Genomic DNA, 57,671 nt, shown 5'->3' with positions numbered 1-57,671 from the left:
GCGTCGATGCCGCTGGGCACGTCCAGAGCCAACACGGGCCCCTGCCAGTCGTTGACGGTATCGACAAGCGACTGCCATGCCGCGTCCAGGGGTCGGTTCAAGCCGATACCGAACAACCCGTCGATGACCAGGTCCGGCGCAAAGTCGCCTGGCCACGCTTCCAGGGTGCGGCCGCCGCCCGCCTGCCAGCCGGTCCAAGCGCGGGCAGCGTCGGAAGGCAGCTTGTCAGAGCCGGAAGGCAACACCACCAGCACGTCGAACCCCTGCGCCAGCAGGCGCGAGGCCGCTTCCAGCGCATCGCCGCCGTTATTGCCGGGGCCGGCCAGCGCCAGGACGGACGTGGAGGGAGGAAAGCGCGCCGCGACAAAGGCGGCGGCAGCGGCGCCCGCCAGGGGCATCAAGGCCCGCCCCGAGGCCAGGGCGCTCTGTTCGGCCAGGCGGATCTGCGCGACGGAATAGGACGGCATGATGTCCAACGAAAGTGATGCGGCCCGGAAAAAACGGGCCGGCTCCGGCGTGCGCCAGGGGCGCGATCACACTTTCAGGAAGTGCTCGCGGTAGTACTTCAGTTCGTCGATGGATTCGTAGATGTCAGCCAGCGCCTCGTGGCGGCTCTTTTTCTCGAAGCCCTTGTACACCGCCGGAGCCCACCGGCGCGCCAGTTCCTTCAGCGTGCTGACATCCAGGTTGCGGTAATGGAAGAACTGCTCCAGCCGGGGCATGTACGCAAACATGAAGCGGCGGTCCTGGCTGATCGTGTTTCCGCACATGGGAGACTTGCCGGCCGGCACATGCTGCGCCAGGAACGCCAACAGCGTATCCTCTGCCTGCGACTCGGTGATCGTGGACGCCTTGACCTTGTCGATCAGGCCGCTCTTGCCGTGGGTGGATTTGTTCCAGTTGTCCATGGCGTCCAGCAGGCTGTCGGACTGGTGCACCACGATCACCGGCCCCTCGGCAACCACCGTCAGGTCAGGCTCGGTCACCACGACGGCAACTTCGATAATCCGTTCTTTCTCGGGGTCCAGCCCCGTCATTTCCATGTCGAGCCAGATCAGGCGGTTTTCGTTCGCAGCCATATAATTTGCCTATAAAACACGCGATTTTCGCACATCAATTCTCGAGCAAAACGCATTGCCCATGTTCACACTGCTGTTCGTTGCCTTCCTGCTGACCGATATTGCCGTGCGCATGTGGCTGGCTTCGCGCCAGATCCGCCATGTTGCCCGCAATCGGGAACACGTGCCCGCGGAATTCTCCCATCGCATCGGGCTGTCCAGCCATCAGCGCGCGGCGGACTACACGGTGGCGCGGGTCAGGTTGGGCATGCTCGAGCGCACCTATGACGCCCTGGTGCTCGTGGCGCTGACCTTGCTGGGCGGCCTGCAGTTCATCGATATGATGGTCAGCCAGCTTACCAGCAACGACTTCGTGCGGCAGATGCTGCTGCTGGTGGTGGTGGCGCTGGTGCTGGGCTTGATCGGCCTGCCCTTCACGCTGTGGCGGCAGTTCAAGCTGGAGGCGCGCTTCGGATTCAACCGCATGACGCCCGGGCTTTTCGTGGCCGACGCGCTCAAGGGCTTGCTGGTGGCGGCCGTGCTGGGCCTGCCGCTGGCGGCTGCGGTGCTTTGGCTGATGGGCAGCGCCGGCGCCTACTGGTGGATCTGGGCCTGGGCGCTGTGGACGGCATTCAATCTGGCGCTGCTGGTCATTTATCCGATGTTCATCGCTCCGCTGTTCAACAAATTCACGCCGCTGTCCGACCCTGAACTCGCGGGCCGCATCCAGCGCCTGGCGCAGCGCTGCGGCTTTGCGTTGAACGGATTGTTCGTGATGGACGGCTCGCGCCGATCAGCCCACGGCAATGCCTACTTCACGGGCTTTGGCCGGTCGCGGCGCATCGTGTTCTTCGACACCCTGCTTGCCCGCTTGAACGCCGACGAAATCGAGGCCGTGCTGGCCCACGAACTGGGCCATTTTGCGAAGCGCCACATCATCAAGCGCGTGGTCTTCAGCTTTGCCGCCGCATTGGTGTTCTTCGCCGTGCTGGGGTGGATTGCCCAGCAGCCCTGGTTCTACGTGGGACTGGGGGTGCTGCCGCAACTGGGCGGACGCAACGACGCCATGGCGCTGTTGCTGTTCTTTCTGGTGATCCCGATATTCACCTTCATGCTTACACCCCTGGCCAGTTGGTATTCGCGCCGTGACGAATTCGAGGCAGACCGCTATGCTGCCGAGCAGAGTTCGCCAGAGCGCCTGGTATCCGCGCTGGTGAAGCTTTATGACGACAACGCAGCAACGCTGACACCCGACCCCGTGCATTCCGCCTTTTACGACAGTCACCCTCCCGCCGCCGTGCGCATTCGCCATCTGATGGCGGGCGCCGCATGACCGCGCAGATGGAAGGCCGCATCATCGCCGCCCATGGACGGCACTACACCGTGGAGTTGGCGGACGGATCGCTGCGCAAGTGCTTTCCGCGCGGCAAGAAAGCCGGCGCCGCCGTGGGCGACCGCGTGAGCATCACGCCGCAGGGCAAGGACGAAGGCGCCATCGACGCCATCCTGCCGCGCAGCAATTTGTTGTACCGGTCCGACGAAATGCGGTCCAAGCAGTTCGCGTCCAATGTAGACCAACTGCTGATCGTGGTCGCCGTGCGGCCTACATTTTCGGACGACCTCACCGGGCGCGCACTGGCCGGCGCATGGAGCGCGGGGATTTCGCCGCTGATCATCTTGAACAAGACGGATCTGACCGACGAGTTGCCGGCCGCCCGTGCGCGGCTCGCTCCCATCGCCGCGTTGGGAGTCGACGTGATAGAACTGAGCGCGCTCGAGCCCGAAAAAGTGCAGACACTGCTTGCGCCGCGTTTGGCCGGACACACGAGCCTGCTGCTGGGGCAAAGCGGCATGGGCAAATCCACGCTGCTCAACGCCCTGGTGCCCGATGCCGCGGCCGCCACGCGCGAACATTCCACCGCGCTGGACATGGGCAAGCACACCACGACCAGCACGCGCCTCTATCACCTGCCGGCGCCGGGTGGCGACCTGATCGACTCGCCGGGATTCCAGGCCTTCGGGCTGCAGCATCTGACCCGCGACGACATCATCCGCGGCTTTCCGGAGTTCACGAAACCCATCGAGGAATGCCGCTTCTACAATTGCTCCCACCGGCACGAGCCAGGCTGCGGCGTGGTCGCGGCATTGCAGGCGGGCAAGATCGATCCGGCGCGCTACGCCTTGTACGAACGCATCCTGGAAGAAAACCTGGCGGGCCAGCAGCGTTATTGATCTGGCGGCAGGCCCAACGGCACACGGCCCCTTCCGGGGCCGTGTTCATTTGCGGTGCGATGCGCGGATAAGTCAGCGCGGCGTGAAGCCGTGGCGCAGCAAGTGATAGAGATTGCGCAGCATGCCCGCGGTGGCGCCCCAGATGAAGTGCTTGCCGTACGGCATGCCGTAATACTGCCGCACCCGGCCATCGTCGAGCCTGGCTTCGTAAAGGCGATGATTGGCGGGGTCCATCAGGAATGTCAGCGGTACTTCGAAGACCTCGGCGACCTCGAACGCATCGGGCGCCAGCTGAAAACCCGGGCGCACCAGCGACACCACCGGAATAATCGAAAATCCGGTCGCGGTGAGATACGGCGGCATGCTGCCCAGAACTTCCACATGGTTGGCGGGCAACCCGGTTTCCTCGTGCGCCTCGCGCAGCGCCGCCGCCTCGGGCGTCGCGTCGCTGGTCTCGATGCGGCCTCCGGGAAAGCTGATCTGGCCGGCGTGATCGTGCAGATGGGCCGCGCGCTGGGTCAGCATGATGTGCACCCCGTTGTCGCGCGTGACCAGAGGGATCAGCACGGCGGCGGGAACCGGGGTGCCTTCGCGGCCCGGGTAGCGCAGATCGTTGTCGCGCGACAGCTCGAGCGTCCAGGTGGACGGCTGGCTGAGCGTGCCCCGCAGGGAATCCGGCGTGAGCAGGCGGGACGGCACGGCCGGCAGGGACTCGTTGGCCACTACCCAAGGTTGCGTCGCCGGATCAAAGCCCGGACGCGCCAGCGGCCGTCGCGGCCGCCCGGAAGACGAGGTATCAGACATGCGGCTCAGAAAAAAGAAAAAAGGCACCCTCGCAGGTGCCTTTTTAACCCGGAAACCCGTGCCGGACGGAAACGCGGGAGGGCGTGAGCGTCCGACACTGGCAGGGCCGTGTACCGATAAGCGATCAAGCCGCCGAGGCTTGCTTGCTGACCAGCTTTTCCTTGATACGCGCCGACTTGCCCGAGCGCGAACGCAGGTAGTACAGCTTGGCGCGGCGCACGTCGCCGCGGCGCTTCACTTCGATGCTGGCGATTTGCGGCGAGTACAGCTGGAACGTACGTTCCACGGCTTCACCCGACGAAATCTTGCGCACGGTGAACGCGGAGTTCAGGCCGCGGTTGCGCTTGGCGATGACAACGCCTTCGAAAGCCTGCACGCGCTTGCGGGTGCCTTCAACGACGTTGACGCTCACGATGACGGTGTCACCAGGAGCAAATTCAGGCTTGGCTTGACCGCCGGTCAGACGGGCAATTTCTTCCTGTTCCAGGATAGCGATGAGGTTCATTAGAACTCCTAGATCATCATGTCTTTGCGGGCTAAGACTTTTGCCGTTCAATGTTGTGCACGCTCGGCTTTCACGTGACCAGATGAACTGGCCACATCCAGCCTGATGCGTGTGCATTGCAGCCGGCGCGCGGTGGTTTCCGTTTTTGGGGTGGCCAAAGGGGCTGCCCCTTGCGGAAAATTCCCGTTCGCTACGCTGCGATACTGTGCCGCAAGCAGAGGATGAGATTTGGCAAACCAATGATTCTACATCAAAAATTCCCCGGGGCGTCGGTTAACATGTGCGCCTTCTGCGCGGATTGCGGTACCCTTCCGTCTTCCTGTAACAAACACGTCATCTGACGCTGTTCCCATGTCGTATTCGTCCCTGATATTGGTCGTCCTGGCGGCGATGGCCCACGCAACGTGGAACTTGCTTGCCAAGCGCGCGGCCATGGTGGGCGCTCCGTTCGTGTTTGCATACGGCCTTTGCGCCTCGGTGCTTTATGCACCGTGGGTGATCTGGGTGCTGATGCACGACGGCATGACATGGACCTGGCCGGTCGTGGCCGCCATCCTGACCTCCAGCCTGTTGCATCTGGGCTACAGCCTGTGCCTGCAGCGCGGCTATCAGGTGGCCGATCTGTCGGTGGTGTATCCGATCGCGCGCGGCACCGGCCCCCTGCTTTCCACCACCGGCGCCTTTCTGCTTTTGGGCGAACCCGCCACCAGCACCGGCATCGCCGGCATGCTGTGCGTGGTCATCGGCGTACTTCTGATCGCTACGCAGGGACGGCTGGCAATCTTCCAGCATGCGCAGGCATGGGTGGGCGTACGCTGGGGCGTCGTGATCGGGCTGTTCATCGCCGCCTATACGGTGGTGGACGCGTACGGCGTGAAGGTTCTGCTGATCAGTCCGGTACTGTTCGACTGGTTCACCTGCGTGACACGCACCGCCATGATGACGCCGCACATGCTGCGCCGCCCTGCCCAATCGTTGGAAGCCATGCGCGGGCACTGGCACCTGGCGCTGGCCGTGGGATTCTTGTCGCCGCTGGGCTACATCCTGGTGCTGTACGCACTGCGTAACGGCGCGCCGCTAAGCCTGGTTGCGCCCGCGCGGGAGATGTCCATGATGCTCGGCACACTTGCCGGCATGTTCCTGCTGCGGGAGAAGGTCGGCATCGGCCGGCTGGCCGGCTGTCTTTCCATTCTGGCGGGCGTCATCCTGCTGGGCGCCACGCGATAGCTGGATAGCTGCTTGAGCGTTGCTTGATGGCCGCCTGAGTGGCTGCCTTCGCGGCGCCTTCCCGCTGCCTGCGCGCAGATTGAGCACTGTCCAACCGCTGCCGATCGCGGTTCGAAATTTGCCTGAGCCGCGGACTATCGGCTTCGACTCGCCGTACCCGCGTCTGGCAATCAGAAGCCGCCTGCCACGCCCAGCCACATCAAACCGGGAATCATCGCGCCCCAGGCAAGAACCAACAGCACGTCCGTTACCATGGCCTTCATGGTGAGTTGGGTAGCGGCCGGGCTGGACTTGGCGTCTGCAAGGCAGTGATCACGGGCTACCGGCGCGGCGGACAGCGAGGGCGTGATTGGGGCTGCGGTCGGAGCTGCGGGGACGACAATCGGCGCTTCGGGCGCGGCGATGGGTGCCGCGGGGGCGATGCGAACGTCGCCTGCCGACGCGGAATCCGGTGCGGGCGTGGGCGGGAATGGCCAACGGGCCGGCATGCCGCTGGAGCGGACGCGCTGACCTGACGCAGCGCCGGCTCCCGATGCCCCCCACGGCATGGCCACGCCGGTGAACCGTGCGCAAAAGGCCCGCGCGCGGTTGACGCCGCGGCGCAGCGGATTCAGGGAGACGACAAGCTCATCCGGCAATACGGAAAAATCAGCGGTGTTCATGAGAACTCCTTGGATAAACGTTCCTGCCGGGGCGATAGGCCCAGGCATGCACCCGCGGCAACAAGAGCCAGCGGTCAATCGAACAAAGACAACTGGCCAGCCGCCATGGCGCGCAATTGGCGCGCACCGCGCCCATATGCGCCGCTGACCGCAGGCAAACCGCCAGGAAAAGGGACCCCTGAAGACGCTTTCGCGCCAGCCGGGGATTGGAAATCGGTAGCATCGCCGTGAGCGGCGGGAGCAACGTTGGAGGCGGGCGATCCGGCGGCCGGCGATCCGGCGGCCGGCGATCCGGCGGCGGGTGATCCCGCGGCAGGCGCCCCTGCAGGCGATCCGATCGCCCCCAGCATCGCAGCGCCCTGCGAACCCGCAGCCCCCGCCGCGCCGCTCGCGTCAAACAAGGAGGCCGAGGCGCCCTGCCCGACCGGCGGCACGAAGCGGCTGCAGTCCAGCGACAGGCGGGTGCGGTTCAGGCCAAGCTTGCGCGTGGCGACGGCGAAGCGCTGACGCAGCAGGTCGGCCCAGATGCCGGTGCCGCGCATGCGGGAGCCAAAATTGGGATCATTGCGGCGGCCGCTGCGCAGGTCTTCGATACGGTGCAGCACGCGCTGCGCGCGGTCGGGATAGTGCGCGTTGAGCCAGTCCTCGAAGAGGGTCTTGACCTCCCAGGGCAGGCGCAAGACGGTGTAACTGGCATAGTGCGCGCCGGCAGCCTTGGCTTCCTGGAGGATGTGCTCCATGGAGTCGTCATTGATGAACGGGATGACCGGCGCCACCAGCACGCCCACGGGCACGCCGGCGTCGGTCAGGCTGCGGACGGCCTCCAGCCGGCGCCACGGCGCCGCGGCCCGGGGTTCCAGCGTGCGCGCCACGCCGGCGTCCAGCGTGGTGATGCTGACATAGACGACCACGAGGTTCTGCGCGGCCAGCGCGGCAAGCAGGTCAAGGTCACGGGCGACCAGCGCGTTCTTGGTGACGATGGTGAGCGGATGCCGGGTTTCCAGCATCAGTTCGAGCATGCCCCGGGTGAGGCGCCAGTCGCGTTCGATGGGCTGGTAGGCGTCTGTGGCGGAGCCGATATTGATGGGCGAAGGCTTGTAACCGGGCCGCGCCAGTTCCGCCCGGAGGGCTTGCACGGCGTTGGCCTTGGCGATGAGGCGCGTTTCGAAGTCCAGCCCGGGGGAATAACCCAGGTAGGAATGCGTGGGCCGGGCATAGCAGTACACGCAGCCGTGTTCGCAGCCCCGGTACGGATTGGCCGCCACTTCAAAGGGAATGTCCGGGGAATCGTTGCGCGACAGGATCTTGCGCGCTTCTTCCGCGGTGACGGTGGTTTTGGGTGCGGATGGCGCCGAACGCGTATCCGGCAGGATGGGAATGACCGCAGGGCCCGCCGAAGCGCCCGGCGCGCAGACCGGCGCGTCAGAATCAGGGGAAAAATCGGGGACGGAATCGATGAAATCAGCCGGCAGACCGGACGAAGACCAACCGTCGTCGACCTGCACGCGGTCATCGCGTTGGAAGCGATGCCGAACATTAGTAACCGCACCCCGACCGCGCAAGGCGGCGGGGGCGGCAGCCGGGGACCCAGAACCGGCGGGAAAAGAATGATCGGTGCGTGCCATAAAAACTACTGTACAAAAACACAGTGGTTTTGACAAGCACCAAAAGCCTTTTCGTAAGACAGCCCAACTTTACCGCAAGAAGAAGACAACGTCTGAACAATTCGTTTTCATCTTGCGATATCGCCCGGAAACCCGCGCCGGCATTGGCTTTGGACGAAAAACAACATCAAATTCCGAGGCCTGGAAGCCACGTTTTCGCGGCCCTTGTGGTGGTTTACCGCAACATGCCGGCCGCAGCGGTTTGATGCGTGGCTTCATCGATCAGGATGAACGCGCCGGTGGCCGCGACGTCGTCATAACGGTCGACCGCAAGGGCCTCCCGTGTCGTGAGCGTCACGCGTCCGATGTCGTTCATGCGCAGCGTGCCTTCCGTGTTCTCCACTTCCTGGAGTTCATGGATGTCCCGATGCGACAACACCGCGCGCACCTTCGCCGACGTCAGTCGCGTGCCCGACTTCAGCAGATACTTGCGCGAGGGATTGAGCGCCTGAGCATCCAGCCAGCACAGCTCTGCCTCGAACTCGCGCGACACCTGCGCCGGCGCCGACGTATGCACGATCACGTCGCCGCGCGACACGTCGACATCGCGGTCCAGCACCAGCGTGATCGAATCGCCCGCCACGGCTTCATCAAGCGCGCGGTCGAAGGCGCGCACCTCGCGCACCACGGCGGTCACGCCGGACGGCTGCACGGTGACTTCATCGCCCGGGCGCAGCACGCCGCTGGCGACGCGGCCGGCGTAGCCGCGGAAATCGTCGGTGCGATCACCGCCATGCCGCGCCACCCACTGCACCGGAAAGCGCAGCGGCAAGGCCCGGCCGTCGCCCGACAGGTCCAGCGATTCCAGCAACGCCAGCAGCGGCTGCCCTTCATACCACGGCGTCTTCGCGGACAGCGTGACGACGTTGTCGCCGCTCAATGCCGACAACGGCAGCGCATCGAAATGCGCAATGCCCAGCTTGCCCGCCAGCTCCGCGTAGGCATCGCGGATGCGTTCGAACACGGCGCGGTCCCAGTCCACCAGGTCCATCTTGTTCACCGCCACCACGATATGGCGGATGCCCAGCAGGCGCGCAATGGTGCTGTGGCGCTTGGTCTGCGGCAGCAGCTTGCCGTCCGCGGCGCGCGTCGCGTCGATGAGAATCACGGCCACGTCGGCGGTGGACGCGCCCGTCACCATGTTGCGCGTGTACTGTTCGTGGCCCGGCGCGTCGGCGATGATGAACTTGCGCGACGGCGTGGAAAAGTAGCGATAGGCCACGTCGATGGTGATGCCCTGCTCCCGCTCGGCCTCCAGGCCGTCCGTCAGCAGCGAGAAATCGATGCCGTCGCCCGCGACGCGTTTGTGCTTGGCGCGCGAGATCGCATCCAGCTGGTCTGCGAAGACACCTTTGCTGTCATAGAGCAGGCGTCCGATCAGCGTGGATTTTCCGTCGTCGACGGAGCCCGCCGTGATCAGGCGCAACACGCCCGTGTCGGCGCCGGAAAGAAAAGAGTCGTTCAGTGCATTCATATGAGTCCCCAGGCGCCGGCATGCGCCGGCGCGTCGTGCATTCAGAAATAGCCTTCCTTCTTGCGGCGCTCCATCGAGGCCTCGGAAGTCTGGTCGTCCATGCGCGTGGCGCCGCGTTCGGTGATGTCGGTCACCGCGGTCTCGGCGATGATGGCCATGGTGTCGGCGGCGTCCGACGCCACCGGGCAGGTGCAGGAAATGTCGCCCACGGTGCGGAACCGCACCGGCAGGCGCTCGACCTGTTCGCCCTCTGCTGGCGGCGTGAGACGCGTGACGGGCACCAGCAGGCCCTTGCGGCGCACCACTTCGCGCTCGTGCGAGAAATAGATCGACGGCAGCGCAAGCTGCTCGCGCTGGATGTACTGCCAGACGTCCAGTTCGGTCCAGTTCGAAATCGGGAAGACGCGCATGTTCTCGCCGCGATGCACGCGGGTGTTGAACAGGTTCCACAATTCGGGACGCTGGGCCTTGGGGTCCCATTGGCCGAATTCGTCGCGGAACGAAAAGATGCGCTCCTTGGCGCGCGCCTTTTCTTCGTCGCGACGGGCGCCGCCGATGCAGGCGTCGAAACCGAATTCCTCGATCGCCTCGAGCAGCGTGACGGCCTGCGCCGCGTTGCGCGAATCGGTCTCGCGCCGCAGGACGACGCTGCCGCGCTTGATCGAATCCTCGACGCTGCGCACGATCAGGGTTTCACCCAGTTCGGCGGTGCGCGCGTCGCGGAAGGCGATGACCTCATCGAAGTTGTGGCCGGTGTCGATGTGCATCAACGGGAACGGAAAGCGGCCGGGCCGGAAGGCCTTCTCGGCCAGGCGCAGCAGCACCACGGAGTCCTTGCCGCCCGAGAACAGCAGCACGGGCTTTTCGCTTTCGGCGGCCACTTCGCGCAGGATGAATATTGCTTCCGATTCCAGCCAATCCAGGTGGCTGCGTTGGATCACAGCAGACATAGGTATTCCCCTAAAACAGATTTCGAATTCATGGCCGCGTCAATCGACGCGCGCCGCAATATTGATGACCCGGTTGCCCGCATGAAGGCCGCATTCCTTGGAGTCGGACGACTCCCACCACCAGCGGCCGGCACGGAGGTCCTCGCCGGGCCGGATGGCGCGCGTACAGGGTTCGCAACCGATCGACGGATATCCCTGGTCGTGCAGCGGGTTGTAGGGAATGCCAAGCGCGCGGATGGCGGACCAGACGTCCTCCTCGCTCCACTCGGCAAGCGGGTTGAACTTGTAGAGGCCAAACGTGGTGTCGTCTTCTTCCAGCGGGAGTTCGCCGCGTGTGGTCGACTGCGCGCGTCGCTGGCCGGTGATCCAGGCGCCGCGGCCGGCCAGCGCGCGCTTGAGCGGCTCGACCTTGCGGATCTGGCAACAGGCCTTGCGCAGTTCCACGCTTTCATAGAAGGCATAGGCGCCATGCTCGGCCACATGCGCGTCGACCGCGGCCGCCACCGGCCGATACACGGTGATGTCACGCCCATAACGTTCACGCACGGCATCCAGCACACCCAGCGTCTCGGCATGCAGCCGGCCGGTATCCAGCGTGAAGACTTCCAGATCCAGTCCGCTGTCGTAGATGGCGTGCGTGAGCACCATGTCTTCGGCGGCCAGGGACGAGGCCAGCGCGGCGTCCGGGTGGCGCCGCTGGATCTCGGCCAGCCGCGCCGTCAGTTCACGCCAGCGCGTCGCCAGGGCGGTGTCCAGTTCGGCGGAGATATCGGTCGTGCTCATGGCTGCACCGCGAAAATGCGCGCCCGGCGCGGACGCGCGAGCAGGATCTCGCCGTCACGCAGGTTCAGTTCCTGGTACAGCGACTCGGGCACTTCGGCTTCGATGATGGCGTCCCCGTCCTGGCGCGCAAGCTCCAGGTAGGCGCTGGGCCCGGCCAGATAGGCGTGCGCCAGCCGCACCGGGATGCCATCAGCCCCGGCGCGATAGCGTTCGACCTCGAATTCGTGGGGACGCACATACGCCGTGGCGCGCTGCGCATCCGCTTGCGCCAGCTCGGGAGCCGGCAGCGACAGCCCGGCGCCTTCCCACACGCCACGAGCGGCCGTTCCTTGAAGCTGGTTCACGTCTCCCAGGAATCCATAGACGAAGGGCGTCGCCGGGGCTTCCCAGACCTCGCGCGGAGTCCCCACCTGTTCGATGCGGCCCGAGTTCATCATCACCACCCGGTCCGACACTTCCAATGCCTCTTCCTGGTCATGCGTGACGAACACGCTCGCGACGTGCAATTCATCATGCAGCCGGCGCAGCCATCGACGCAGTTCCTTGCGGACCTTGGCGTCCAGCGCGCCGAAGGGTTCGTCCAGCAGCAGGACGCGCGGCTCCACCGCCAGGGCGCGCGCCAGGGCGATGCGCTGGCGCTGCCCGCCCGACAACTGCGCCGGATAACGATCGGCAAGCCAGTCCAGTTGCACCAAGCTCAGCAGGTCGTGCACCTTGCGCTTGATCTGGTCTTCCGACGGCCGCAGCGAGCGGTGCTTGACGCGCAGTCCGAAGGCGACGTTCTCGAACACGGTCATGTGCTTGAACAACGCGTAGTGCTGGAACACGAAACCCACCTGCCGCTGACGCACGTCCACGGCGGTCGCGTCCTCGCCCGCGAACAGCACGCTGCCCGTGTCGGCCGATTCCAGCCCCGCGATGATGCGCAGCAATGTGGTCTTGCCACAGCCTGACGGCCCCAGCAGCGCCACCAGCTCTCCTGTCTCGATGTGCAGGGACACGTCGTTCAGCGCCCGGAAGTTCCCGAACCGCTTGGATAGATTGCGAACTTCGATACTCATTCCTGTCTCCTAGGCCGGCGTATCGCGTCAGGCGATCGCCGGTTTGATGGCCGCCGCGGGGCCGGGATACTCCACCGGCTGATCGGCGCCTTGCAGCAGGCGCGCATTGCGCCACTCGACCACGTTCTTGGCCACCAGCGTCACCAGCGCCAGCAGCGCCAGCAGCGAGGCAACGGCAAACGCCGCCGAATACTGGTATTCGTTGTAGAGAATCTCCACGTGCAGGGTCATCGTGTTCGTCAGCCCCCGGATCTGGCCGGACACCACGGACACCGCGCCGAACTCGCCCATCGCCCGCGCGTTGCACAGGATGGCCCCGTACAGCAGGCCCCACTTGATGTTGGGCAGCGTCACGCGCCAGAAGATCTGCCAGCCGCTCGCGCCCAGCGTCAGCGCCGCCTGCTCCTCTTCGCTGCCTTGCGCCTGCATCAGCGGAATGAGTTCGCGGGCCACGAACGGAAAGGTCACGAACAGGGTCGCGAGGATGATGCCGGGCACGGCGTAGACGATCTTGATGTCGTGCGCCTGAAGCCATTCGCCGAACCAGCCCTGCGAGCCGAACAGCAGCACGAACACCAGGCCGGCCACGACCGGCGACACCGAGAACGGCAGATCGATCAGCGTGATCAGGAATTGCTTGCCGCGGAACTGGAACTTCGTGATGGCCCAGGCGGCGGCGACGCCGAACACCAGGTTCACCGGCAAGGCGATCGCCGCGACCAGCAGCGTCAGGCGGATGGCGGCCCACGCGTCCGGCTCGACGATGGCTTCCAGGTACAGTTCCCATCCCTTCCTGAAGGCCTCGGCGAACACCGCCGCCAGCGGCACCAGCAGAAAGAGCGCCAGGAATCCCAGCGCGATGGACAGCAGAACGCCGCGCACCCAGCGCGGCTCGGTCAGGTGAGCGGGACGATCCGATGCGCTCATGAAAGCCTCCCCAGGCCGCGGCGCGCCTGCCAGCCCTGCAACAGGTTGATGATCAGAAGCAGGACGAACGACAACACCAGCATCACGGTCGCGATGGCGGCCGCGCCGGCGTAGTCGAACTGCTCCAGCTTCGAGATGATGAGCAGCGGCGTGATCTCGGACACCATCGGCATGTTGCCGGCGATGAAAACCACCGATCCGTATTCACCGACCGCGCGGGCGAACGCGAGTGCAAAGCCCGTCATGAGGGCCGGGGTGATGGTCGGCAGCAGCACGCGGCGGAACGTCTGCCAGCGGTCGGCGCCCAGGCTCGCGGCCGCCTCTTCGATCTCGCGCTCCACGTCTTCCAGCACGGGCTGAACCGTGCGAACCACGAAGGGCACACCGATGAAGATCAGCGCAATGACGATGCCCAGCGGCGTGAAGGCCACCTTCAGGCCGAACCATTCGGACAACGGGCCGCCCAGCCAGCCCTTCTGCGAATACAGCGCGGTCAGGGCGATGCCCGCCACGGCGGTCGGCAGTGCAAAAGGCAGGTCGACCAGCGCATCGAGGATCTTCTTGCCGGGAAAGCGATAGCGCACCAGGACCCACGCGACGACGGTGCCGAACACCAGGTTGACCAGCGCTGCGATGAACGAGGCGCCGAATGTCAGCTTGTAGGACGCCAGCACCCGCGGCGCGGTCACCGCGTCCCAGAAGCCCTGCCATCCCAGGCCAGCGCTCTTGATCGGCAAGGCGGCCAGGGGAATCAGAACGAGCACGCTGAGATACAGCACCGCGTACCCCATGGAAATGCCGAATCCGGGCAACACACCCGGGCTGTTGCGCCGAACGGCAAAAGGCGCTTGCGCGCCGTTTGCCGTCGGATTCGAGGCGGTAGTCATGGCCGTCGTCCGCTCGCTGTCCGTTATTTCTTTTGAGGCTGGTAGATCTGGTCGAAGGTGCCGCCGTCGCTGAAGTGATCCTTCTGCGCCTTGCGCCAGCCGCCGAAGATCTTGTCGTCGATGGTGACGAGCTTGACCTTCGGGAACTTGGCCTCGTACTTGGCGGCCACCGTCTTGTCCAGCGGACGGTAGTAGTTCTTCGCGATGATCTCCTGCGCGGCGGGCGTGTACAGGAATTCCAGGTAGGCCTGCGCGGCGGCGCGGGTGCCCTTCTTGTCCACGACCTTGTCCACCACGGCGACAGGCGGCTCGGCCAGGATGGACAGCGACGGCACCACGATGTCGAACTTGTCCGGACCGAGTTCCTCCAGGGCCAGGAAGGCTTCGTTTTCCCATGCCAGCAGCACGTCGCCCACGCCGCGCTCCACGAACGTCGTGGTCGCGCCGCGAGCGCCCGTGTCCAGCACCGGCACGTGCTTGAGCAGGTCGCCGACGAAGGCGCGGGCCTTGTCCTCGCTGCCGCCATTCTTTTCCAGCGCATACGCCCAGGCGGCCAGGTAGTTCCAGCGCGCGCCGCCCGAGGTCTTCGGGTTGGGCGTGATGACCTGCACGCCGTCCTTGATCAGGTCGTTCCAGTCCTTGATCTGCTTGGGGTTGCCCTTGCGCACCAGGAACACGATGGTGGACGTGTACGGCGAGCTGTTCTGCGGCAGGCGGGCCTGCCAGTTCTCGGGCAGCAGGCCGCGGTCGGCGATGGCGTCGATGTCGTAGGCAAGCGCCAGGGTCACCACGTCGGCTTCCAGCCCGTCGATGACCGAGCGCGCCTGGCGGCCGGAACCGCCGTGCGACTGGCGGATCGTCAGGTCGACGTTCGCCTTTTCCTTGTATTGCTTGACGAAGGCATCATCGATCGCGCGGTAGAGTTCGCGCGTCGGATCGTAAGACACGTTCAGCAGCGTCTGCTTTTGCTGCGCTTGCGCCGGCGAAATCGCGGCAAGTGAAACTGTCACCGCGGCCAACGCGGCCATCCAAGCGGCTTTCCTGAAAGACATCCCTTGCTCCCTGTGTTTTGCAATGTGGAGGCAAGTGTGCTGGCTGGCCGTTCTGAACGGAACGAATCATTTTTTGGTTGCTCATCGCTGTCAGGCATATAGGACGCCGGTCCCAACAAGCAAAAACCGCCGCAATCCTCTATGAAGATTGCGGCGGTCCGGGCGGCGAAACGCCGCTTTCGAGCCAGGGGGACAACCCCCCATTTTTCGAATTTACTTATTCGGTTGCGGCGTAATGCGCAGGTACGGACGCACGGCCTTGTAGCCCTTCGGGAATTTTTCCTTGATCACGGCTTCGTCCTGCAGGGACGGAACGATGATCACGTCGTCGCCGTCTTCCCAGTTCACGGGCGTGGCGACACTGTGGCTGTCGGTCAGTTGCAGGGAATCGATGACGCGCAGGATTTCGTTGAAGTTGCGTCCGGTGCTGGCCGGGTACGTGATGGTCAGGCGCACTTTCTTGTTGGGGTCGATGATGAACACCGAACGCACCGTCGCCGTGGCGCTGGCGTTGGGGTGGATCATGTCGTAGAGCTCGGAAACCTTGCGGTCCTTGTCGGCCAGGATCGGGAAGTTGACCGTGGTCGATTGCGTGTCGTTGATGTCCTCGATCCACTTGGTGTGCGAATCGGCGCCGTCAACCGACAGGGCCAGGACCTTCACGTTGCGCTTGGCGAACTCGTCGGCCAGCTTGGCGGTGTAGCCCAGTTCGGTGGTGCAGACAGGCGTGAAATCGGCCGGATGCGAGAAAAGCACTCCCCAGCTGTTGCCCAGATATTCATGGAAGCGAATCGGGCCGGCCGAGGATTCCTGCTCGAAATCGGGGGCGGTATCGCCCAGGCGTAGTTGACTCATGGTCTCTCCTGTACGGGTATTCAGTTATGGGGCTGGTCGTCGTCACATCATGTGGGACGGCGCAGGGTCGCGTGTCCTGGCGGAGGTTACCGCGTATGAAACGATTCTTCCATCAAACATTTAGGCGAGGAAATACGCAAGTCATATAACCTTATGCAATATTCGGAGCCCCGCTCAACTCAAGTGATACGCCAACGAGACGATGATCGGTCCCAGCACCGGCAGCAGCACGTTTGCGATGGCGTAGGTCACCGTATAGCCCAGCAGCGGCACGGAACTGCCGCTGGCCGTCAGGATGGCGCTGATGGCCGGGGTGCTGACATGCTGCCCGGCAATGGCACCCACCAGCAACGGCCCTTCGATCTTCAGAAGCTTGTGCCCGACCCACAAGGACAGGCACGCCGGCCCCAGGGACACCAGCAGGCCGATCAGCGGCAGCACCGCCCCATGTTCCCGGATCAGCGACACCGCGTCGGGGCCCGCCGACAGACCCACGCACGCCACGAACACCGCCAATCCAAGATCCTTGAGCAACTGCACTGCGTGGCCCGGCATGTGACCGATCGCCGGCCGCTTGGCGTTGATCCAGCCGCAAACCAGGCCGCTGACCAGCGCCCCGCCCCCGCTGCCCAGCGACACGGGAATGCCCCACACCCTTGCGCCCAGGCTGCCCAGCAACAGGCCCGCAAGAATGCCGAATGCGAGGAAGACCAGGTCGGTCACGCCGCTGCGGCGCAACTCATTGCCAAGCGCGGCGCCGGCCGTGGAGAGCTCCGGCTCTGCGCCCACCAACGTCACCAGGTCGCCGTACTGCACGACGGTGGCGGGGGTGATCGGCAGCAGGTGCCCCGAACGTGAGATGGACTGCAGGAAGACGCCTCGTGCGCGCTGGGCGCTGGGCCGCATGGCCAGTTCGCCCACCGTGTGTCCGTTGACGGCTTTCTGACTCACTACAACCTGCAGCTCGCTCAGGTGCAGGTCGTCCGCGTGCGCCTCCGGCAACTGGATCTCGGGTCCGATCACGGACCCCGCCCGCAGCGCGAAGCGGCGCAGGCCCAGCACCACCACGATGTCGCCAGTGGCAAGCTCGTATTGGGGGGTGGCGTCGACCGCCTCGCCGTTGCGCAGGATGCGGCTGATCACGGTGCGGCCGCCCAGTTGCGCCTCCACGTCGCCCACGTGTCGGCCGTCGACGTCCTTGACCACGTGGGCGCGTCCCACCAGGCGTGGAAGCGTGGGCAGGCTGGCATCGTCGTCATCGCCCGGCGCGGCGCCCAGCTTTTCCTCCAGCGCCTTGGACGCCTCGCGCAGATTGATGCGCAGGAGCGCGGGCGCCACCTGGCTGGTGAAAAAGACGATGCTGATGAGGCCCACCAGGTAGGTCAGCGTGTAGGCCGTCGCAATGTTGGCCTCCATGCGCTGAACCTCCGCTTCGGGCAGACCCAGGTGCTTGAGCGCCTCGGCAGCTGTCCCGACCACGGCCGATTCCGTCGCGGCGCCCGCGGCAAGGCCCGCGGCGGTGCCTGCATCCAGGCCGAACATGGGCACGGCCGCCAGCACGATCGTCAGCACCAGCAAGGCTTCGATGATCGGCAATACGACGTAGCGCAGGCTCGACCGGTTGAGATTGGCGAAAAATTGCGGGCCGCCGGAGTAGCCCATGGCAAAGATGAACAGGGCGAACGCGACCTCCTTCAGGTCGCCGCGCATCTGGCAGCCCGTCTGGCCGATCAGCAGGGCGACGATGAGCGTTCCGCACACGCCGCCCAGCTGTATCGGCCCGACCTTCAGCTTGCCGATCAGGTATCCCAGACCCACCGTGACGAACAGCACCGCGATGGGAACACTATTGAAAAACCCAACCGAACACGTCATGAGTTCACGCCGCCCTGTGGTTGCCTACTTTTTCGCCACGGCCTTCTTCGCCGACCTGGCCGCCGTATCGGCCTGCTTGACAGCCTTCTTCACGGCCTTCTTGGCGGCAGTCTTGCCCGCGGCGGTGCGCTTGGCGCCCGACGCCTTGACCGTCTGGCCTTTGCCCGCGGTCGGGCCGGAACGCACCAGCTCGGACGCCTTCCACGCCTCGACATACTCCGTCGCGGATTCGACCATGTACTTGCCGATCTTGGCGTAGTCCGCATCGTCCAGGTTGGCCAGCGAGATGCGGATCGACCAAGGCGGACCGCCGAAGCCGCCGCCGTCCATCAGCACCACGCCGGACTTTTCGGCCAGACGGAAAAGGAAGTCCACCGGCTCGTAGTTGTCCACCATGTACTTGACGAAGGCGTCGCCGTACATGACCTTGGCCCAGACCATGAAGTCCAGCTCCACGTAGTACCAGCCCCGCATCGGGTCTTCCGGCGGCATGGGGATGCCCAGGCCTCGCCACAGGGCGTCGCGGCGGCCGCGCACGATCTCCATGGTCAGATGCTTGTAGGCGTCCTTCAGGTCCAGCAGATGGGACAGCGCGAAAAAGCCCATCTGCACCTGCTGCGGCAGCGAGAGCCCGGCCGTATGGTTCAGCGCCACATCGCGGCTGTCCGCAACCAGGCGGTCGATGAACTTCAGCTTTTCGGGTTCCATCGTCATCGCGCCATAGCGCTTGTCCAGGCGCTTTTTCCACGACGCAGGCAGCTCGGCGATGCGGCGGTCCATCGTGTTGTTCTCGTGGGTGGCGATCACGCCAAGGCGCCAGCCGGTGCAGCCGAAGTTCTTCGAGAAGGAATACACGCAGATGGTGTTCTGCGGCACCTCGGCCATCAGCGACCGGAAGTTCGGCACGAAGGTCCCGTAGACGTCGTCCGTCACAAGAACCAGGTCTGGGTTCTTGCGGATCAGGCGCACGATCTGCTTCATCTCGACGGGGCTGAACGCCACCGATGGCGGGTTGCTCGGATTCACCGTGACCGCGAGCTTGATCTTGGGGTCCTCGAGCTTGGCGATTTCCGAGGCCGGATAGTGCCAGTCATGCGTGCCGTCGGCGCGCATGCTGTTGGCGTTGATCCCGACGATCTTGAACTGGAAGCGCTCCAGGTGCGCGATCTCGATGTACGGCGTGAACGTGGGCAGGAACAGCGCGATGGTGTCGCCCTGTTTCAAGAGGCCGTTCGTCATCAGCGAATCGAAGATGTAGCACATGGCCGCCGTGCCACCTTCGACCGGGAACAGGTCGAACTTGCCCTTGGGCGGCCGGCCGTCGCACATTTCCTTGATCAGATAATCGTGGATGATCTGCTCGGTGTGCACCAGCGCGCGCGGCGGCACCGGGTAGTGGTCGCCGATGATGCTGTCGGTCAGTTCGTGGATCCATTCGTCCGGGTCGAAGGCCTTGATCTTCACGCCATATTCCAGCACGCCAAGCAGGAAGTCATAGCCTTCTTCGCCCTTGTGCTTGGAAAGGAATTTGCGCAGCCGGTCGGCGCATCCCTTCTTGGCCGGCATGCCGGCCAGGATGCCGTCATCGCGCACACGGCGCGCCTCTTTCATGGCGAACCGGCCCAGCAGGAAAAACGCGTCCCGCGGTTCCGTGGCGATCCAGTTGGGATTGCCGCGACCCGCGTTCAGCATGGTCGCGGCCGCGGTTTGCTGATTGTCCTTGGCCAGCGTGATCAGGTAGTCCTTCAGTTCAAACGGCGAAAGCTGTTCCAGATCGCGCTGATGCGAGCGCGTGGTTTTCAAGGCCGAGGCCAGGCTGACGGTGACGGGCGCAGTGGAAGCCATGTTGTGTACTCCTGGTGTGCGTTATGACAGGCGCCGTGAAAGCGGGCGCCATTACGATTGCCGCGCTTGCTGCTGCGCCCGCAAGCCGGAGCTTGCGGGCTTTCCTGCTAGGCCATGAGCATGACGATGACAATGCCCCAGATGATCAGCAGGGTATTGCCAATGGCATAAGGCACCGTGTAGCCAAGCGCCGGGACCTGACTCTTTGCCGTCTCGGTGATCTGTCCGATGGCGGCGGTGGTGGTCCGGGCGCCCGCGCAGACGCCCAGCGCGATGGCGGGGTGGAACTTGAAAACGTACCGGGCGATGAGGACGCCCAATATCATCGGGACGCTGGTGGCGATGACGCCCGCGATGAAGAGCTTGGCGCCAAGCTGCTGGAACCCCTGCACGAAGCCCGGTCCGGACACGATGCCCACCACCGCGACGAACGCGGTCAGGCCGACGGATGTCAGGAACCAGTGCACGGGTTCGGGTACGCGCCCGAAGGTGGGATGCACCGAGCGGAGGTAGCCGAAGACCAGCCCCGAAATCAGCGCGCCGCCGGAGGTCGACAGCGTGATCGGGATGCCGCCCACCGTCAGGACCAAGGTTCCGAACAGGCCGCCCAGCAAAATGCCAAAGCCCACGAACACCATGTCCGTCTGATTGGTGGCCCGGTCCACATAGCCCAGCCTTTCCACCACCCGCTCGACGTCGCGTTTGGCGCCCAGCACGAAAAGCCGGTCGCCGCGATCAAGCTTCAGGCCCCAGTTGACCGGCATCTCGTGACCGCCGCGCACGACCTTGCGCAGGAACACGCCGCGGCCCAGCTGGCGCACGGTTTCGTTTTCGGCAAGTTCCTTGAGCGTCTTGCCGGCCACGTTCTTGTTGGTCAGCACGACCTCGACGATTTCCGCGGGCAGGTTGATGACGTCGCGGTCCTCGACTTCGGTGCCGATCAGGCCCGAGGCCTGCAGCACAAGCGCGTCATGACGGCCCGTGACGCCCAGCACGTCGCCAGCCTGCAGCGTGGTGCTGGAGTCGCTGTCGATGACCTGGTCGCCACGACGGATGCGTTCGACAAAGACGCGGGCCTCGACGAATTTGGACTCCAGATCGCCAACCGTCTTGCCCACATACTCCGCGTTGTCCAGGCGATAGGCCCGCGCCGTGAACTTGCGATAGCCGGACAGTTCCATCGAATCCGCGCCGCCGGACATCTTGGCCTCGTACTCCTGGCACTCCTTGACGATGTCAACGCGCATCAGCTTGGGGCCCACGGATGCAAGCAGCCAGGCGCTTCCAACCGTGCCGAAGATATAGCAGACCGCATAGGCCACGGGAATGCTGTCGATCCACTGCTTCTTCGTTGCGGCATCGATGGACAGGCCGTTGATCGTGTCGGTCGCCACACCCATGACCGCCGAAATGGTCTGTGCGCCGGACAGCAGCCCCGCGCCGGTGCCGGCGTCAAAGCCGAATCCAATCGCGGTCACCCAGGTGACCAGCAGGCAGATGACGCAGACGATCACCGCGAATATGACCTGCGGAAGGCCATCGCTTTTCATGCCGCGGAAGAATTGCGGTCCGACGCCGTAGCCGAGACCGAAGAGAAAGAGCAGGAAGAACACCTGCTTGAGAATGGGGGCGATCGTGATGTCGAGCTGGCCAACCAGCACGCCCACCAACAACGTTCCTGTCACCGCACCTAAATTGAAGCCGAATATTTTCTTGGCCCCGATCCAGTACCCAAGGCCCAGGGTCAGGAAAATAGCCAGCTCCGGGTACTTCCGTAGCGTGTCAAAAAACCATTCCATCACGAAATCTCCTTCGTTCTGTCAAGGTCGAGCACAAACGCAAACAGGTAAGTGGCGCGCGAAACACCTTATCAGAGTCTTTCTGAAAATCAAACGATTTCGAAATTTTGGGCACGCTAGTTGCGCACGTGCAAAAAAAAGCCGCAGGCACGAGGCCCGCGGCTTTTGTTGACGTCAGCGCTGAGGCTTACAGCGCGTTGGTCAGTTCAGGCACGACCTGGAACAGGTCGCCCACGAGGCCGTAGTCGGCAACGCCGAAGATCGGCGCCTCGGCGTCCTTGTTGATGGCGACGATGACCTTGGAGTCCTTCATGCCAGCCAGATGCTGGATGGCGCCGGAGATGCCGACCGCCACGTACAGCTGCGGCGCGACGATCTTGCCCGTCTGGCCAACCTGCCAGTCGTTCGGCGCGTAGCCGGCGTCGACGGCGGCGCGCGAAGCGCCCAGCGCGGCACCCAGCTTGTCGGCCAGGGGATCCAGGATCTTGAAGTTTTCGGCGCTGCCCAGACCGCGGCCACCGGACACCACCACGCGAGCGCCAGCCAGTTCGGGGCGATCGCTCTTGGCGACTTCGCGGCCCACGAACGTGGACAGGCCGGAATCGGCAACGGCGGCCAGGTCTTCGACCGAGGCCGAGCCACCTTGGGCGGCGACGGCGTCAAAGCCCGTCGTGCGCACGGTGATGACCTTGACGGCGTCGGCCGATTGCACGGTGGCAATGGCGTTGCCTGCGTAGATCGGACGTTGGAAGGTATCGGCGGATTCGACGCCGATGATGTCGGAGATCTGCGCGACATCGAGCTTGGCCGCGACGCGCGGGGCAACGTTCTTGCCCGAGGCCGTGGCCGGGAACAGGATGTGGCTGTAGTTCGAAGCCACGGCCAGCACTTGCGCCGCCACGTTTTCGGCCAGGCCATCGGCCAGTTGGGGCGCGTCGGCCAGCAGGACCTTCGACACGCCAGCCGCCTGGGCGGCCTGGTCGGCCACGGCGCGCGCGTTGGCGCCAGCGACCAGCACGTGCACGTCGCCTCCGATCTTGGCGGCGGCGGCGACGGCGTTCAGGGTTGCGCCCTTCAGATGGGCGTTATCGTGTTCGGCAATAACCAGCGTCGTCATGATCAGACCACCTTCGCTTCGTTCTTGAGTTTGTCGACCAGAGCCGCGACATCGGCCACCTTGATGCCGGCCTTGCGGGCGGGCGGCTCGCTGACTTTCAGCGTCTTCAAGCGCGGCGCGGGATTAACGCCCAGGTCTTGCGGCGTGACGGTGTCCAGCTGCTTCTTCTTGGCCTTCATGATGTTCGGCAGCGTGACGTAGCGCGGCTCGTTCAGGCGCAGGTCGGTGGTCACGATGGCGGGCAGCTTCAGCGTCAGGGTTTCCAGGCCGCCGTCGACTTCGCGCGTGACGGTGACCTTGCCATCGGCCAGTTCGACCTTGCTGGCGAACGTGGCTTGCGGCCAGTCCAGCAGCGCAGCCAGCATCTGGCCGGTCTGGTTGGCGTCGTCGTCGATGGCTTGCTTGCCCAGGATCACGAGCTGGGGCTGTTCCTTGTCGACCAGCGCCTTGAGCATCTTGGCCACGGCCAGCGGCTGCAGCTCGGCGTCGGTCTGAACCAGCACGCCGCGATCGGCGCCGATGGCCATGGCGGTGCGCAGGGTTTCCTGGCATTGCGCAACGCCGCAAGAAACCGCGACGACTTCAGCGACCGCGCCCTTTTCCTTCAGGCGGGAGGCCTCCTCGACGGCGATTTCGTCAAAGGGGTTCATGGACATCTTCACATTGGCGATATCCACGCCGGTCTGATCAGACTTGACGCGCACCTTGACGTTGTAGTCAACGACGCGCTTGACAGGTACCAACACCTTCATCCCGCTGCCTCCAAATGGAAATAATGACCCGGCGATGCGCCGGGATCGCATTGCACAATTTTTTCTTGATTCTACAGCTTCGCCAGCGCCCGTATATGCGCGACCACGCTGCGGCCAAGGGCCGACAAGTTGTAACCGCCTTCAAGCGTGCTGACGATCCGGCCCTGACAGTGGCGCTCGGCCACGTCGACGATCTGCTCGGTGATCCAGGCGTAGTCCGCCTCAACCAGTCCCATTTGACCCATGTCGTCTTCGCGGTGGGCGTCGAACCCCGCAGACACGAGGATCAGTTCCGGGCGATGCGCTTCAAGTCGGGGCAGCCACGAATCGGTGACGATCGTCTTGACGGCGGCGCCCGCCGTGTAGGCAGGCACCGGCACGTTCAGCATGTTGGCGGCCGGCTGGTCCGTGCCGCTGTTGGGAAAGAACGGGTGCTGAAAGAAACTGCACATCAGCACGCGGTCATCGCCCGCGAAGACGTCTTCGGTGCCGTTGCCGTGGTGAACGTCGAAATCCACGATGGCGACTCGAGACAGGCCATGGACGTCCATCGCATGTTGCGCCGCAATGGCGACGTTGTTCAGGAAGCAGAATCCCATGGACTGCGCGCGGCATGCGTGATGCCCCGGCGGACGCACGGCGCAGAAGGCCGTGCGCGCGTCGCCCCCCATGACGGCGTCCACCGCCGCGACCCCCGCGCCGGCCGCATACAGTGCGGCTTCGTAGGTATGCGGGTTCATGAGGGTGTCGGGATCGATAGGGTAATACCCTTGGTCCGGCGTATGTTTCTGCAAACTGTCCAGATACTGGACACTGTGCACGCGCAAGAGGTCATCGCGGGACGCCTGGGGCGCCTGCCGATCGTCCAGATAGGGCATCAGACCGCTCGCGAGCAACTGGTCGGAGATGGCGTCCAGCCTCTGTGGGCTTTCCGGATGCCAGCTGCCCATTTCATGCAAGCGGCATGCCGGGTGGGTAAGATACATGGTCTCCATAAGGAAGATTATGTTCATCTGTCGGCGAATACTGCAACTCGGAACGCTTTCCGCGCTGTTGGCGGGGTGCTCCACCACCGCCCCCAGCGCACCTTCGACTCCCATTGCCACCCAGGCGGCCCCCGCTCCAGGGTCTGCCCCCATCCGCATAGGGCCCAGCACGCCGACGCTTGGCCCCGAACTGCCGGACGATGCCCCGGCCGCCCTGACGCCATCCGGCGCGCTGCGCCCTGAGGTGCGCTCGTTCGTAGAGAATTTGGCCACCGAACGCCAGCTTCCGCTGGCGCCGATGGTGTCGGCCCTGGAGGGGTCCCGCTACAACGCCACGGTGGCACGGCTGATCGCGCCCGCCCCGCCCGGCAAGAAGATCTGGCGCAGCTGGCTGACCTACCGGTCGCGCTTCGTGGAGCCCAAGCGCATCGCCTGGGGCGTGGAGTTCTACAACGAAAACCGCGACCTGCTGAACCAGGCCGCCCAGCGCTTTGGCGTGCCCGCGCCGATCATCGCATCCATCATCGGGGTCGAGACGCTGTACGGGCGCAATATGGGCAATTTCCGCGTGCTGGACGCGCTGGCCACGCTGGCCTTCGACTACCCGGACCCCGCCAAACCCGAGCGCGCCACGATGTTCCGTGGCCAGCTTGCGGACTTCCTTACGCTGGTCATGAAAGACAAGCTGGAACTCGAGACCAAGGGTTCGTACGCCGGCGCAATCGGCATGCCGCAGTTCATGCCCACCAGCGTGATGCATTACGCCGTGGATGGCGACGGCAACGGCCATATCGACCTGACCAACAACACGCAGGACGCCATCATGTCCGTGGGCAGTTTCCTGGCTCAGCATGGCTGGCAGCGCGGCCTGCCCGTGTTCGCGCCGGTGGCGCTGCCCGTCGACCCTACCCCGCTGGTCGACGGTGGCCTGGAGCCCAAGCAAAGCTGGGGCACACTGACGGCGGCCGGATCGCGCCTGCTGCCGGGGGCTTCCAGCGCAGGCTGGGAAAGCCAGCCGCTGGGCGTGGTGGATCTGGTGGAAGAAGCGCGAGGCACGGCGCAATACCGCGTCGGCACGCCCAATTTCTTTGCGCTGACGAAATACAACCGAAGCTATTTCTACGCCACTTCGGTGGCCGACCTGGCGACCGAGATCGAAGTCCGCGTGACGCGCTGATGTCGGTCACATGAAGCGGAACGCCCCGACTAAATGCCGGGGCGTTGTTGTATCGGGCGCTGCCGCGAACGCTGCAAATGACGCGCCGGGCATGCCGATGCCGCGCGATGCGTTTTGTTCAGACGGCGAACCGCGGGCGGCGGCAAGTTACCTCGTGCCGCCGCGCTGGCGCTCTAGGTTTCAGTTGAACACGCCCGTGGACAGGTAGCGGTCGCCGCGATCGCACACGATGAACACGATCGTCGCGTCGTTCACGCGTTCGGCCACCCGCAGCGCCGCAACCAGGGCGCCAGCCGAAGAGATGCCGCCAAAGATGCCCTCTTCTGCCGCAAGCCGCCGCGCCATGACTTCGGCTTCGGACTGCTGGATGGATTCATAGGCATCCACGCGGCTGCGGTCGAAGATCTTCGGCATGTAGGCCTCGGGCCACTTGCGGATGCCCGGAATCTGCGAGCCTTCGGCCGGCTGGGCGCCCACCACCTGGACGGCGGGGTTGCGCGACTTCAGGTAGGTGGACACGCCCATGATGGTGCCGGTGGTGCCCATGGCGCTTACGAAGTGCGTAATGCGTCCGTCAGTCTGATTCCAGAGTTCCGGGCCCGTGGTTTCGATGTGGGCGCGGGGGTTGTCGGGATTGGCAAACTGATCCAGCACCAGCCCGCGGCCATCCGCCTGCATCTCGGTGGCGAGGTCACGCGCGTATTCCATGCCGCCCTTGTCGGCCGGGGTCAGGATGAGCTCTGCGCCGTAGGCCGCCATGGCCGCCCGGCGCTCCACCGAAAGGTTGTCCGGCATGATCAGGATCATGCGGTAGCCCTTCATGGCGGCCGCCATGGCCAGGGCAATGCCCGTATTGCCACTGGTGGCTTCGATGAGGGTATCGCCCGGCTTGATGTCCCCGCGCTCTTCCGCGTGCTTGATCATCGACAGGGCCGGCCGGTCTTTCACGGAACCGGCAGGATTGTTGCCTTCCAGTTTGGCCAGGATGACATTGCCGCGCGCATCGCCGGCAGCCCCGGGGATGCGCTGCAGGCGCACCAGGGGCGTGTTGCCGACCGTCTGCTCGATAGTGGGATAGGTAGTAGTCATGCGGTCGATCATAACTCCGCCCGGCCGGGCGCGGCGCCAAAAGCCGCGCCCGCGCCAGGGGCTCCCGGCCCGCCTCGAGGTCAGGGTCTGGCGCGAGCAGGCGCCGGCGACGACGTGGACTTGGCTGCGGCGGAGCCAGCCGAGCCCGGCCTGGACGCAGCCGGATTGGCGGACGCCGGCTTGGCTGAAACAGGCGCAGCGCCTGCAGGCGCCGCCGCGCCGGCCTTGCCGCCTATCGTCAGGCCCGCCGCCTGCAGCGCCTGGGCCTTCTTCTGGCCGATGCCGCGCACGCGCTCGCTCAGGTCGTCCAGCGATTCGAAGGCGCCGCCACGTTCGCGCTCTTGCACGATGATTTCGGCGGTGCGAGGCCCGATCCCGCGAATGCTTTCAAGCTGGGTGGCGGTGGCCTGGTTCACGTCCACGGCGTGAGCGTTCGGCGCCATGGCGCCCAGGCCGGCGGTCAGCAGCAGCACGCCGAGCGCCCGTCGCAAGGCCCGTTTTGCGGAATGAGGACAACGCGCCCCCTGCGCGCCGCGAGGACGGCGCCATTGCGCCAGCGGCAAGCTGCGGGCGACGGTGGAATGGACGAACGGATTCATAGGACTCTCCAGGGTGGTCCGGGCGCGACGGTTGCCGCGCCACGCCTGAATCATCCGTGCCGGCGCAGGCGCGTGACCGCCCTGTGAATGGGAAGATCCACCTCGGCAAGCACGCGGGCAAAAAAAAGCCACCGTGGTCGTCGGTGGCCTTCTCGGAACTGCTGCAGCGAACTACGTACTACTTGCGCGCGCGCCAATATCGCACGTACTCGGCCACGCCGGTCTGCACGTCGCGCATGGGCGCCGCGAAGCCCGCCGCGCGCAATTGCGTGACGTCCGCTTGCGTGTAGCTCTGGTAGCGGCCCTTGAGATCGTCAGGGAACGGGATATAGCGGATCAGGTCGAGTTCGGCCAATTGAGCCAGCGTCAGCTCGGCCTCACCGCGCTCGGCGCGCAGCGTGTTGACCACGGCGGCCGCCACGTCATTGAAAGGCTGCGCCTTGCCCGTGCCGCAATTGAAAATGCCGGATTGCTCGGGATGGTCCAGGAAATGCAGGTTCACCGCGACGACGTCCTCGACGGAGATGAAATCGCGGCTCTGGCCGCCATCCACATAGCCGTCCCAGCCCGCGAACAGGCGCACGTGCCCATGCTCCAGGAACTGGTTCATGTTGTGGAACGCCACCGAGGCCATGCGGCCCTTGTGCTGTTCATGCGGACCGTAGACGTTGAAGTAGCGCAGCCCCACCACCTGCGCCGTCAGGCTGTCCATGCGCTTGCGCAGCACCTGGTCGAACAGCAGCTTGGAATAGCCATAGACGTTCAGCGGGCCTTCGTTGTCGGGATGTTCGACGTAGGTGGTCGAACCTCCGTACACCGCGGCCGACGACGCGTACAGGAACGGCACGCGACGCGCCTGGCAGAACTCGAAGAGTTCCAGCGTGACGCGATAGTTGTTGTCCAGCATGTAGCGGCCGTTGCGCTCGGTCGTATCCGAGCACGCCCCTTGGTGCAGCACGGCGCGAATCTCCGGCAGGCTGCCGTCCGCCACGCGGCGGCGGAAGTCGTCCTTGTCCATGTAGTCGGCGATCTTGCAATCGACGAGATTGACGAACTTGTCGCCTTCGGTCAGGTCGTCGACCGCAATGATGTCCTCGATGCCGCGGCGGTTGAGTCCGCGAACCAGGTTGCTGCCAATGAAGCCCGCGGCTCCGGTAACGACAATCATGAAGATTCTCCTGCCAATTCGGCTGCGGTGACGACGGACGTGCCCAGCTTGCCCACGGCAATGCCGCCGGCCTTGTTGGCCCAACCCATGGCGTCGGCCCAGGGCAGGCCGATGGCGCGGGTCACCGCCAGCGTCGCCAACACGGTGTCGCCGGCGCCGGACACGTCAAAAACCTCGTGCGCCTGCGCGTCGATGTGGTCGCGCCCCGCATCGGTAAACAAAGTCATGCCCTGCTCGGAACGGGTCACGAGCAAGGCTTCCAGGTCCAGGTCGGCGCGCAGACGCTGCGCGCGATCGGTCAGTTCGGCCTCGGAGTTCCAGCGGCCCACGGCCTGCTGCATTTCCGAGCGGTTCGGGGTAACCAGGGTAGCCCCGCGATAGCGCGCGTAGTCGTCGCCCTTGGGGTCCACCAGCACCGGGATGCCGGCATTGCGGGCCAGGGCAACAAGGGACTCCACGCGGGTCAAAACGCCTTTGGCGTAGTCGGACAGCACGACGATGTCGTGGTTGGCCAGATGCCGGGCCAGCGCGGCATCCACGCTGTCCAGCGCGCCCTGCGACGGATGCTGTTCGAAGTCCACGCGCAGCAGTTGCTGCTGGCGTCCCAGCACGCGCATCTTCAAGGTGGTGTGCAGCGCTGCGTCGGCGATCAGGTCGCCCTGGATGCCGGCTTCGGCAGCCAGGCGGCGGACGCTGTCGCCGGCCTCGTCCTCGCCCAGCACCCCGACCAGCGTGACATGGCCGCCCAGGGCAGCCACGTTGCGCGCCACGTTGGCCGCGCCGCCCAGGCGGTCCTCACGCCGTGCGACACGCACGACGGGCACCGGCGCCTCGGGAGAAATACGCTCGACTTCACCGAACCAGTAGCGGTCCAGCATCACGTCGCCAACCACGAGCACGCGGCTACGCGAAATGGTTTCGGCGGGGAAAGTGTTCATTCAAGTTCTTCCAGACGGCGCGGCGCATAGGTTTCCCAGGCGTTGCAGCCAGGACATTGCCAGTAAAAGCGACGCGCTTGAAAACCGCAATTGCGGCATGCGTAGCGATCGAGCCGTTGCGTGTGCTTGTGGATCAGGCTGCGCAGCAGGGTCAGGTCGGCGCCGGGCACGGGGCCGTGGTCGGCGTCGCCCTCGCCGTTGGCGAGCTCCGCCTCCAGCAGGCGATCCAGCCCCAGCAGCGAAGGATGGCTGCGCAATGCGCCGCGGGCGAACGTCCATGCGGTGGCGGCGCCTTGCTGGACCCGCAGCTCGCGGAACACGACGTTGAAGAGGTCCAATGACGCGTAGCGGCCGTACTGTTTCTGCAGGAAATCCAGTCCGGCGGCGGCCTGGTTGGCGCCGCGGTAATTGGCCAGCAACTGCTCCGCCACCAATCCCGCGTATTCGGGCGCATCGGTCATGACCGATTCCAGATACAGCCTTTCACGCTTGGGGTCTTGTTCCAGCAGGGCCAGGCGCGCGCGCAGCATGGCGGCGCGCACCATCGCGCCCTTGCTGGAGGCGGCGTCAGAGGCTGCCAGGGCATGGTCCGCGGCATCCAGCGCCTTGTGGGCGGCTTCAACGTCTGCAGGCTTGGCAGCCAGCGCGGTCTGCGCCTGCTCGCAGTAGTAATGCACGATTTGCGGGACAGGCTCGTCAACGAGGCCTTGCAAGGTCTTCACGGCCTCGATGGCGCGCGGCCAATCGTGCTCGGATTCAAAGATGCGAATCAGCGACCGCAGCGCAGGCAGCGCGTAGCGCGTGTCCTTGAGTTGCTCGAAGCCGCTTTCGGCACGGTCCAGCATCCCGGCTTTCAGGAAGTCCTGCGCCAGCTCGTGTTGCGCGTGCTCGCGTTCGGCCTGGGGCAGGTCGGAACGGTTCAGCAGGCTCTGGTGCACGCGGATGGCGCGCTCCATTTCGCCGCGCCGGCGGAACAGGCTGCCCAGCGCGAAGTGCAGTTCAGTGGTTTCCGGGTCAAGTTTGGCGACTTCGACAAAGGCGTCGATGGCGCGATCCGGCTCTTCGTTGAGCAGGAAATTCAGCCCGCGGAAATAAGAGTCGGGCAGGCTGCGCGTTTCGCGCAGCATTTGCCGGATATCGAAGCGCGCGGCCAGCCAGCCCAGCGCAAACAGCACCGGCACGAAAATCAACCACCAAGGTTCAAAATCCACTATTCGGACTCATGCGGTAATTCGGTGCGAAAAAAAAGCTGCTGGGTACGATCACAGCGGCGACATGGGCGCGACGGCCTCGGGGGGCACGACCGGCGCGTTGCCGCTGACCGCGGCCTGGATACGATCCAGCTCGCGGCGAAGGCGGATGGCCTCGCGGCGGCGGCGCAGGGCAGCGGGCACGGTGAGCAGCAGCCCGAACAGCGCGCCCAGCACGAACACCACAAGCATGACGACAATCAGCGGAACGTCCTGGACGACGTAATCGGCGTAGAACTTCACGGCGACGGGATCGGTGTTCTTCAAGGCGAACATCAATACCGCGACAAACACGAGCAATCGCAGGGCCCAGACGAGATAGCGCATGGCGCATGCTCCAGATGATACGAGACTGTCAATTGTAAGCGACGTCTTCCGCCCCCGAGAAAAAAAACCCCGGGTCGCAGGCCAGGCCCGGCGGGCCGTAAGTATCGGCGACGACGAAAATGCCTTGGCGGAAAAACAAAGCCCCTTGATTTCTCAAGGGGCTTCATTTGCGGTCCGATCTGCCCGAAGGCAGCCCTGCGTGGCCGACGCGTCAATGCATGGCGTGCAAACCTGCCATGGATGACGGTATCGACTCGCTCGCTCCGGAGGATTGAGCGTCCTCGTCATTGCCGCCGACCAAGTCCACCCGCTCGCGCAATTCCTTGCCGGCCTTGAAGTGCGGCACCTGTTTTCCAGGCACCAGCACTTGTTCGCCGGATTTGGGATTGCGCCCAACACGGGGGGACCGCTGCGACAACGAGAAGCTGCCAAAACCGCGGATCTCGATGCGCTGACCCGAGGCCAGGGCCTGGGTCATTGCATCCAACACGGTCTTGACTGCGTAATCGGTGTCGCGGGCGGCCAGCTGAGGATAGCGGGCCGCCAAGGCGGCGATCAGCTCCGACTTGGTCACGAATTAACCGTCGTTGCGCTGTTGGTCCAGCTTGGCCTTCAGCAGCGCGCCGAGGTTGGTGGTGCCGGACGAAGCGCTGGCGTCGGACATGCGCTGGATCGTGTCGGCGGTTTCGGCGTTGTCACGGGCCTTGATCGACAGCTGGATCGAACGCGTCTTGCGGTCGATGTTGACGATCATGGCTTCGATGTTTTCGCCGGCGGACAGAACGGTGGTGGCATCTTCGACGCGGCCCGAGGAGATCTCGGAAGCGCGCAGGTAGCCTTCGACGTCCACGGACAGCGTCACAACGGCGCCCTTGGCTTCGACCGACTTGATGGTGCCCGGAACGACGGCGCCCTTGTCAAACGTGGCGACGAAGTTGTTGAAGGGGTCGCCTTCCAGCTGCTTGATGCCCAGCGAGATGCGTTCCTTGTCGGTATCGATGCCCAGAACCACGGCTTCGATCTCGTCGCCCTTCTTGAAGTTGCGAACGGCTTCTTCGCCAGCTTCCGTCCAGGACAGGTCGGACAGGTGAACCAGGCCGTCGATGCCGCCAGGCAAACCGACGAACACGCCGAAGTCGGTGATCGACTTGATGGCGCCGCGGACCTTGTCGCCGCGCTTGAAGTTCGTGGCGAACTCTTCCCACGGGTTCTGACGGCACTGCTTCATGCCGAGCGAAATGCGACGACGGTCTTCGTCGATTTCCAGGACCATGACTTCGACTTCTTCGCCCAGGGTGACAACCTTGCGCGGATCGACGTTCTTGTTGGTCCAGTCCATTTCGGACACGTGCACCAGGCCTTCGATGCCGGCTTCGACTTCAACGAACGCGCCGTAGTCGGTCAGGTTGGTGACCTTGCCGAACAGGCGGGTGCCTTGCGGGTAGCGGCGAGCCAGGCCCACCCACGGATCTTCGCCCAGCTGCTTGACGCCCAGGGAGACGCGGCTCTTTTCCTGGTCGAACTTGAGCACCTTGGCTTCGACTTCCTGACCCACTTGCAGGACTTCGGAGGGGTGACGCACACGGCGCCAGGCCATGTCGGTGATGTGCAGCAGGCCATCGATGCCGCCCAGGTCGACGAACGCGCCGTAGTCGGTGATGTTCTTGACCACGCCCTTGACCACGGCACCTTCGTGCAGGGTTTCGAGCAGCTTTTGACGCTCTTCGCCCATGCTGGCTTCCAGCACCTGGCGACGCGACAGCACGACGTTGTTGCGCTTGCGGTCGAGCTTGATGACCTTGAATTCGAGGGTCTTGCCTTCGTACGGGGTGGTGTCCTTGACCGGACGCAGATCCACCAGCGAACCCGGCAGGAACGCGCGGATGCCGTTGGTCATGACGGTCAGGCCGCCCTTCACCTTGCCGGTGATGGTGCCGGTAACCAGTTCGCCGTTCTCCAGGGCCTTTTCCAGCTGCAGCCAGGCCGACAGGCGCTTGGCGCGGTCACGCGACAGGATGGTGTCGCCGTAGCCGTTTTCCAGGGAATCGATGGCCACCGAGACGAAATCGCCAGGTTGCACTTCGAGCTCGCCCTGGTCGTTCAGGAACTCTTCCAGGGGGATCAGCGCTTCGGACTTCAGGCCGGCGTTGACGACGACGAAATTATGGTCGACGCGCACGACTTCGGCGCTGATGACCTCGCCGGACTTCATGTCCTGGCTCTTGAGGCTTTGTGCGAAAAGGTCGGCGAAGCTTTCGCCGCCGGTGGCGGTAGTGGAAACGGAAGACATGGGGTTGAAATCCATTGGGCCGAAATGGCCGTTAAGAACACACCGCAGCGGATTGCCCGCCACAGTGGAGTCAAAATACCTGCCTGCTGGCTTACCCTTGCGGGGTGGCCCGTGGGGGTGTTGCCTGGCTTCAGCAGGGCCTAATCAAAAAACAATCTGGAGCTGAGCTCCTGGGGTCCAGCGTCGGGGCCGTCGCCATATCCACCGACATACCCAGCTACCTATCTGCGGGTATTGCTAGCGGACCTGCGCGGCCTTTTGCCAGAAATCCAGTATTGCCTGCACCGTTTCCGCGATCGTCAGATTCGACGAATCCAGTACGTGTGCATCTGCTGCGGGAGCGAGCGGCGCGGTGGCGCGCCCGGTATCGCGCGCATCACGCTCGCGCATATCCCGCAAAAGGTCGTCTAGATTAGCAGAAATTCCCTTTTCGATCAACTGCTTACGCCGCCTCTCCGCCCGGGCGACGACATCGGCGACCAGGAAGACCTTCAGGGACGCATCCGGGAACACCACCGTGCCCATATCGCGGCCGTCTGCAACGAGGCCGGGCGGGAGCCGGAAGGCGCGCTGGCGTTCCAGCAAGGCCTGCCGCACGCCCTGGAAAGCGGCTACACGAGAGGCGAAATTACCGACTTCCTCGCGGCGGATGTCGTGACCCGCGTCGGCGCCTTCGAGGTAGACGTGGGGGCCGTCGAAACTCACATCCAGCGTCTCGGCCACGCGCGCCACGGCGGGCTCATCGTCGGCAGCAACGCCCCGATTGAGGGCGGCCAGAGCGGTCAGCCGGTACAGGGCGCCGCTGTCGAGCACCGCCCAGCCCAGCGCCTTGGCCACGCGATGGGCCACGGTGCCTTTGCCGGAGGCGGTGGGGCCGTCGATCGTGATGACCGGGGCCAGGGAAGAAGAAGTCGAAGCGGTCGAAGTCATGGATGGAATGCAGCGCTAGGCCGAAACGAGGCCGGCGTAGACATCAAAGTAACCCGGGAACGTCTTGCTGACGCATCCGGGGTCGAGAATACGAACGGCAGACGGCCCGAAGGCGGCCAGCGAAAAACACATGGCCATGCGGTGATCGTCCCACGTGCCGATGTGCGCGTCGCGCCAGGCGCCCTCTGCCGGCGGCGTCACGCGCAGCCAGTCCGGCCCAGATTCGACTTGCGCGCCCAGCTTCTCGAGTTCGGTCTGCATCGCATGGATGCGGTCCGTTTCCTTGACGCGCCAGCTTCCGATGTTGCGCAGCCGGCAGGGGCCGTCGGCATAGAGGGCCAGCGCGGCGGCCGTCATGGCGGCGTCGGGTATCAGGTTGAAATCGGTGTCGAACGCCTTCAGGCGCGCGCCGTCGGCCACCTGGACGCCGGAAACTTCGATCCAGTCGGGGCCGTAAATGACATTCGCCCCCATGGCGGCCAACGTATCTGCGAAGGCGACGTCGCCCTGGATGCTGTCGGCGCCGACGCCCGTCACGCGCACGGGTCCGCCGCCAATGGCGCCCAGCGCGAGGAAATAGGAGGCCGTCGATGCGTCCCCTTCTACAGCGATCTGCCTGGGGCTGCGATAGGCCGAGCCGGCGCCGATCGTGAACCGGCTCCAGCCATCCCGCTGCACCTGCACGCCGAAGCGCGCCATCAGGTTCAGCGTGATTTCAATGTAGGGCTTGGAAATCAGTTCGCCGATGACCTCCATGGTCACCGGCTTTCCGCTGCGGCCGGCCTGAAGCGGCGCGGCGAGCAGCAAGGCGGTCAGGAACTGGCTGGACACCGAGCCCTGCACGCGCGTCACGGCGTCGTCGGCGATTTCGCCGCGGCCGATGTGCAGGGGCGGATAGCCCGGCTGGCCGAGGTAATCGATACGCGCGCCCAGCGCATTGAGGGCATCGACGAGGTCGCCAATGGGACGCTCGTGCATGCGCGGCACGCCGGACAGGCGGTAGTCGCCGCCCATCAGGGCCAGCGCGGCAGTCAGCGGGCGGATCGCGGTGCCGGCATTGCCCATGAACAGGTCGGCGCTCTCGACGGGGAAGCGGCGCACACCCTGCACCGTAACGCTGCCCGCCTCCAGGTCGGACACCTGCACGCCAAGCTGGCGCAGAGCGGCCAGCATGACGCGCGTGTCGTCGGAATCCAGCAGGCCGGTAATGACGGTGGCGCCTTCAGCGATAGCGGACAGCAGCAGCACACGATTGGAAATGCTCTTGGAGCCCGGAAGGGCCATCGTGCCCTGCGCGCGTCGCACGCGCGGCAGATCAAGGTAAGGCAAAGCGCCCATGACAGCTACTCCTTGCGCCAGTTGCGGCGCGCCCGCGCCGCCGTATCCAGCAGCGTCAGCAAAGCCTCGCCGTCGCCATCGGCGATGGCGCGCTCGGCACGGTCCAGCACGCCGCGGACAGCGGCCAGTTCGGCCAGCATCGCGTCGCGGTTGGACAAAAAGATATCGCGCCACATCTCCGGCGACCCGGCCGCGATGCGTGTGAAATCGCGAAAACCGCTGCCCGCCAGTTCAAGCCGGGTGTTGGCGTCATCGGCCGTGGCCACCTGCTCCATGTAGACCGACGACAGCAGGTGCGGCAGATGGCTGACCGAAGCCAGTACGCGGTCGTGCGCATCGGCATCCATGTCCAGCACGTCGGCGCCACAAGCCAGCCACGCCTGGCTGACGAGTTCCCGGGAGTACGCGCTGTTCTCAGGCAAGGGGGTGAGGATGACCGCGCGCTTGCGATACAAGCTTGCGTCGGCAGCGTCTGGGCCCGTGCGCTCGGCGCCCGCGATGGGATGACCGGGGACGAATTGCCCAATACGGTCGCCCAGCGCGTCTCGCGCGGCCTGGACCACTTCGACCTTCGTGCTGCCCGCGTCGGTCAGCACGGCAGTGTCGGCCAGATGCGGCAGCATTTGCGACAGCACGGCTTTCAGTCCGCCCACCGGCGTGGACAGCAGGATCAGGTCCGCGCGACGCGCAGCCTCTTCGGCCGGCACGGCCTCGTCGATCAGGCCCAATTCAACGGCACGAGCCAGGGATTGCGCGTTGCGGCCCACGCCGAGCACTCGCCCCACCTGCCCCGCCTGGCGCAAGGCCGCAGCGAATGAACCGCCGATCAGGCCGACGCCAACTACCGCCAATACAGGAATCAGGGGGCCCGCGGCCCCCTGATCGGAAGAAGGTAACGCGTCGTTCATGCGGTCAGGATGGCGGTCAGGGCGTCAATGAATCGGGCATTTTCCTGCGGCAGGCCGATGGATACGCGCAGCCACTCGGGCAGGCCGTCGCCCGCCACGGGGCGCACGATGACGCCGCGCTTGAGCAGTTCAAGGTTGATTCGCGACGCGTCGCCCACGTGGACCAGCACGAAGTTGCCGTAGCTGGGCACGTAGCGCAGGTTCAGCTTTTCGAAGGCGGCGCAGAGCTGCGCCTTGCCGGCCTTGTTGGACGCGTACGCTTCCTCGAGGTAGGCGGCGTCGCCCAGGGCGGCGATGGCCGCCGCCTGCGCAAGCGTGTTGACGTTGAAAGGCTGGCGAACGCGATTCAGCAGATCCGTCAGGCCCGGCTGGGCGACCGAAAAGCCCACCCGCAAGCCTGCCAGGCCATACGCCTTCGAGAACGTGCGCGAGACGATCAGGTTCGGATAGCGGCGCGCCAACGCGGTGCTGTCGAAGCGGAATTCCGGATCAAGGTACTCGTTGTAGGCTTCGTCCAGCACGACGGTGACACGGTCGCCGTGAGCGGCATGCACACGCTCGAGGAAATCGGCAACCTTGTCGCCCGGCACGAAAGTGCCGGTCGGATTGTTGGGATTGGCGATGAAGACCAGGCGAGTGTCGTCGGCGATCGCGTCGAACATCGCGTCCAGGTCGTGGCCATAGTCGACCGCCGGCACCACGATGTGGCGCGCGCCGCGAGCCTGGGTGGCCAGGCGGTAGACCGCGAACGAATGCTGCGCGTACACCGCCGACGTGCCCTGCTCCAGCAATGCCAGCGCAGCGATTTCCAGGATGTCGTTGGAACCATTGCCCAGCGTGATCCAGTTCATCGGCACGCCGTAGCGCTCGGCCAAGGCGGCCTTCAGGTCGAAGCCGTTGGGGTCCGGATAGCGCGCCAGCGATTCGGCCGCGGCCAGCATGGCTTCGCGCGCCGACTTGGGCATGCCCAGCGGGTTTTCATTGGAAGCCAGCTTCACGATGGTGGCCGGATCCAGCCCGAATTCGCGGGCCAGTTCTTCGATCGGCTTGCCTGCCTGGTAGGGCGCGATGGCGCTGACGTGCGCGGGGGCAACGAGGGGCTTGGATGCGTTGGTCATGATGTGGGATGTCACTGCGCCGGGTACGAACCCAGCACTTTCAGGTAGGCAACCTGCGCCTGCAGGGCGGCCAGGGCGCGTTCGACGTTCGGATCGTTGCGGTGACCCAGGACATCGACGTAGAAATAATATTCCCACTGGCCGGTGCGCGCCGGACGCGATTCGAAACGCGTCATCGACACCCCGTTGGCGGCCAGAGGCGCCAGCATTTCATAGACGGCGCCCGCACGGTTGGGCACGGCCAGGATCAGGCTGGTCTTGTCCTTGCCGCTGACCAGGGGCTCGATGTTGCCGATGGCCAGGAAGCGGGTGCGGTTGTGCGGATCGTCCTGGATGCCGGCGGCGATGATCTGCAGGCTCCAGGCGGGCGCGGCGACATCGCCGGCGATCGCCGCGATGCTGGGATCCGCCGCGGCGGCGCGCGCCGCTTCGGAATTGCTGGACGCAGCCACGCGCTCGATATCGGGATAGTTGCGCGTCAGCCAGCCCTGGCACTGCGCCAGCGCCTGCGGATGCGCGGAGATGGTCTTGATGCCATCCATGCTGCCCGACTGCGACATCAGGCAGTGGCGGATCACCAGCGAGCGTTCGCCCAGGATCTTTACCGGCGTATTGAGCAGCAGGTCCAGGCTGCGGTTGACCGCGCCTTCGGTGGAGTTTTCCACCGGCACCATGCCCACGTCGGCCTGACCGGCCTCGACGGCGCGGAAGACTTCATCGAACGAGGCGCAAGGCAGCTTCTGCACCGCGCGGCCGAAATGTTCCAGTGCGGCCTGTTCCGAGAACGACCCCTGCGGCCCCAGGAACGCGACGGTCATGCCGCGCTCGAGACCGCGGCAGGCGGAGATGATCTCGGTCCAGACCGAGGCGACGCCCGCATTGGGGAACGGGCCCGGATTGATCTGCTGCAGGCGGCGGATCACTTCGGCTTCGCGCTCGGGGCGCAGGACCGGACCGTCGGCCTGCGCGGCGTGCTTGGCCTCGCCCACTTCCAGCGCGGCGCGGGCGCGCTGCGACAGGAGATCAAGGATTTGCGCATCAAGGTCATCGATGCGCTTGCGCAGGGGGAGCAGCTTGCGCTGCAGCTCTTCATCCATGGCGGCGCTCGAATTCCTTCAGGTACTCGACCAGCGCCGCCACCCCTTCCAGGGGCACGGCGTTGTAAATGGACGCACGCATGCCGCCCACGCTCTTGTGGCCCTTCAGCTGCGTCAGGCCGGCCGCCTCCGCGCCCTGCAGGAAGGCGTCGTTGAGCGATTCGTCGTGCAAGACGAACGGCACGTTCATGCGCGAACGCACGGGCGCGTGGATGGGATTGCGATAGAAGCCGCTGCTGTCCAGGTAGCCGTACAGCATGTCGGCCTTGGCCTTGTTGGCCGCTTCCATGCCGGCCACGCCGCCATGGGCCTTCACCCACTTGAACACGAGCCCGGCGACGTAGATCGCGAACGTGGGCGGCGTGTTGTAGCGGGAGTGCTCGGCGGCGACGTTGGCGTAGTCGAAGGCGGACGGGCAGATCGGCAGGGCCTGACCGATGAGGTCGCGGCGGGCGATGACCATGGTGACGCCGGCGGGACCCGCATTCTTTTGCGCGCCGGCATAGATCATGCCGCAGCGCGTCACGTCCATCGGACGCGACAGGAAATGCGAGGACGCATCGACCACCAGGGGCACGTCGGGCGCGCCAAGGTCGGCCGTGTCGGGCCAATCCAGGAACTCGACGCCGCCAATGGTTTCGTTGCTGCACAGGTGCAGGTAAGCCGATTCCTTGCGCACCTGCCAGGTCTCGACCGGCGGGACCCAAGTCAGCGGCGCCTGTTCGCGTCCGTCGATCACGGCGGCCTGTTCGCTGCTGGCGGCCACGTGGGTGCTGCCGTAGCGGCCGGCTTCCTTGTACGAGCGCTTGGACCAATGGCCCGTCACGACGAAATCCGCAGCCGGCGCGCCGCGGCGTCCCATGAGATTCATGGGAACGATGGCGTTTTCCCCGGAACCGCCGCCCTGCATGAACATGACGGCGTAGTCAGCCGGCAGGCCCAGCAGTTCGCGCAGATCGGCTTCTGCTTCGTCGCAGATCTGCACGAAGTGCTTGCCGCGATGGCTCATTTCCATCACGGACATGCCGCTGCCGTGCCAGTCCAGCATTTCCGCAGCGGCTTGCTGCAGCACAACCTCGGGCAAGGCCGAGGGGCCTGCCGAGAAGTTCCAGGGGCGGGCCATTATTGCTCCGTAGGTTCGGTCGAATCCGCTGCGTCGCTGCTGTCGTCGCCGCTGGCTTGCTGGTCGTCTTCGTCCAGTTCGCCGTCATCGTCCGCATCGCTTTCCACGACGCGGCGCACGCCGGACAGCGTGCTGCCGTCGTCGACGTTGATGAGCGTGACGCCCTGCGTCGCGCGGCCCATTTCGCGGATTTCCGCGACACGGGTGCGCACCAGGACGCCGCCAGTGGTGATCAGCATGATTTCGTCAGTAGGCGTGACCAGCACCGCACCGACCACCTTGCCGTTGCGCGAGGTGGTCTGGATGGCGATCATGCCCTTCGTGCCGCGGCCATGGCGCGTGTACTCGGCGATCGGCGTGCGCTTGCCATAACCGTTTTCGGTGGCAGTCAGCACGGTCTGCGTTTCGTCGCCGGCAACCAGCAGCGCGATGACCGTCTGCGTGTCTTCGAGCATCATGCCGCGCACGCCGCGAGCATTGCGGCCCATCGGACGCACGTCGTTCTCGTCGAAGCGCACGGCCTTGCCGGCGTCCGAGAACAGCATGACGTCGTGCTGGCCGTCGGTGAGGTCTGCGCCAATCAGGTAGTCGCCGTCGTCGAGGTCGACCGCGATGATGCCGGCCTTGCGCGGGTTGGAGAAGTCGGACAGCGGGGTCTTCTTGACCGTGCCGCGCGACGTCGCCATGAAGACGTAGTGATCTTCGCTGAATTCCTTGACCGGCAGCACCACCGTGATCTTCTCGCCGTCAGCCAGCGGGAACATGTTCACGATCGGCTTGCCGCGGGAATTGCGCGTGCCCTGCGGCACTTCCCAGACCTTCAGCCAGTAGACGCGGCCGCGATTCGAGAAGCACAGCAGGTAGTCGTGCGTATTGGCGATGAAGAGCTGGTCGATCCAGTCGTTTTCCTTCATGGCGGTGGCCTGCTTGCCCCGGCCGCCGCGCTTCTGCGAGCGGTACTCGGACAGCGGCTGGCTCTTGATGTAGCCGCCGTGCGACAGGGTCACGACCATGTCGGTGGGCGTGATCAGGTCTTCGGTGTCGAGTTCAGTGGCGTTGAGCTCGATCTCGGAGCGACGCGTATCCTTGGCGCCGGTCGAGAATTCGGCCTTGATGGCCTGCAGTTCTTCGCCAATGATGGCAGTGATGCGCTCGGGGCGAGCCAGGATGTCGAGCAGGTCGGCGATGGTGGACATGATGTCCTTGTATTCGCCGACGATCTTGTCCTGCTCCAGCCCGGTCAGGCGCTGCAGGCGCATGTTCAGGATTTCCTGGGCCTGGGTGTCGCTCAGGCGGTACAGGCCATCGCCCTGCAGGCCGAATTCGGCGCTCAGGTCGTCCGGACGGAAGGCCGCGCGGCCGCCAGGCGTGTCGCCGTCGGCGCGCGACAGCATTTCGCGCACCAGCGACGAATCCCAGGACTTTGCCATCAGTTCCTGGCGGGCCACCGGAGGCGTGGGCGCCGCCTTGATGATCGCGATGAAATCGTCGATGTTGGCCAGCGCCACCGCCAGACCTTCCAGCACGTGGCCGCGTTCGCGGGCCTTGCGCAGCTGGAACACCGTGCGGCGCGTGACGACTTCCCGGCGATGCTGCAGGAAGTAGTCGATCATCTGCTTCAGGTTGAGCAGGCGCGGCTGGCCGTCGACCAGCGCCACCAGGTTCATCCCGAAGGTGTCCTGAAGCTGCGTGTTCTTGTAGAGGTTGTTCAGGACAACCTCGGGCACCTCGCCGCGCTTGAGCTCGATGACCAGGCGCATGCCGTCCTTGTCGGACTCGTCCCGGATATCCGAGATGCCTTCGATCTTCTTGTCGTTGACCAGTTCGGCAATGCGTTCCTGCAGCGTCTTCTTGTTGACCTGGTAGGGAATCGCGTCGATGACGATGGCCTGGCGATTGCCCTTCTCCATGTCTTCGAAGTGCGTCTTGGCGCGCATGATGACGCGGCCGCGACCCGTGCGATAGCCTTCGCGCACGCCGGACATGCCGTAGATGATGCCGCCCGTGGGGAAATCAGGCGCCGGGATGAGTTCGATCAGCTCATCGACCGTGCACGCCGGATTGCGCAGGCAGTACAGGCAGCCGTCGACCACTTCCTGGAGGTTGTGGGGCGGGATGTTGGTGGCCATGCCCACCGCGATGCCGGAACTGCCGTTGACCAGCAGGTTGGGCAGGCGCGACGGCAGCAGCAGCGGTTCCTGTTCGCTGCCGTCGTAGTTGGGGCCGAAGTCCACGGTTTCCTGGTCGATGTCGGCCAGAAGTTCATGGGCGATCTTCGCGAGGCGGATTTCGGTGTAGCGCATCGCCGCGGCGTTATCGCCGTCGATCGAACCGAAGTTGCCCTGGCCGTCGACCAGCATGTAGCGCATGGAAAAATCCTGCGCCATGCGGACGATGGTGTCGTAGACGGACTGGTCGCCGTGGGGATGGTACTTACCGATGACGTCCCCGACGATACGCGCGGACTTCTTATAGGCGCGGTTCCAGTCGTTGTTCAGTTCGTGCATCGCGTAGAGCACGCGCCGGTGGACGGGCTTCAGGCCGTCCCGCACATCCGGTAGCGCCCGCCCGACGATCACGCTCATCGCGTAATCGAGGTAACTGCGGCGCATCTCTTCTTCCAGCGATACCGGAAGCGTCTCCTTGGCAAAGGAATCCATATATATAACGACAGAATCGTGTAAGGAGGAACCCGGGCCGGGTAAACAGGAAATTCTATCATTCGATTGAAGGACCGGCCTGACGGACTGCTGGAACGCGCCGCAAGCGGTCGGTATCCGGTCAGCCCCGGATGCCGCCCAAGCCAGCCCATCCGCGCCCTGCGGGCCTGTTGTCAAAAACCAACATGGGAAACGGCAGGAGTGCCGAAAACGTCATATCCAGCATTAATGCGCCTGTCCAGGGAAGCCAAAGACCCCCAAATGCCTTAAGATTGTTTCCAGCACGCAGGAAACCCAGTAGCTATTCCTTTGAACCAGCTCTTGGCGTTGCTATACTGGCCCCGTTTTCCTGATATGCGGCGGGGGTTCGCTGCGAGTCACTTATCCAGCTTCAAGCTCAACGAGGAGAAACATGAACAAACCCTCCAAATTCGCTCTGGCGCTCGCCTTCGCCGCCGTCACGGCCTCTGGTGTAGCTTCCGCGCAAACCGTGGACAACTGGCGCAACCCGTTCGGTAACGTTTGGAAGAACGGTACGAACGAACTGTGCTGGCGCGATGCCTTCTGGACCCCGGCCACCGGTATCCCCGGTTGCGACGGCGTCCCGGTTGCCCAACAGAAGGCGAAGCCGGCCCCGATGGCGGCAAAGGTCGTGTTCAATGCTGACACGTTCTTCGACTTCGACAAGTCGGTCCTGAAGCCCGAAGGTCGCCAACTGCTGCAGCAAGTTGCTCAGCAATCGCGCACCATCGATCTGGAAACCATCATTGCTGTCGGCCACACCGACTCCATCGGTACCGAAGAGTACAACCAGAAGCTGTCCGAGCGCCGCGCCGCTTCGGTCAAGGCCTACCTGGTCAGCCTGGGTATCGACCCCAACCGTATCTATACGGAAGGCAAGGGTGAGCTGCAGCCGATCGCTTCCAACAAGACGAAGGAAGGCCGCGCCCAGAACCGTCGCGTTGAGATCGAAATCGTGGGTAGCCGCAAGTAATTGCCGGACTAGCTACAATAAGGGGGCCTCGCATAGCGAGGCCCTTTTTTTCGCCCGCAATGCACTCTTCTGGTGCAATGCCGAGCCCGCCTTCCTCGCCTAGCGCGCTGGACCCCTCTATATATAGAGTTGCCTTACGCCGGACCGCCCATGAACACGCAAACCAACGACACCGCGCAAGCATCCGTCAACGCCGACCAGGCTGAAATCGACAAGTTCAGCGCCCTGGCCAGCCGTTGGTGGGATCCCGAAAGCGAGTTCAAGCCCCTGCACGCGATCAATCCGCTGCGGCTGGAATGGATCCAGGAATGCGCGGGCAGCCTTGCCGGCAGGAAAGTGCTGGACGTGGGCTGCGGCGGCGGCATCCTGTCGGAAGCCATGGCCCGCACTGGCGCCGAGGTAACGGGCATCGACCTGGCCGACAAATCCCTGAAGATCGCACGCCTGCATGGCCTGGAATCGGGCGTGAAGGTGGAGTACCGCAAGGTGCCCGTCGAGGAGCTGGCGGCCGAACAGCCCGGCCAGTACGACGTGGTGACGTGCATGGAGATGCTGGAGCACGTGCCGGATCCGGCATCTATCGTGCGGGCCTGCTCGACGTTGGTCAAGCCGGGCGGCTGGGTGTTCTTTTCCACCCTGAACCGCAACCCCAAGTCTTTCCTGTTCGCGATCATCGGCGCCGAATACGTGCTGCGCCTGCTGCCCCGTGGCACCCATACCTACGACCAGTTCATCAAGCCCAGCGAACTGACCGCAGCGGCGCGCGGCGCGGCGCTGGAGCCGATCAGCATGCGCGGCATGGAATACAACCCGATCACCCAAATCTACTCGTTGTCGTCCGACACGTCGGTCAACTATCTGATGGCTACCCGCAAATGAGCGCTCTAATCCTGTTCGATTTCGACGGCACGCTGGCCGACACCGCCCCCGACCTTGCCGCCGCCGCAAACCGTCAGCGTACCCGCCGCGGCCTGGAGCCGATGGCGTACGAGGCGCTGCGCCCGGTGGCTTCGCAAGGCGCGCGCGGCCTGTTGCGCGTGGCGCTGGGCCTGCAGCCCGGGGACCCGGACTACGAACCGACGCGCCTGCAGTTCCTGGAAGACTACGCAGCTGGCTCCACCGTTCACAGCAAGCTGTTTCCGGGCATCGAAGACCTGCTTGCGGACATTCGCGGCCGCGGGCTGTCCTGGGGCATCGTCACCAACAAGGTCACGTACCTGACCTTGCCCATCGTCGAGTTCCTGGACCTGACGCGCGATAGCGCCGTGCTGGTCTGCGGGGACACCACGGCCCATGCCAAGCCGCATCCGCTGCCGCTGCAGCATGCCGCCCGGGAAGCGGGCTTCGCCACCGACCGCTGCGTCTATGTCGGCGACGATTTGCGTGACATCCAGGCGGCGCATGCCGCGGGCATGCCGGCCGTCGCGGCGGCCTACGGCTACGTCGGCGAAGACGACGACGTGATCGCCTGGCAGGCCGAAACCTGCGCCAACAGCCCTGCCGAACTGTGGTCCGCCATCCAGCCGCTGCTGCCCACCGACCTGCGCTGAAGCCGCTGGCGCGGACCGCCGACTGACGGTCCGCGTACTTCTCAAGACTGTTCGGCTTCATTAGTGAAGCTGACCGAACAATCTATCCGGATAACCAGGGTTTATCCGGACGCTCATGTCCCCTACAGTGTGAAGCGTGCATGGCATCCGGGGCATTCCCGATTGCCTGTTTGCCGGCTGAAGCCGGCGCTGCGGCTCCTGCCATCCGCAGCCACTGATCTTCGCGCTGACGGCCTACGCCCTCTCGCATCGTGCCCGCTCACTTGCCGCGGCGCACTCCTGACCTTTTTGTTCCACCCGCCCCTGCCCGCGCGTCGCCACCCGGCGGCTCGCCCAAGGAATGCCTATGCTTTTGCCCATCCTGCTTCTTTCCGCCGCTGGTTTCACCATCCTCACCACTGAATTCCTGATCGTGGGGCTGCTGCCCGGCCTGGCCCGCGACCTGGACGTGACCGTGTCACAGGCCGGCCTGCTGGTGACCCTGTTCGCATTTACGGTCGCTGCCACCGGCCCCCTGCTCACCGCCCTGATGGCGAATATGGAGCGCAGGCGCCTGTTCATCGGCGTGCTGCTGCTGTTTGGCCTGTCCAACGCGCTGGCGGCCGTGGCGCCGAACATCTGGGTGATGGCAATCGCCCGCTTCGTTCCCGCCCTTGCGCTGCCGGTGTTCTGGTCGTTGGCCAGCGCCACCGCGGTCGAATTGGTCGGCCCCGCTCGTGCGGGACGCGCGATTTCCACCGTGGCCTTCGGCATCGTGGCTGCCACGGTGTTCGGCATTCCCATCGGCGTGCTGATCTCCGACGCCTTCGGGTGGCGCGCCGCCTTCTGGGTCCTGTCGGCGGTGGCGTTCGCCAAGGCCCTTCTGCTGTTCATTACCTTTCCGAGCACGCGCATCCGTGCCGACAGCGTGCGGCTCGTCACGCAGTTGCAGATCCTGCGCAACCCCATGGTGGTCGGCCACGTGCTGTTGTCGCTGCTGGTGTTCACGGGCATGTTCACGGCCTACACCTACCTGGCGGACATGCTTGAGCGTCTGGGCGGGTTCGACGGCAAGGTCGTCGGCTGGAGCATGATGGCGTTCGGAGCCGTGGGGCTGATCGGAAATACCCTGGGCGGCCGCATGGTCGATCGCAGCCCGCTGGGCGCCACCGCCCTCTTTTCCGCGTTGATGGCCGCAGGCCTGGCGTTCATTGCCCCGGTCATGCAGTCGCATGGCTTGCTGGCCGTGGCGCTTGGGATCTGGGGGATCGCCCAGGCCGCGCTGTTCATCGTTTGCCACGTGCGGCTGATGAAGTCGGCGCCCGAAGCGCCCGCCTTTGCCGCGTCGCTGAACATCTCCGGCGCCAATATCGGCATCGGGCTGGGGGCCGTGGTGGGCGGCCATGTGATCGACAGCTACGGCCTCGCCTCCCTGGGCTGGGCGGCCGCCATCATCGTTGGTGTTTCGGTGGGACTGGCCGGGCTGATGATGGCAGCTTCACGCCCCGGCCGGCAGTCCAAGGCCGCCTGCGCGAACGCCACTTGAACGCGCTGTGTCCCCCGCGCCACGGCCAGGCCGATCGCGGGGCTACACCATGGCAGGCTATTGCGTTTGCCAGTACAATAGAAGTTCTTGGGGCCGATCCGGATTCGACGTGGGTCGCGAAACAACTCAGGGCATGCCGAGCACCAGTACGCTCGTTAAACCACTGGAACACTACAAACGCCAACGACGAGCGTTTCGCTCTCGCCGCTTAAGCGGTGAGCCGCTGCACTGATCTGTCCTTGGGTCAGGCGGAGGAAGGCAACTTCCTAGGGGGGTAACCCTCGAACCGCAGCAGCGACATTCACAAGGAATCGGTCTGCGCTGGGGTCACACGGCTCAGATTTAAATTACGTGAATCGCTTTGGTCCGGCCTGTCGGTTGGCTAAGTCCAAAGTTAAAACCAAATAAATCGACTACGCATGTAGAACTGGTTGCAGAGGGCTTGCGGACGGGGGTTCAATTCCCCCCGGCTCCACCAAGATTCTGTTCAGCGATGTCAGCTGAAATCAAAAATCCTCAAGGATGCAAATCCTTGAGGATTTTTTTCGTCCGTGCGCCGCCGGGCGGCAGATTCAAGAACAAGGGTTCATTGCCTGTTGACCCAGTCCTGCGCGCCTTCGATGAACCAGGGGAGATTCAAGCGCTCGCCCTCGCCCGACTGGATGGTCAGGCGCTCTCCTGAAGGATTGGCGTTGCTGCTCGAGCCCGCTGGCGTATCCAGGGGACGGCTGCGGTAGTCCACGTTGTCGGATTGACGGGAAGGTTGGTCCGCGCAGGCGGCGATCGACGCGACTGCCGCTGACACGAGGACCAACCGCAGCGCTGTGTAAAGGGTCTTCATGGTGTTCAGGTTCCTGCTGGCGGCACGGGCCGACGTGCCAGGTGATCCAGGCCTTAACCCCGTACCTTACTCGCATAACGCCTGCGCCGAATCCAATGGTGGAACAGGACGTTTCGCCGAGCTCGGGCCCCCCGGCCGCCGCCCTCCCCAGCCTTGCAGAACCACCCGCCAATCGCGCCTACAACGATCCAACTGAAATAGGCTGTTTCAGGCAGCCATGAGGGCCTGTAACGGCCCCTTTGATCCGCCCCACATTTTTGCCCGAAAAGGCCCGCAGCCATGGGGCCCGGGCGTCGTCACCCTCCGCCCGCGTCCTGCCAGCCTATGGGAATGGCTGGACATAATCCGACACATATTACGAATGCTTTCAAGACAAAATAAACGCAAGAAATTGCCACTGACTGCCGGGGGGTCTGTTTGCGCTATGAAGGTCCTGTCAATTTTCGGTACCCGTCCCGAGGCCATCAAGATGGCGCCCCTGGTCACCGCGCTGCAAAACGAGCCTCTGGTCGAAAGCGTGGTTTGCGTAACCGGCCAGCACCGGGAAATGCTGGACCAGGTGCTGGCGCTGTTTGAACTCAAGGCGCATCACGATCTGGACATCATGGTGCCTAACCAGACGCTCAATGGCTTGTATGCCCGCCTGATCAGCCGGGTGGACGGCGTGCTGGAAAAGGAGAAGCCGGATTGCGTGCTGGTGCATGGCGACACCAGCACGGCTTCGGCGTGCGCGCTGGCGTCGTTTCATCGGCGCGTGCGCATCGGCCATGTCGAAGCGGGCTTGCGCACCGGCAATCTGGCGATGCCCTTTCCCGAGGAAATGAACCGCCGCGTGGTCGACGCCGTGGGCGACCTGTTGTTCGCCCCGACGGCGGAATCGCGTGCGAATCTGCAGCGCGAGCACCTGGCCGGCAGCATCACGGTCACCGGCAATACGGTGATCGACGCCCTGGCCATGACGTGCGCCAAACTGACAGCCGGCGGCCCGCTGGACCGCACGCTGCAAGCCCGCTACGGCTGGCTGGACCCCGGGCGCCGCCTGCTGCTTGTGACCGGCCACCGGCGCGAGAGCTTCGGCGACGGCTTTCGGAACATCTGCGCGGCGCTGGCGGAACTGGCGCGGCGTCCGGACCTGCAGATCGTCTACCCCGTCCACCTGAATCCGCAGGTGCGCGGCGTGGTGATGAGCGAACTGTCCGGGCTGGCGAATGTGCACCTGATCGATCCCCTGGACTACCTGGATTTCGTCTGGTTCATGCAGCGCTCCCATCTGATCCTTACCGATTCGGGGGGCGTGCAGGAAGAGGCGCCCTATCTGGGCAAACCGGTGCTGGTGATGCGCGATGTCACTGAACGGCCAGAAGCTGTGCGTGCGGGCACGGTGGCGCTGGTGGGCACCGACACCCGGCGCATCGTGGCCGAGGTCAACCGGCTGCTGGACGACGCCGCGCTGCATGGCGCGTTCTCCCGACGAATCAACCCGTATGGCGACGGCCGGGCCAGCCAGCGCATCGTCGATGCGCTCTGCGGCCGCGCCGTGTCGGAATTCGATCCCCACGCGTCCACCCCCTACCCCGTCTGACCCCGCTGCAATGCCCTTTTTGCCTGGAGCTTTCATGCCACTCTCCTCACACGCAACCGATGTCCGCAAGTTGTGCCGCGCTCTCGTGGCCGCAGGACTGCTGGCGCCGCTGGGCGCGCTGGCCAGTCCTGCTGGCGACGCCTTGCGCCGGCTGCAGGCCGACGATCAGGTGGCGCGCAGCATCACGCTGGAGGACCTGGGCGTCAGCGAACCGGTTGTCCTGAGCAACAGCGATGCGCGCCAGGAGTTCTACCTGCCGGTGCCTCGCGGGGTGCCGATAACGGACGCAAGGCTGGATTTCGACGCCCGCTACACCAAGGGCGAACCGGGGCGGACCAGCATGGTGCTGTGGCTGGACGGCGTGCCGCAATCCGCGCAGCGGATCGCCGACGGCGAGGGTTCGGCCAGTCGGGGCTTGGGCGTCGAACCTCGCGCGCGCGAGTCGGGCTTTCTGCGCGTAGGCGTCGACTGGCAATCCGACATCGCGCTGCGCCATTGCGAAAGCAACCGCGCCACCGGCAATGCGCTGACGATCTCGCCGCAGACCAGGCTCAATTACCGTTATGACGCGTCCGCGATCGACAGCCTGGACGACGCCTGGGGCTCGCTGCCCGGCAAACCCGTTTTGATGGTTGCCAGCCGCAAGCTGGACCAGCAGGCATTCGACAGCGCATGGCGCCTGGGCGTGGCGCTGGAGCGCAGCGGAAAGCGCGTCAGCGTTCGCGCTTTCCCGGCCGTGGGCGACGAGGTGGACACACGCGGCCTGCAGGCTCCCACGGGGCTGGCGCAGGTGCCGGCGTTCGCCGCGCTTGCCGGCAAGGAAACGCACAAGGTGGCCAATCCGGCCGAGATCGGCGCCCTGCTTGTCATGGGCGCGCCTGCCGTTGCCGGCGACGTGGTCATCGCCGATGCCGCGCTGACCGCAAAATACAACGAAGCGCTGGACGCGCTGCAGGCGCAGCTTGCGGCGGATGCGGATGCCGCGGACGCCTTCAAGGGCTGGCGACAGCAGCGCATGCCGCTGGCCGCCGCCGGGCTGCCGGCCAAGGAGATCCGTCTGCTGCCGCTGGGCCGCCAGGCGGTGATCGCGGTGGCGGCCGACGCGGGCGCGCAAGCCGCCGGCGTCTTCGACACGGCCTGGCGCCGCATCCTGGTCAGCCGCCAGGTGCAGGTGCAGACGGCCGCCCCGCCGCAGTCTTTCCAGGACGGCAGCGTGCGCCTGTCGAGCCTGGGCGGATCCGCGACCAGCTTCGACGTGGTGGCGCGCGGCGACTGGAATACGTCCTTCCCGCTGGCGGCCGTGTCCGCCGACGGCCGCGTGCCGGACGAGCTGGTCATGGATGTCTCCGCCGCGCCCGGCGCCTCGTCGACACGTCCTGTCGCTTCTGTTTTCTGGAACGGAATCCTGCTGGGCGCCAAGCAACTGGATGCGAACGGACGGCCCGAACGGTTGACGGCCCGCGTGCCGGCTTACGCGCTGGGCGTGACCAACGCCGTGCGCGTCACGTTCCAGCGGCAGCCCGTGTCCGTGGACTGCAACGAAATCCCGCAGGGCTATCCCGTCAACGTCCTGCCGACCAGCTACGTGAAGCCGGGCAAGGCGCTGCCGGACGGCACCTTCGTGGGCTTGCTGCCGTTGATGGCCGCAAGCCCGCAGGTGCTGATTCCAGACAGCTACCTGGCCGACGCACCCGACAACATCAAGCGATTGATCAGCATCGCCGCAGCCAGCGGCGTATCGGCCACGCGCGCTGAACTGACGGTCTCGCCGGCCGGCCAGGCAGTCAAGCCCGCGCGCGCCTTCCTGGCAATGGAACTGCCGGTTGAAGGCGCCAAGCCCGCGGTCAAGGTTACCGACCGCAAGCAACTGCAGGTGGCCGGCAAGGACGCGACCTGGCTGGACATTTCAGGTCTGGCCCGGTTGAGCACGGCCGAAGTGGTGAACGCCGGCGGCCAGGAAGGTGTGCTTTGGCACACGCTGGGCCAGCAGCCGGGCATGACGGACAAGCCCTTTGTGCTCAATCGCGGAAACATCGCAATCATCGGCGCGGCGGGTCCGCTGGCCTGGATAGACAGCGCCAACCCGGACGCCAGCCACCCGCCCGGCGCAGGCGAAAGCGCGTTCTTCGAATGGCGCCGCTATATCTCGTGGAGCGTGCCGGCCATCAGCATCAGCCTGCTCGTGCTGCTGCTGATCCTGATCCTCGCCCTTCGCGTCAGCCGCAGGAAAAACAAGGATCCCAAGTAACCCGGAGGCGCCGGCGCCATGTCCTCGCTCTACTGGCCCTACCTCATCGCGGACTACTACCGCGGCCTGGAGGTCGTGACCGCCGTCGTGGGCGTGATCATCCTGCTGTCCAGCCTGGATGATCTGTTCATCGACGGCTGGTTCTGGCTGCGCGAGCTGCGGCGGTCGCTGACCATCAAGCGTCGCTATGCGCCGCTGACGGCCGAGCAGCTGCGCGCGAAGGAAGAGCAGCCGCTGGCCATCATGGTGCCGGCCTGGCTGGAATACGACGTGATCGCGTCGATGCTCGAGACCATGGTGTCGACGCTGGAATACAAGAACTACATGATCTTCGCCGGCACCTACCAGAACGACGAGCGCACGATCAAGGAAGTGGAACGGATGCGGCGGCGCTACAGGCAGTTGATCCGCGTGGAGGTGCCGCACGACGGCCCCACCTGCAAGGCGGACTGCCTGAACTGGATCGTGCAGGCGATCTTCGCGCAGGACGCCAAGCAGCCCGTGCCCTTTGCCGGCGTGATCCTGCACGACTCGGAAGACGTGCTGCACCCGCTGGAGTTGAAGTACTACAACTACCTGCTGCCGCGCATCGATTTCATCCAGCTTCCGGTGACGTCGCTGGAACGGCACTGGTATGAGCTGGTCGCCGGCACCTACATGGACGAGTTCGCCGAATGGCACACCAAGGACCTGGTGGTGCGCGAAAGCCTGTCCAAGATGGTGCCGTCCGCGGGCGTGGGCACCTGCTTTTCGCGGCACGCGCTGGTGGAACTGGCGGCCGAGACGAACAACCAGCCGTTCAACACGGACACGCTCACCGAGGACTACGACATCGGCGCGCGGCTGGCCCAGCGTGGCATGCGGCAGATCTTCGGCAAGTTTCCCGTTGAATACGTGACACGCCGCCACACCTGGTTCGGCATGGGCAAGGAGCACGTCGCGCACCTGCGCATGCCGCTTGGCGTGCGCGAATACTTTCCAAATACCTTCCGCACTGCGTACCGGCAAAAGGCGCGCTGGACGCTGGGCATCGGGCTGCAGGGCTGGCAGCAGGTGGGATGGACGGGATCGCTTGCCACCAAGTACCTGCTGTTTCGGGACCGCAAGGGCCTGGTCACGTCGTTCATCGCGATCCTGGCCTACGTGCTGCTGGCCAATTTCTTCGTCTTCTACCTGGCCGATCTGTTTGGCTGGTGGACGGTGTACTACCCGTCGTACTTCCGGCCGGGCGGCTGGCTGGTGACGCTGATGTGGGCCAACGCGGTGGCGCTGCTGCTGCGCGTGGTGCAGCGCGCTTACTTCGTCGGCCGGATGTATGGCTGGGAACACGCGCTGCTGTCGATTCCCCGGATGATCGTGGGCAACTTCATCAACGCCATGGCGGCGGCGCGCGCCTGGCGGCTGTTCATCGGCCACCTGATCACCGGCAAGCGCCTGGCCTGGGACAAGACCATGCATGACTTCCCGTCCACGGACCAGTTGGCGCAGCAGCGCCAGCGCCTGGGCGAACTGCTGCTGTCCTGGCAGGCGATCGACCAGACCACGCTGGAGCAGGCGCTGGAGATCCAGGCGCGCGAGAAAAAGCCGCTGGGCCAGATCCTGACCGAACAGGGCTGGCTGGACGAAGGCACGCTGCACGAAGCCATCCAATTCCAACAGTCCGGACAAGGCGATCCCCCCGCCGCGCCAGAAAACAAACCCGCCATTCCATGATGTCCTTTCGTCGATCGCTCGTCCTGTCCGCCGCCCTGGCCTGCGCCTGGAGCGCAATGCCGGCCGGCGCCCAGCAGCCCGCGAGCAAGGCCGAAGCGCCGCTGGAAGGCGCTGCGTGGCAGTTCGCCGACGAGGGCTACAAGAACTACGACGCCGGCAATTACGCGCTTGCGCAGCAGCAGGCGGAATCAGCCATTGTGTTGCGCCCGGACGTGGAACGCCTGCGCCTTTTGCTGATCTATTCCCTGCAGAAGCAGGGCAAGCTGCAAGAGGCCGACAAGGCGGCGGCAGACTCCATCGCCAGCGGACTGGACACGCCGGCCCTGCGCCAGGCGCGCGCCAACTTGCGTCCCGCCGCTGCGCAGCCCCGGGCAAGCGCGCCCGCGCCTGGCCCCAGCAGCGCCTACCAGCGAGGCTTTCCGATAGCCACGCGCGCCTACGCCGACTACAACCGCGCGGACTACCCCGCCGCCGAGCGCGGCGCGGAGCGCGCGTTCCGCATCGATCCCAAACAAGGCGCATGGGCCATGCTGTGGCTGGATGCCCTGGAGGCGCAGGGCAAGTACGCCGAAGCGGAGGCCGCGGCCGGCAAGGCGGCGGCCCTGGGCGCGCCCAACAAGAACGACTTGGCTGCGAGGCAGCAGACGCTCAAGCGCCGGATGGCCGTCAAGCCCGCCGAAGAGGGCTACCAGGCGCTGATCGCCAACCGTCCCGGCGACGCCGTGCCGCTGGCGCGGCAGGCCGTCGCGTTGGCGCCCGACAGTCCCAGCCACCGCCTGTTGCTGATCACCGCGCTCATGCTGGACAACCAGCTTGCGGCCGCCGAGGAAGCGGCCACGGACGCCATGAAGCAGGACGACGAGAACACCGTTGCCCTGCTGATGCGCGGCTATCTGCGCCAGCGCCAGGGCAAGACGGACCTGGCCGATGCCGATTTCGACGCGGCCCTCAAGCAGGACTGGCTGGACGATGAACAGCGGCGCAACGTGCGCCTGATCGCCGCGGACGCGGCGCTGGCGGCGGGCGAGAACGCGCGCGCGCTGACATTGGTGGAGCCGCTGGGAGCCAAGGACGAGGCGGCTGCACAGCGGGTCAAGCGCGCCGGCGCCCGGCCCGCCATTCCCGCCACGCTGACGCTGGCCAACTATCCCGCCCCCGTCCAGGACTGCCGCGATACGCCCTACGGCACGTCCTGCGAGCTGCTGCCCTCCGACGCCGCGGGCAGCGGCGGGCCGGCGGCACTGGCCTACGCCGCCTACGCGCGCGAGGACTATCAGGAAGCCATCAGTCAGTCCCGCAAGGCCGTGGAGCAGGATCCCGCCAACAAGGAATACCAGCGGCTGCTTACCACCACGCTTGCGGCGGGCAACGCGGCGCAATTGGCAGAGGCCAACACGCGCATGGACGAAGCGCTGGCCGCCCAGCCGGACGACCCCACCCTGCTGATGCAGCGCGGCTACCTGCACCAGCGCATGCGCCAGCCCAAGCTGGCGCTGCAGGACTTCCAGGCCGCCCGCGCCACGGGCAAGGCGCCGCCCACCGTGATCCTGGACGAGGGCTATGCCCTGGCCGCCACGGGCGACAAGCGGGGATCCGTCGAGCGCCTGAAAGAGGCCATCGACGAGAACGATGCGGGCAAGCTCGAACTGACGCCGCAGCAGCGCTTCGACACACGCAACGCGATCGGCGGGTTGTCGCGCGAATGGGGCGGTTATTTTTCCGCGGGCTATCGCGGCGCGCGGCCGGCGTCGTCGGGCCTGGGCGGCGCGGCCATCACCGTGCCCGGCGATGCCGTGTTCAGCACCGCGGAAATCTTCTGGCGGCCCTCCGATTTCCTGAACTCGTCCACCCGCACGTTCGAGGTGTACGCGCGCCTGTCGAACACCCTGTACGACAAGGGCGGCAAGACCACCAGCCAGACGGTGTCCGACCCTTGCGGCGGATCCATCGACGTCAATGAAACATCCAACCAGGGCATCTCCGGCATCCCTACGACGGTGGGCTCGCTGGGCATGCGCTTCACGCCGTCCACCGAGGTCGGACTGACGTTCGGCCTGGAGCGCCAGTTCAACCTGGGCAGCGCCACCCGCCGCGGCACGTTCAGCCCCGACCCGGCCGCCCTGCGTTGCGCGCTGAACCGCGACAACCAGACGGCGCATTACCAGACGGATGCCGGCAGCGGCGGCTGGCTGGCCTATGTGACTTATGGCCTGTACGAAGGCACGACGCTGCGCATCGACCGGCCGGACTGGTTCACGATGGAAGGCTATCTGCAGGCCGGATACTCGTGGCAGGACATGCCCGCGAAGTTCTGGCTGCGCGACAACTCGACGGGCGTGGACGGCGAAAAATCGTCTGGCCGGCTGAAGCGCGACCAGGCCTTCGGCGCCGGGGAACTGCGCGTGGGCCGCAGCTATCGCGTGGACGCCATCAGCGAACGATTGGTGTTCTTTCCCTATGCCGTGGTCGGCGGGGACTGGTTGTGGAACAAGAACTCGGTGTCGGGCTTCGACATCGATGGGTCCGATTCCTACCGGCTGCTGGGCAATGGCTCATCGTGGTCGATGGGCGCCGGCCCCGGCTTCAACCTGCGCTACTGGTTCCGCGAAGACCACTACACCGCGCCCATGTCCTATCTGGACCTGACGACGCAATACCGTTTCAACATCGGCGGCGGACAGGCCGACCGGGCCAAGGGCCTGTTCATCAACCTGACCCTGTCGTACTGACGACACGCCGATCCGCACCAACAGGAGCCACTTCCATGCCATCCGCCTTCCGCCCCACGCAGCGCACCGTCCGCGGCTTCATGTCGGCCGCCGTCCTGGCCGCGGCCGTCACCGGCGCACACGCCCAGCAGGCATCGTCCATCGTGATCCTGGGCAAGGACAACTGGCTGTTTCCTGGTTGGGGCAGCCTGACGCAGGTCGACACGCGCGGCATCGACGCGTCCACGCAGCTTGTACGCGAAACGCGCGATGCGCTGGCGGCCAAGGGCATCCAGCTTGAAGTGCTGGTGCTGCCGGACAAGACGCTCTTCCATCAGGACAAGCTGCCGGACGGCAAAGCGCTGAGCGCCGACGTCAAGAAGCGCTACCAGACCATCCAGGACAAGCTCAAGCAGGCCGGCATCGCCACCATTGACGACGAGGCCGTCCTGCAGCGCGTGAAGAGCGGCGGGCAGGAGGTCTTCTACCGCACCGACCAGCATTGGACGCAGGCAGCCGCCGACGCCACGGCCGACGCACTGGCGGCGCGCATCAAGCAGGACGTCAAGACGCTGGCCGGCAAGCCCGGCACCGGCATGCCGCTGGGCAGCGTCGTCAACGAACGCCGCTACGGCGACCTGGCCGAACTGTTCCTCACGCCGGACCAGCGCAAGCAGGCCGGGCGCGAGACCTTCACGGTGCGGCGCCAGGCCGACAACCAAAGCCTGCTGGACGACACGCCCGCGCCGGTGCACGTCACCGGCCACAGCATGGTGCAGCCCTACTTCGGCTTTCCGCAGAAGCTGTCGAACGCGCTGGACCGGCCGGTGTCCGTCAACTGGAAGCCGGGCAACGTGGGCCATTGGGTCATGCTGCTGGAATATCTGGAATCGCCCGCCTTCAAGCAGAACAAGCCGCAGGTGCTGGTCTGGCAGATGTTCGAGCCGACCTATGCGCAGGGACCCGAGGCGCGGGGGCTGTGGGACAACGCGTCCATCATGAGCGCCGACGCGTGGCGCGGACGCATGAAAGCCGCGATCGGGAAGTAGGCCCGTGACGCCGACGGACACCCCCGGCGCGGCCGGCCACCGGATGACCGCCTGCGTGGTCGCGGTGCTGCTGGCCGTTGGCCTGGGCTGGGGTGGCTGGCGCCTCGCGCAGGCGCGCATCAGCGCGGCCGAGGTGTCGCCGCCGGCGTGGCTGGACGGGTCGGCGGGCACCGTGCTGAACAAGGCGCTGACGCTGCCGCACCAGGCTGAAATCGACACCTGGAACGCCGCGCTGCGCTACCGGCTGCTTGGCAACCTGGGCGATCAGGTCGCCATGGGCTGCCCGCAGTGGCTGTTCTACCGCGACGGGCTGCGGCCGCCTCCGGGCGTGCATGTCTTCAACGAGCGGTTGCGCCTGATGCGGCACTGGGTGCAGGAACTGCGCGAAAAGCAGGTCCAGGTGCTGGTCGTCGCCGTGCCCGACAAATCGCGCATCGAATCAGACCGGCTCTGCGGCCTGCCCGTGTCGCTGCCGATGCGCCAGACGCTGGACGACTGGCAGCAGGCGCTGCACGCGGACGGCGTGCCGTTCGTGGATCTGCGCGACGCCCTGCTGGCCGCCCCCGCGCCCCGCTTCTTTCGCACGGACGTCCACATGAATGCGCAGGGCGCGCAGGCCGCCGCCGCCCGTGTGGCGCAGGCCGCGCTGCCATTGCTGGGCGGTTCGGGCACCCAGGCCTTCAAGACGGATGCGCCCGGGCCGGCGCAGACGCGCATGGGCGACCTGATCGTGCTGGCCGGCCTGGAGCAGGCCAGGCCCGGCTGGCGTCCCGAACTTGAGATGGTTGCCGAAGCAAAGATCGAACCGGTGCGCAGCGGCGGCCTGCTGGACGAGCCCGCGCCGGTCGAGGTGCTGCTGGCCGGCACGTCGAACGGCCGCCGCAGCCAGTTCGCGGAACGCCTGGGCATGGGACTGGGCCGCGAGGTCTGGAAC

49 protein-coding genes, 1 other RNA gene and 1 pseudogene (2 of these 51 running past the window's edge) are annotated in these 57,671 nt (G+C 65.3%); 15 read left to right on the top strand and 36 right to left on the bottom strand.

The window, feature by feature from the left end; all coding sequences use genetic code 11:
* Both RT614_RS12785 and orn read right to left on the bottom strand, forming a co-directional pair.
* Positions 1-467 carry the 5' portion of an NAD(P)H-hydrate epimerase gene (locus RT614_RS12785; RefSeq protein WP_313622461.1) on the bottom strand. 169 nt of this gene lie to the left of the window's left edge, so 467 of the gene's 636 nt are visible here — the first part of the coding sequence; its start codon is at positions 465-467; its stop codon lies beyond the left edge, outside the window.
* A gap of 66 nt (positions 468-533) precedes the next feature.
* A complete protein-coding gene (gene orn / locus RT614_RS12780; RefSeq protein ID WP_313622460.1) occupies positions 534-1,079 on the bottom strand; it encodes an oligoribonuclease in 546 nt (181 codons plus the stop codon).
* Between the two features lie 61 nt (positions 1,080-1,140).
* On the opposite strand from orn, the gene RT614_RS12775 reads away from it, so the two are divergent.
* Positions 1,141-2,391, top strand: coding sequence for a M48 family metallopeptidase (locus RT614_RS12775; RefSeq protein ID WP_313622459.1), 1,251 nt, complete (start codon positions 1,141-1,143; stop codon positions 2,389-2,391).
* Positions 2,388-3,290 (top strand): ribosome small subunit-dependent GTPase A, encoded by a 903-nt coding sequence (gene rsgA, locus RT614_RS12770; protein ID WP_313622458.1) that lies wholly within the window; start codon positions 2,388-2,390, stop codon positions 3,288-3,290. Before RT614_RS12775 ends, rsgA begins: the two co-directional genes overlap by 4 nt.
* A gap of 72 nt (positions 3,291-3,362) precedes the next feature.
* Here the strand turns inward: rsgA and RT614_RS12765 are convergent, their stop codons facing one another.
* Positions 3,363-4,094: a CoA pyrophosphatase gene (locus RT614_RS12765; protein ID WP_313622457.1), complete on the bottom strand. Its 732-nt coding sequence runs from the start codon at positions 4,092-4,094 to the stop codon at positions 3,363-3,365.
* Positions 4,095-4,218: 124 nt separating this feature from the next.
* On the bottom strand, positions 4,219-4,599 hold the full coding sequence (gene rplS / locus RT614_RS12760; protein ID WP_056567581.1) for a 50S ribosomal protein L19: 381 nt from the start codon (positions 4,597-4,599) through the stop codon (positions 4,219-4,221).
* A gap of 351 nt (positions 4,600-4,950) precedes the next feature.
* On the opposite strand from rplS, the gene RT614_RS12755 reads away from it, so the two are divergent.
* Positions 4,951-5,826, top strand: coding sequence for a DMT family transporter (locus RT614_RS12755; protein WP_313622456.1), 876 nt, complete (start codon positions 4,951-4,953; stop codon positions 5,824-5,826).
* A 170-nt stretch (positions 5,827-5,996) separates the two neighbouring features.
* Here the strand turns inward: RT614_RS12755 and RT614_RS12750 are convergent, their stop codons facing one another.
* From RT614_RS12750 to RT614_RS12675, 16 genes and pseudogenes are all read right to left on the bottom strand, one after another.
* Positions 5,997-6,488 carry a hypothetical protein gene (locus RT614_RS12750; protein ID WP_313622455.1) on the bottom strand — a complete coding sequence of 164 codons (492 nt, stop codon included), beginning with the start codon at positions 6,486-6,488 and terminating at the stop codon, positions 5,997-5,999.
* Between the two features lie 401 nt (positions 6,489-6,889).
* Positions 6,890-8,113 (bottom strand): annotated as a pseudogene (locus tag RT614_RS12745) (PA0069 family radical SAM protein); the annotation flags it as partial.
* A 214-nt stretch (positions 8,114-8,327) separates the two neighbouring features.
* A complete protein-coding gene (locus RT614_RS12740) occupies positions 8,328-9,626 on the bottom strand; it encodes a GTP-binding protein (protein WP_313622453.1) in 1,299 nt (432 codons plus the stop codon).
* 41 nt (positions 9,627-9,667) lie between these two features.
* Positions 9,668-10,576 (bottom strand): sulfate adenylyltransferase subunit CysD, encoded by a 909-nt coding sequence (cysD, locus tag RT614_RS12735; RefSeq protein ID WP_313622452.1) that lies wholly within the window; start codon positions 10,574-10,576, stop codon positions 9,668-9,670.
* 39 nt (positions 10,577-10,615) lie between these two features.
* Entirely contained in the window at positions 10,616-11,359 is a 744-nt protein-coding gene (locus RT614_RS12730) for a phosphoadenylyl-sulfate reductase (RefSeq protein ID WP_313622451.1), read from the bottom strand.
* Complete coding sequence (locus RT614_RS12725) at positions 11,356-12,420, bottom strand: sulfate ABC transporter ATP-binding protein (RefSeq protein WP_313622450.1); 1,065 nt, start codon at positions 12,418-12,420, stop codon at positions 11,356-11,358. Before RT614_RS12725 ends, RT614_RS12730 begins: the two co-directional genes overlap by 4 nt.
* Positions 12,421-12,447: 27 nt before the next feature.
* Positions 12,448-13,347 carry a sulfate ABC transporter permease subunit CysW gene (gene cysW, locus RT614_RS12720; protein ID WP_313622449.1) on the bottom strand — a complete coding sequence of 300 codons (900 nt, stop codon included), beginning with the start codon at positions 13,345-13,347 and terminating at the stop codon, positions 12,448-12,450.
* The gene (cysT, locus tag RT614_RS12715; RefSeq protein ID WP_313622448.1) at positions 13,344-14,234 is read right to left on the bottom strand and encodes a sulfate ABC transporter permease subunit CysT; all 891 of its coding nucleotides are present in this window, start codon (positions 14,232-14,234) and stop codon (positions 13,344-13,346) included. The genes cysW and cysT overlap by 4 nt, the downstream gene beginning before the upstream one ends.
* 23 nt (positions 14,235-14,257) lie before the next feature.
* On the bottom strand, positions 14,258-15,262 hold the full coding sequence (locus RT614_RS12710) for a sulfate ABC transporter substrate-binding protein (RefSeq protein ID WP_313622447.1): 1,005 nt from the start codon (positions 15,260-15,262) through the stop codon (positions 14,258-14,260).
* A 237-nt stretch (positions 15,263-15,499) separates the two neighbouring features.
* Positions 15,500-16,141, bottom strand: coding sequence for a peroxiredoxin (locus RT614_RS12705; RefSeq protein ID WP_313622446.1), 642 nt, complete (start codon positions 16,139-16,141; stop codon positions 15,500-15,502).
* Between the two features lie 174 nt (positions 16,142-16,315).
* Positions 16,316-18,016: an aspartate-alanine antiporter gene (gene aspT / locus RT614_RS12700; protein WP_313622445.1), complete on the bottom strand. Its 1,701-nt coding sequence runs from the start codon at positions 18,014-18,016 to the stop codon at positions 16,316-16,318.
* A gap of 24 nt (positions 18,017-18,040) precedes the next feature.
* The gene (locus RT614_RS12695) at positions 18,041-19,861 is read right to left on the bottom strand and encodes a bifunctional aspartate transaminase/aspartate 4-decarboxylase (RefSeq protein WP_313622444.1); all 1,821 of its coding nucleotides are present in this window, start codon (positions 19,859-19,861) and stop codon (positions 18,041-18,043) included.
* A gap of 107 nt (positions 19,862-19,968) precedes the next feature.
* Positions 19,969-21,660: an aspartate-alanine antiporter gene (gene aspT / locus RT614_RS12690; RefSeq protein ID WP_313622443.1), complete on the bottom strand. Its 1,692-nt coding sequence runs from the start codon at positions 21,658-21,660 to the stop codon at positions 19,969-19,971.
* Positions 21,661-21,847: 187 nt separating this feature from the next.
* On the bottom strand, positions 21,848-22,777 hold the full coding sequence (locus RT614_RS12685) for an electron transfer flavoprotein subunit alpha/FixB family protein (protein WP_313622442.1): 930 nt from the start codon (positions 22,775-22,777) through the stop codon (positions 21,848-21,850).
* Positions 22,778-22,779: 2 nt separating this feature from the next.
* Positions 22,780-23,529: an electron transfer flavoprotein subunit beta/FixA family protein gene (locus RT614_RS12680; RefSeq protein WP_313622441.1), complete on the bottom strand. Its 750-nt coding sequence runs from the start codon at positions 23,527-23,529 to the stop codon at positions 22,780-22,782.
* A gap of 71 nt (positions 23,530-23,600) precedes the next feature.
* Positions 23,601-24,524: a histone deacetylase family protein gene (locus tag RT614_RS12675; RefSeq protein ID WP_313622440.1), complete on the bottom strand. Its 924-nt coding sequence runs from the start codon at positions 24,522-24,524 to the stop codon at positions 23,601-23,603.
* A 10-nt stretch (positions 24,525-24,534) separates the two neighbouring features.
* Here RT614_RS12675 and mltB point away from each other — a divergent pair, with 10 nt between their 5' ends.
* Complete coding sequence (mltB, locus tag RT614_RS12670; protein ID WP_313622439.1) at positions 24,535-25,692, top strand: lytic murein transglycosylase B; 1,158 nt, start codon at positions 24,535-24,537, stop codon at positions 25,690-25,692.
* 180 nt (positions 25,693-25,872) lie between these two features.
* On the opposite strand, the gene cysM is transcribed toward mltB, so the two are convergent.
* From cysM to gyrA, 15 genes are all read right to left on the bottom strand, one after another.
* The gene (gene cysM / locus RT614_RS12665) at positions 25,873-26,781 is read right to left on the bottom strand and encodes a cysteine synthase CysM (RefSeq protein ID WP_313622438.1); all 909 of its coding nucleotides are present in this window, start codon (positions 26,779-26,781) and stop codon (positions 25,873-25,875) included.
* Between the two features lie 80 nt (positions 26,782-26,861).
* The gene (locus RT614_RS12660) at positions 26,862-27,380 is read right to left on the bottom strand and encodes a helix-hairpin-helix domain-containing protein (RefSeq protein WP_313622437.1); all 519 of its coding nucleotides are present in this window, start codon (positions 27,378-27,380) and stop codon (positions 26,862-26,864) included.
* Between the two features lie 178 nt (positions 27,381-27,558).
* A complete protein-coding gene (gene rfaD, locus RT614_RS12655; protein WP_056567633.1) occupies positions 27,559-28,548 on the bottom strand; it encodes an ADP-glyceromanno-heptose 6-epimerase in 990 nt (329 codons plus the stop codon).
* A complete protein-coding gene (rfaE1, locus tag RT614_RS12650; protein WP_313622436.1) occupies positions 28,545-29,486 on the bottom strand; it encodes a D-glycero-beta-D-manno-heptose-7-phosphate kinase in 942 nt (313 codons plus the stop codon). The genes rfaD and rfaE1 overlap by 4 nt, the downstream gene beginning before the upstream one ends.
* The gene (gene lapB / locus RT614_RS12645) at positions 29,483-30,697 is read right to left on the bottom strand and encodes a lipopolysaccharide assembly protein LapB (RefSeq protein WP_313622435.1); all 1,215 of its coding nucleotides are present in this window, start codon (positions 30,695-30,697) and stop codon (positions 29,483-29,485) included. The genes rfaE1 and lapB overlap by 4 nt, the downstream gene beginning before the upstream one ends.
* A gap of 51 nt (positions 30,698-30,748) precedes the next feature.
* Entirely contained in the window at positions 30,749-31,063 is a 315-nt protein-coding gene (locus tag RT614_RS12640; protein ID WP_313622434.1) for a LapA family protein, read from the bottom strand.
* Positions 31,064-31,274: 211 nt separating this feature from the next.
* The gene (locus tag RT614_RS12635) at positions 31,275-31,637 is read right to left on the bottom strand and encodes an integration host factor subunit beta (RefSeq protein ID WP_313622433.1); all 363 of its coding nucleotides are present in this window, start codon (positions 31,635-31,637) and stop codon (positions 31,275-31,277) included.
* Between the two features lie 3 nt (positions 31,638-31,640).
* Positions 31,641-33,353, bottom strand: a complete 1,713-nt coding sequence (gene rpsA / locus RT614_RS12630) for a 30S ribosomal protein S1 (protein ID WP_056322251.1) — start codon at positions 33,351-33,353, stop codon at positions 31,641-31,643.
* Positions 33,354-33,590: 237 nt separating this feature from the next.
* Complete coding sequence (gene cmk / locus RT614_RS12625) at positions 33,591-34,283, bottom strand: (d)CMP kinase (protein ID WP_313622432.1); 693 nt, start codon at positions 34,281-34,283, stop codon at positions 33,591-33,593.
* A 15-nt stretch (positions 34,284-34,298) separates the two neighbouring features.
* Positions 34,299-35,621 (bottom strand): 3-phosphoshikimate 1-carboxyvinyltransferase, encoded by a 1,323-nt coding sequence (gene aroA, locus RT614_RS12620; RefSeq protein ID WP_313622431.1) that lies wholly within the window; start codon positions 35,619-35,621, stop codon positions 34,299-34,301.
* A 5-nt stretch (positions 35,622-35,626) separates the two neighbouring features.
* Positions 35,627-36,529, bottom strand: a complete 903-nt coding sequence (locus RT614_RS12615) for a prephenate dehydrogenase/arogenate dehydrogenase family protein (RefSeq protein ID WP_313622430.1) — start codon at positions 36,527-36,529, stop codon at positions 35,627-35,629.
* Positions 36,526-37,647 (bottom strand): histidinol-phosphate transaminase, encoded by a 1,122-nt coding sequence (gene hisC, locus RT614_RS12610; protein ID WP_313622429.1) that lies wholly within the window; start codon positions 37,645-37,647, stop codon positions 36,526-36,528. Before hisC ends, RT614_RS12615 begins: the two co-directional genes overlap by 4 nt.
* An 11-nt stretch (positions 37,648-37,658) precedes the next feature.
* The gene (pheA, locus tag RT614_RS12605) at positions 37,659-38,744 is read right to left on the bottom strand and encodes a prephenate dehydratase (RefSeq protein WP_313622428.1); all 1,086 of its coding nucleotides are present in this window, start codon (positions 38,742-38,744) and stop codon (positions 37,659-37,661) included.
* The gene (serC, locus tag RT614_RS12600; RefSeq protein WP_313622427.1) at positions 38,737-39,867 is read right to left on the bottom strand and encodes a 3-phosphoserine/phosphohydroxythreonine transaminase; all 1,131 of its coding nucleotides are present in this window, start codon (positions 39,865-39,867) and stop codon (positions 38,737-38,739) included. Before serC ends, pheA begins: the two co-directional genes overlap by 8 nt.
* Positions 39,867-42,527 (bottom strand): DNA gyrase subunit A, encoded by a 2,661-nt coding sequence (gene gyrA, locus RT614_RS12595; protein ID WP_313622426.1) that lies wholly within the window; start codon positions 42,525-42,527, stop codon positions 39,867-39,869. The genes serC and gyrA overlap by 1 nt, the downstream gene beginning before the upstream one ends.
* 412 nt (positions 42,528-42,939) lie before the next feature.
* Here gyrA and ompA point away from each other — a divergent pair, with 412 nt between their 5' ends.
* From ompA to ssrA, 5 genes are all read left to right on the top strand, one after another.
* Positions 42,940-43,521, top strand: a complete 582-nt coding sequence (gene ompA / locus RT614_RS12590; RefSeq protein ID WP_313622425.1) for an outer membrane protein OmpA — start codon at positions 42,940-42,942, stop codon at positions 43,519-43,521.
* 150 nt (positions 43,522-43,671) lie between these two features.
* Positions 43,672-44,400, top strand: a complete 729-nt coding sequence (gene ubiG / locus RT614_RS12585; RefSeq protein ID WP_313622424.1) for a bifunctional 2-polyprenyl-6-hydroxyphenol methylase/3-demethylubiquinol 3-O-methyltransferase UbiG — start codon at positions 43,672-43,674, stop codon at positions 44,398-44,400.
* Positions 44,397-45,071 (top strand): HAD-IA family hydrolase, encoded by a 675-nt coding sequence (locus RT614_RS12580; protein WP_313622423.1) that lies wholly within the window; start codon positions 44,397-44,399, stop codon positions 45,069-45,071. Before ubiG ends, RT614_RS12580 begins: the two co-directional genes overlap by 4 nt.
* A 346-nt stretch (positions 45,072-45,417) precedes the next feature.
* A complete protein-coding gene (locus RT614_RS12575) occupies positions 45,418-46,596 on the top strand; it encodes an MFS transporter (RefSeq protein WP_313622422.1) in 1,179 nt (392 codons plus the stop codon).
* Positions 46,597-46,685: 89 nt separating this feature from the next.
* Positions 46,686-47,074, top strand: a transfer-messenger RNA (tmRNA) gene (ssrA, locus tag RT614_RS12570).
* A 108-nt stretch (positions 47,075-47,182) separates the two neighbouring features.
* On the opposite strand, the gene RT614_RS12565 is transcribed toward ssrA, so the two are convergent.
* On the bottom strand, positions 47,183-47,437 hold the full coding sequence (locus RT614_RS12565; protein WP_313622421.1) for a hypothetical protein: 255 nt from the start codon (positions 47,435-47,437) through the stop codon (positions 47,183-47,185).
* 424 nt (positions 47,438-47,861) lie between these two features.
* Here RT614_RS12565 and wecB point away from each other — a divergent pair, with 424 nt between their 5' ends.
* The 6 genes in view from wecB to RT614_RS12535 are tightly spaced (at most 43 nt apart) and all read left to right on the top strand, a layout consistent with a single transcriptional unit that may run on beyond the window.
* On the top strand, positions 47,862-49,019 hold the full coding sequence (gene wecB, locus RT614_RS12560) for a non-hydrolyzing UDP-N-acetylglucosamine 2-epimerase (RefSeq protein ID WP_313622420.1): 1,158 nt from the start codon (positions 47,862-47,864) through the stop codon (positions 49,017-49,019).
* A 34-nt stretch (positions 49,020-49,053) separates the two neighbouring features.
* Positions 49,054-51,267: a cellulose biosynthesis cyclic di-GMP-binding regulatory protein BcsB gene (locus RT614_RS12555; RefSeq protein ID WP_313622419.1), complete on the top strand. Its 2,214-nt coding sequence runs from the start codon at positions 49,054-49,056 to the stop codon at positions 51,265-51,267.
* An 18-nt stretch (positions 51,268-51,285) separates the two neighbouring features.
* Positions 51,286-52,980, top strand: coding sequence for a glycosyl transferase family protein (locus RT614_RS12550; RefSeq protein WP_313622418.1), 1,695 nt, complete (start codon positions 51,286-51,288; stop codon positions 52,978-52,980).
* Complete coding sequence (locus RT614_RS12545; RefSeq protein WP_313622417.1) at positions 52,977-55,709, top strand: NfrA family protein; 2,733 nt, start codon at positions 52,977-52,979, stop codon at positions 55,707-55,709. Before RT614_RS12550 ends, RT614_RS12545 begins: the two co-directional genes overlap by 4 nt.
* A gap of 35 nt (positions 55,710-55,744) precedes the next feature.
* Positions 55,745-56,737 (top strand): alginate O-acetyltransferase AlgX-related protein, encoded by a 993-nt coding sequence (locus tag RT614_RS12540; RefSeq protein ID WP_409558453.1) that lies wholly within the window; start codon positions 55,745-55,747, stop codon positions 56,735-56,737.
* 43 nt (positions 56,738-56,780) lie between these two features.
* Positions 56,781-57,671: the 5' portion of an alginate O-acetyltransferase AlgX-related protein gene (locus RT614_RS12535; protein WP_313622483.1), read on the top strand. It continues 165 nt past the right edge of the window; only the first 891 of its 1,056 coding nucleotides appear in the window; its start codon is at positions 56,781-56,783; its stop codon lies off the right edge, out of view.

Source organism: Achromobacter sp. (assembly GCF_032102605.1).
Taxonomy (GTDB): Bacteria; Pseudomonadota; Gammaproteobacteria; order Burkholderiales; family Burkholderiaceae_B; genus Achromobacter.
Note: the sequence above shows the minus strand (reverse complement) of the source record. Positions and strands in the feature narration are given on the sequence as shown.

Excerpts from the sequence above, each read along its gene's own strand:
- RT614_RS12555 (WP_313622419.1), top strand. The coding sequence starts at position 49,054 with ATGCCACTCTCCTCACACGCAACCGATGTCCGCAAGTTGTGCCGCGCT.
- RT614_RS12685 (WP_313622442.1), bottom strand. The coding sequence starts at position 22,777 with ATGACGACGCTGGTTATTGCCGAACACGATAACGCCCATCTGAAGGGC.
- RT614_RS12740 (WP_313622453.1), bottom strand. The coding sequence starts at position 9,626 with ATGAATGCACTGAACGACTCTTTTCTTTCCGGCGCCGACACGGGCGTG.
- RT614_RS12545 (WP_313622417.1), top strand. The coding sequence starts at position 52,977 with ATGATGTCCTTTCGTCGATCGCTCGTCCTGTCCGCCGCCCTGGCCTGC.
- cmk (WP_313622432.1), bottom strand. The coding sequence starts at position 34,283 with ATGACTTCGACCGCTTCGACTTCTTCTTCCCTGGCCCCGGTCATCACG.
- RT614_RS12750 (WP_313622455.1), bottom strand. The coding sequence starts at position 6,488 with ATGAACACCGCTGATTTTTCCGTATTGCCGGATGAGCTTGTCGTCTCC.
- RT614_RS12660 (WP_313622437.1), bottom strand. The coding sequence starts at position 27,380 with ATGAATCCGTTCGTCCATTCCACCGTCGCCCGCAGCTTGCCGCTGGCG.
- RT614_RS12710 (WP_313622447.1), bottom strand. The coding sequence starts at position 15,262 with ATGGCCGCGTTGGCCGCGGTGACAGTTTCACTTGCCGCGATTTCGCCG.
- RT614_RS12575 (WP_313622422.1), top strand. The coding sequence starts at position 45,418 with ATGCTTTTGCCCATCCTGCTTCTTTCCGCCGCTGGTTTCACCATCCTC.
- cysM (WP_313622438.1), bottom strand. The coding sequence starts at position 26,781 with ATGACTACTACCTATCCCACTATCGAGCAGACGGTCGGCAACACGCCC.
- cysW (WP_313622449.1), bottom strand. The coding sequence starts at position 13,347 with ATGAGCGCATCGGATCGTCCCGCTCACCTGACCGAGCCGCGCTGGGTG.
- aroA (WP_313622431.1), bottom strand. The coding sequence starts at position 35,621 with ATGGGCGCTTTGCCTTACCTTGATCTGCCGCGCGTGCGACGCGCGCAG.
- RT614_RS12675 (WP_313622440.1), bottom strand. The coding sequence starts at position 24,524 with ATGGAGACCATGTATCTTACCCACCCGGCATGCCGCTTGCATGAAATG.
- pheA (WP_313622428.1), bottom strand. The coding sequence starts at position 38,744 with ATGGATGAAGAGCTGCAGCGCAAGCTGCTCCCCCTGCGCAAGCGCATC.
- RT614_RS12550 (WP_313622418.1), top strand. The coding sequence starts at position 51,286 with ATGTCCTCGCTCTACTGGCCCTACCTCATCGCGGACTACTACCGCGGC.
- rfaD (WP_056567633.1), bottom strand. The coding sequence starts at position 28,548 with ATGATTGTCGTTACCGGAGCCGCGGGCTTCATTGGCAGCAACCTGGTT.
- hisC (WP_313622429.1), bottom strand. The coding sequence starts at position 37,647 with ATGACCAACGCATCCAAGCCCCTCGTTGCCCCCGCGCACGTCAGCGCC.
- RT614_RS12540 (WP_409558453.1), top strand. The coding sequence starts at position 55,745 with ATGCCATCCGCCTTCCGCCCCACGCAGCGCACCGTCCGCGGCTTCATG.
- RT614_RS12565 (WP_313622421.1), bottom strand. The coding sequence starts at position 47,437 with ATGAAGACCCTTTACACAGCGCTGCGGTTGGTCCTCGTGTCAGCGGCA.
- cysT (WP_313622448.1), bottom strand. The coding sequence starts at position 14,234 with ATGACTACCGCCTCGAATCCGACGGCAAACGGCGCGCAAGCGCCTTTT.
- RT614_RS12705 (WP_313622446.1), bottom strand. The coding sequence starts at position 16,141 with ATGAGTCAACTACGCCTGGGCGATACCGCCCCCGATTTCGAGCAGGAA.
- rpsA (WP_056322251.1), bottom strand. The coding sequence starts at position 33,353 with ATGTCTTCCGTTTCCACTACCGCCACCGGCGGCGAAAGCTTCGCCGAC.
- gyrA (WP_313622426.1), bottom strand. The coding sequence starts at position 42,527 with ATGGATTCCTTTGCCAAGGAGACGCTTCCGGTATCGCTGGAAGAAGAG.
- serC (WP_313622427.1), bottom strand. The coding sequence starts at position 39,867 with ATGGCCCGCCCCTGGAACTTCTCGGCAGGCCCCTCGGCCTTGCCCGAG.
- rfaE1 (WP_313622436.1), bottom strand. The coding sequence starts at position 29,486 with ATGAACACTTTCCCCGCCGAAACCATTTCGCGTAGCCGCGTGCTCGTG.
- orn (WP_313622460.1), bottom strand. The coding sequence starts at position 1,079 with ATGGCTGCGAACGAAAACCGCCTGATCTGGCTCGACATGGAAATGACG.
- ubiG (WP_313622424.1), top strand. The coding sequence starts at position 43,672 with ATGAACACGCAAACCAACGACACCGCGCAAGCATCCGTCAACGCCGAC.
- RT614_RS12730 (WP_313622451.1), bottom strand. The coding sequence starts at position 11,359 with ATGAGCACGACCGATATCTCCGCCGAACTGGACACCGCCCTGGCGACG.
- mltB (WP_313622439.1), top strand. The coding sequence starts at position 24,535 with ATGTTCATCTGTCGGCGAATACTGCAACTCGGAACGCTTTCCGCGCTG.
- RT614_RS12640 (WP_313622434.1), bottom strand. The coding sequence starts at position 31,063 with ATGCGCTATCTCGTCTGGGCCCTGCGATTGCTCGTGTTTGTCGCGGTA.
- RT614_RS12580 (WP_313622423.1), top strand. The coding sequence starts at position 44,397 with ATGAGCGCTCTAATCCTGTTCGATTTCGACGGCACGCTGGCCGACACC.
- RT614_RS12765 (WP_313622457.1), bottom strand. The coding sequence starts at position 4,094 with ATGTCTGATACCTCGTCTTCCGGGCGGCCGCGACGGCCGCTGGCGCGT.
- aspT (WP_313622443.1), bottom strand. The coding sequence starts at position 21,660 with ATGGAATGGTTTTTTGACACGCTACGGAAGTACCCGGAGCTGGCTATT.
- RT614_RS12755 (WP_313622456.1), top strand. The coding sequence starts at position 4,951 with ATGTCGTATTCGTCCCTGATATTGGTCGTCCTGGCGGCGATGGCCCAC.
- rsgA (WP_313622458.1), top strand. The coding sequence starts at position 2,388 with ATGACCGCGCAGATGGAAGGCCGCATCATCGCCGCCCATGGACGGCAC.
- RT614_RS12775 (WP_313622459.1), top strand. The coding sequence starts at position 1,141 with ATGTTCACACTGCTGTTCGTTGCCTTCCTGCTGACCGATATTGCCGTG.
- ompA (WP_313622425.1), top strand. The coding sequence starts at position 42,940 with ATGAACAAACCCTCCAAATTCGCTCTGGCGCTCGCCTTCGCCGCCGTC.
- wecB (WP_313622420.1), top strand. The coding sequence starts at position 47,862 with ATGAAGGTCCTGTCAATTTTCGGTACCCGTCCCGAGGCCATCAAGATG.
- aspT (WP_313622445.1), bottom strand. The coding sequence starts at position 18,016 with ATGACGTGTTCGGTTGGGTTTTTCAATAGTGTTCCCATCGCGGTGCTG.
- RT614_RS12615 (WP_313622430.1), bottom strand. The coding sequence starts at position 36,529 with ATGAACGACGCGTTACCTTCTTCCGATCAGGGGGCCGCGGGCCCCCTG.
- RT614_RS12695 (WP_313622444.1), bottom strand. The coding sequence starts at position 19,861 with ATGGCTTCCACTGCGCCCGTCACCGTCAGCCTGGCCTCGGCCTTGAAA.
- RT614_RS12680 (WP_313622441.1), bottom strand. The coding sequence starts at position 23,529 with ATGAAGGTGTTGGTACCTGTCAAGCGCGTCGTTGACTACAACGTCAAG.
- cysD (WP_313622452.1), bottom strand. The coding sequence starts at position 10,576 with ATGTCTGCTGTGATCCAACGCAGCCACCTGGATTGGCTGGAATCGGAA.
- RT614_RS12725 (WP_313622450.1), bottom strand. The coding sequence starts at position 12,420 with ATGAGTATCGAAGTTCGCAATCTATCCAAGCGGTTCGGGAACTTCCGG.
- rplS (WP_056567581.1), bottom strand. The coding sequence starts at position 4,599 with ATGAACCTCATCGCTATCCTGGAACAGGAAGAAATTGCCCGTCTGACC.